This is a genomic window from Lysinibacillus sp. NPDC093190 (genome assembly GCF_050280425.1).
Taxonomy (GTDB): Bacteria; Bacillota; Bacilli; order Bacillales_A; family Planococcaceae; genus Lysinibacillus.
Genome location: NZ_JBNNVG010000020.1, coordinates 1 through 42,774, shown reverse-complemented (window position 1 = coordinate 42,774; position 42,774 = coordinate 1). Strand labels below are relative to the sequence as shown.

Below are 42,774 nucleotides of genomic sequence, written 5' to 3'. Positions count from 1 at the left end.
GAACCAGTAGAACCAGTAGAACCAGTAGAACCAGTAGAACCAGTAGAACCAGTAGAACCAGTAACGCCAGTAGCTCCAGGTTCACCAGTCGCCCCAGTAGAACCAGTAACGCCAGTCGTCCCAGTAACACCAGTAGAGCCGGTAACGCCAGTCGATCCGATGTCCCCAGTTGCCCCGGTTGTACCAGTCGCCCCAGTTACACCTGTAGAACCAGTAACGCCAGTAGCACCAGTAGGTCCAGTGTCCCCGGTAACACCAGTAACACCAGTAACACCAGTAGGTCCAGTGTCCCCGGTAACACCGGTAACACCAGTAACACCAGTAACACCAGTAACACCAGTAACACCAGTAGAGCCGGTAACGCCATTCGATCCAATGTCCCCAGTCGCCCCGGTTGTACCAGTAGCCCCAGTAGCACCAGTCGCCCCAGTAACGCCAGTCGGTCCGATGTCCCCAGTAGCCCCTGTAGCACCAGTAGAGCCAGTAGGCCCGGTAACACCAGTCGCCCCAGTAACACCAGAAGAGCCGGTAACGCCAGTAGCTCCAGGTTCCCCAGTCACCCCAGTAACACCGGTAGAACCAGTAGCACCAGTAGAACCAGTAACACCAGTAGAACCAGTAACACCAGTAGCCCCAGTAACACCAGAAGAGCCGGTAACGCCAGTAGCTCCAGGTTCCCCAGTCACCCCAGTAACACCGGTAGAACCAGTAGCACCAGTAGCCCCAGTAACGCCAGTCGCCCCAGTAGAGCCAGTAGAACCAGTAACACCAGTCGTCCCAGTAACGCCAGTAGCTCCAGGTTCCCCAGTCGAGCCGGTAACGCCAGTAGCTCCAGGTTCCCCAGTCGCCCCAGTAACACCGGTAGAACCAGTAGCACCAGTAGAACCAGAAACGCCAGTCGCCCCAGTAGAGCCGGTAGAACCAGTAACACCAGTAGCTCCAGGTTCCCCAGTCGCCCCAGTAACACCGGTAGAACCAGTAGCTCCAGTCGAACCAGAAACGCCAGTCGCCCCAGTAGAGCCGGTAGAACCAGTAACACCAGTAGCTCCAGGTTCCCCAGTCGCCCCAGTAACGCCAGTTGCCCCAGTAGCACCAGTCGCCCCAGTCGCCCCAGTCGAACCAGAAACGCCAGTCGCCCCAGTCGCCCCAGTCGCCCCAGTCGAACCAGAAACGCCAGTCGCCCCAGTCGCCCCAGTCGCCCCAGTCGTCCCAGTAACGCCAGTCGTCCCAGTAACACCAGTAGAGCCGGTAACGCCAGTAGCTCCAGGTTCCCCAGTCGCCCCAGTAACACCGGTAGAACCAGTAGCTCCAGTCGAACCAGAAATTCCAGTCGCCCCAGTAGAGCCAGTAGAACCAGTAGAACCAGTAGAACCAGTAACACCAGTAACACCAGTCGTCCCAGTAACGCCAGTAGCTCCAGGTTCCCCAGTCGCCCCAGTAACACCGGTAGAACCAGTCACCCCAGTAACGCCAGTTGCCCCAGTCGAACCAGTAACGCCAGTCGTCCCAGTAACGCCAGTAGAGCCGGTAACGCCAGTAGCTCCAGGTTCCCCAGTCGCCCCAGTAACACCGGTAGAACCAGTAGCTCCAGTCGAACCAGAAACGCCAGTAGCCCCAGTAGCCCCAGTAGAGCCGGTAGAACCAGTAACACCAGTCGTCCCAGAAACGCCAGTAGCCCCAGTAGCCCCGGTAGCTCCGGTTGTACCAGTCGCCCCAGTCGCCCCGGTTACACCAGTCGCCCCAGTACTTCCTGTAGGGCCAGTTCTTCCAGGTTTAACAGGCCAAATAGGACAGTTTGGAGCAGGGCAAGTATTACAACAACATGGGAATGTATTGCATTTGCTACAAACTCTATCTGTAAATTTTCCAAAATGCATTGTTTCACCTCCTCTCTTAAATATCGTATTCATAGAGGGAAAAGGTGAAATAGACAGTTAACTACTTGGTTATTCTAAAAATATCGAAAGCAATAAAAGTATTTTTATTCAATATATTGTTAAAACCTATTACTAGAATTTAAATATTACTTCAATGTACTAACTAACCCATTAATATAGAAGAAAATTAAGTTGCATTATCCTTATTTAAAATCCGATCAAAATATGTTTTATTGTGTAATATTTTTTCATCATTTGGTAAAAAGGATCTGGCTAATTCATTATGTGCGTTGGCAGTTTCATATTGTTGTAACCGATCAAAGAGGACACAAAGTTGTAAGTGGGGTAACCATGTCGTAAAGGTTTTATTTTGAAAAGGGGCGTTAGGATTTTGCTTGATGATAAGTGCTTGTTCATACCAAAATATTGCTTCATAGTTTTTTGCTTGTTCCATAAAATGAAAACCAAGTCTACAACACGCTTCTGGACGTGGAATATCATATTCAAAGCTTCTGAAAATGGAACTCAAATTATTTTCTGTATCATTTAAATGAGAATAACAATCTGCTAATTTGAAACAGGCTCGAACATTATCTTCTACCCAGCCTAATTTAGAAGTTAAAAACGTTTCATAGTAAAATATTGCATCCTCAAATTGTCCATGATCTAGTAATTCATTTGCGTAATAAAATGTATCCCGTGGAGAGAGAGTTTCTCCTGATTCAACTAATTGCTTATAAATGTTAATATTCCGCGTATGATCATGACTAAGTGGTAAATGGCTGACAGCGATATCACTATCCCATAGTTTTCCACTGACTTCTAAATATTCGTGTACGGCACCTATCCATTGGAATTGATTATCTCTTCTTACTAAGCGATATCTTCTTAATAAAGAACTTACATTTCCTTCATTATCAAAGCTTAAATTATAATTCATCGAAACGGCATCTATATCAAGGGTCAAGGATTCTTTTAGTGCTTTAAATTTTTCCTGATCCGCCTCTAATAATACGTCGTCTGCATCTAGCCATAAAATGTACTCCTTTGTTGCTTGATGAAATGAAAAATTCCTTGCAGCTGCAAAATGATGAATCCATTCAAAATCAAAAATGCGATCTGTATACTGTTTAACAATTTGCTTCGTATTGTCGGTAGAGCCTGTATCTATGATATTAATCTCATCGACTAAGCCTTTTACAGATGCTAGACATCTACCAATAACATCTTCTTCATTTTTCACAATCATACATAAGCTAATTGACACCATAAAGTCGATTCCTCCTTACCATAATCTTTGTAGTATATGTGCTACTATATTTTTTGGTTGGATAAATGCTCGTAGATGTAGTATTACATTATAATAATCGTGAAATTTGCTTGTTTTCTTTGTCATAAATTTACCTCTCAAGTTTCACGCGAATTTCACAATTGTGAAGTATAGTTAAGAAACAGAGGTGATGATGTTGAAAAAATGGGCATTTTTCATTTTTTCTTTAGTGCAGCTCGTATGGCTAGTAGGGTGTACGGAGAAATCGTTTGAGCCTATTGAACGCAATCAGAATTTTATTGCGTCCTTAAATATACAAGAGCCTTCCCTAGATTTTATAGATGAACAAGGTAATGTGATAGCAACATGGTTATTTGACAAAGCTTACTCAGGGGCGATACTGCTCGAAAATGATCGTGTGTTATTATATGGTCATCAATTAGATGAAATTGACGTCTATACATTATCAACCGGAAAGAAGCTCTATTCCAAAAAAGTAAAGCTTGGTACAACGAATGCGTTTTATGCTGAAAATAGAAAACAGTTTTTTATTACGAATAGCAAAACAAATACCGTGACAAGCTTTGATGAGAAGGGCAACGAACTGGCAACACAGAAGCTTGGTAATTATCCTATGTCAATGGCAGCCTATAAAGATAAGCTATATGTGATTAATTATAAAGATACGAAATTATCAGTGTTAAATATTGAGAATCTAAAGGTTGAGCAAGAGTGGCCGATTCAAAAATCATCACATGGAATAGCAATTCTTGAAGAGAAAAATGAACTATGGATTGGTGGTCATGGAGAAGGAAGTAAACCAAATAGCTCTGTAAAAAAATATGATCTTATGACAGGAGTCAAACATGGGGAGATAGAAATGCCTTTAATGCCTGTCGGATTAACCAAAACAAAGGATGCTGTCCTCGTCGTTAGTCATGGACGGAATGAATTATATGTTGCCGACTTTGATGGAAATGTGAAATGTCAGCAAGAGGTAGGAGCTAATCCATTTGTCGTAAATCAGTTTAAAGACTATATTGTTGTCGCTGGCTATGATGACCATACTTTGTATTTCATAAAAGAAGGTCAGGTGAAAAAAACAGTTGATGTGGGGAAAGGTGCATTTCAATTGTTAGTGAGGGAGGAAAAAATGTGACAACTGTATTAATTGTTGATGATGAGCAAGATATGCGTAATTTAATAGAAATGATGCTCCATAATGCAAAAGTTGAGACCTTAACAGCAGCGAGTGGTACAGAAGCCTACGATATTATTGTACGTGAAAAAATTGATTTAGTTCTACTTGATGTGATGATGCCGCATGAAGATGGCTTTGCAGTTTGTCAAAGTATACGTGCGATGTCGAATATACCAATTATTTTCTTGACAGCACGTGATGCAAATGAGGATAAAGTTAAAGGCCTAACTATTGGCGGAGATGATTATATTGTAAAACCCTTTACAAATGATGAACTAGTTGCGCGAATCCATGCTGTGCTAAGAAGAAGTGGTACTAATATTGAAGAATTGCAGCAAAAATATGTGATGTTGGGACCTATTAAAATAGATGAGATTGCACGAAAGGTATCTGTTGATGGAAAGAGTATTCCGCTTACTTTAAAGGAATTCGAACTATTACATTTATTTATGAAAAATCCTGGGAATGCTTATACAAGAGAGCAATTACTAGAACGCATTTGGGATATTGATTATGTAGGGGGAACAAGAACTGTTGACACTCATATCAAAACCTTACGTATAAAGCTTGGAAAGGAAGCAGCAGAGCATATTCAAACCGTCTGGGGAGTGGGCTATCGCTTTGATCCAGGCGAATGAAAAAGATTTCAACACGCATTTGGCTATTAATCTTTGCATTTTTAATCATTACCGTTGTCTTCATGTATGTCCTGACTGATTATTTATATGAACGACTTTATGTAGAAGACACGGAAGAGATGATGGTAGAAGTAGGGACAAAGCTACAAACGATGTATACCGGTAGCAAGGTAACGGATGAATTTATTGCTGATATTGAACATTATGCCAATTACTCTAATTTGAATATTTTTGCAGTAAGAAATCCTCGAGAACTAAGTGCCTGTGTGCCGTTTGATATTGATTTCGAAACATTAATTGGTTCAGAAGAGAGACAGCAATTACTTGCAGGTGAATATGTACAAAAAATTGGGTATGAGCCCCGATTTGATAGACAGCTAATTTCGGTAGTACTTCCACTAGTAGATCAAAATAGGCTTGAAGGAATTATTTATATTTACTTCCCTCTAGCTAAAATTAGTGAGTTAGCGAATAATGAAGTCATTTTCTTATTTGTCAGTGCCTTTATATTTTTAATTGTCATCAGCTATTTAATTTATAAAGGAATTCGTCATATTATGCGACCATTAAGTAATTTACAAAGAGCTGTTGAGCAAATGTCATATGGAAACTATGGAACACGCGTGCCAGTTCATTCAAAAGATGAAATTGGGAGATTATCGAGCACCTTTAATCAAATGGCAGAGGCGATACAACAAGAGGATGAGGCTCAAAAAACGTTTTTAGCCACAGTTTCACATGAGCTACGGACACCCATTAGTTATGTAAAAGGGTATAGTGAAGCAATGCAGAATGGCATTATTCCAGAAAAACAAAAAGAGGAAACGATCCAGCTGATTGTACGTGAGGCAAATCGAATGGAACGCTTAACAAATGAATTACTTCAACTTGCACGTATGGAAAATGAACAAGCAGAAATTACTTTATATCCAATTCCTCTTGCCGAAACATTACGTGAGGTGCAAAAAATATTAACTCATCAAGCAGAGAAAAAGAGCATTGCACTCCATTTAGATGCTGATGATGCATTAATCATTAAAGTTGATGAAGTAAAGTTGAAACAAATTTTTATTAATATTATTGAAAATGCCATTAATTACTCGTATGAGCAGTCAAAGGTTGAAATTACTGCTTTTGAGGATAATGGTAGTGCACAAATTATCATTAAGGATTATGGCATGGGTATCCCACAAGAGGATTTATCGCATGTAACGGAGCGCTTTTATCGTGTTAACAAAGCGCGGAGCCGAGCAGATGGAGGCAGTGGACTAGGCTTGTCGATTGTAGAACAGTTGTTGAAGCAGTTACATGGCAAGATAGAGATTGAAAGTGAAGTTGAAAAAGGCACAGTTGTAAAAATCACATTGCCGTTAATGGAGGAATAAAAAACATGAAAAAATGGTTATTAGCATTAGTAGCAGTACCTGCATTATTAGTAGGTTGCGGAGAAAAGAAAGAGCCAGCAGCTTTACCAGAGCCTGAGGTAGCTCAAATACCAGAAGTTGAAATTTTAACACCGAAAGAAGTAGCGATCAATGAAACAATTGAACTTGCTGCACATGTTGTACAAGGTGGAAAAAACGTGGATGATGCAGTTGTTGAATTCGAAGTATGGGAATCTGGTAAACGTGATCAAGGGCAAATGGTTAACGGTAAATTAGAGAAAGATGGCGTTTATAAAGCGACGACTAAATTTGACCACGATGGTGTATATTATATGTATGCTCATACTACTACAGGCAATGGTGTTCATAGTATGCCGAAGCAACAAATTACTGCTGGCAACCCTGATATGACGAAAGTTTTACCAGAGGACGAAAAAGCAAATAACAACAGCATGGATCATAACATGATGAATCACGGTAATGATACATCAGAGGATGCTGAGCATAGTGATCACGAAAAAAATACCCATTAAATGCTTGCATTATTTTTAAAATAGGAATATGATAATGACCAGATGACCGAAACGGTTTTCTGGTCATTATCATTTTCGTGTACAAAGGCATGTACATAACATAACAAGAAAGGATGTTACTAATGGATCGTAGGCAGGAAATTCTTGAAGCAGCTGCAAAATCCTTTACATTGTTTGGTTACAAGGCAACAACGATGGAGCAAGTGGCTAAAATCGCCAACGTCGGTAAAGGGACGATTTACACATTCTTTGCAAATAAAGAAATTTTATTTCAAGAGATAGCTATGTCACTTGTACGAGAGATGCAAGCAGAAGCAGATGCAGTGTTGGATGCATCAGCAAGCTTTATGGATAATGCACATAATGCTTTAATGAAAATGCTACAGTTCCGTGAAAAACATCTTTTATTTGCGAAGTTATTAGAGGAAGAAAAGGAGCTACGAACGCCAGCAGTTAAACAAGTTTTAGTTCGCATTGAAACTGAAATTTTATCCTACGTTACTGAATTAATACAAAGACGTATCGTTAAAGGAGAAATTAGAGACTGTGATGCAGAATTAGTAAGCTTTCTGTTGCTAAAGGCGTATCTAGCATTTGTCGTTGATTGGCATGAACTACATGGCGACATTATTCCAGAAGAAAAGATACTAAATCTTTTTAAGCAAACAATCTTCCGTGGGCTAGTTTTAACTTGATTCGACTTAGCTAAAAGGTGAATCAATGACAATCTAGTAAGGATTTAGGTTTTTTTTTGAATGAAAATGACCGACTGACGTTTTCGGTCAAATAGTATAGGAGTGAAGAAAACTTATGATTAAAGCTGAGTGGCTGAAAATCTTAAAAACAAGAAAAATGCTTGTTTCAATAATCGCTGTATTATTTATCCCAGTCATGTACGCCGGCATGTTTTTATGGGCGTTCTGGGATCCGTATAAAGGCCTTCCGAATTTGCCAGTAGCTGTTGTCAATGAAGATAAGGGCGCTGAAATGGAAGGAGTTAAATTAGATTTAGGGAAAGAATTAGTCGATAAGCTTGTCGATAGTAACGAATTTAAGTTTATTGACGTTTCTAAAGAAGAAGCTGAAAAAGGCTTACATGGCCGAGACTATTATATGATTCTAGAAATTCCAACAAATTTCTCTGAGCATGCGACTACGTTATTAGATGACAAACCTTCTAAACTAGTCATGAATTATATTCCGAATGAAGGATTGAACTTCCTTGGTGCACAGATTGGTGAAACAGCAATGGACCGTGTACGTGCGGAGGTGAATGCGCAAGTTTCTGCTACTTATGCAGAAAAATTATTTGATTCTATTACAACACTTGGAGATGGCTTTACAGAGGCTGCAGATGGCTCGAATAAGCTAGATGAAGGTGCTAAAACTTTAGCTAATGGTGCAAAAGATTTAAAAGGTTATCTTGAGCAACTAGCATCAAGTACAGTTGAATTGTCAAATGGTACAGATAAAATTACTAAAGGTGCTGGAGATGCTGCAAAAGGCGCTAATGACTTATCTACTGGCTTAGTAAAATTACAAGACGGTACTGTACAGTTACAAAACGGTGCACAGCAAGCAGCAACAGGAGCAACAACTCTTTCGCAAGGTGTATCACAATATACACAGGGGGTAGCGAAGGTTCAATCAGGTCTAGCTACAATTAGCGATAAACAACAACAAATTAGTGCAGGCGCAGCTTCAATTGCTGATAATGCAGGCGCATTAAATGGTGCAGCAGGCCAATTAACAGCGGGTTCTGCAAAAGTAGAAGCAGGCATCACTGCTTTATCTAATCAATTACAAGGCATGATGGCTTCATTGCCTGAAGAGCAAGCGGCAGTATTAAAACAATCATTAGCAGAGCTACAAGCAGGAAGTGCAAGCGTGCATAATGGCCTAAGTTCTTTAACTGCTGGTACAGAAAAATTACAAGCTGGTGCTAACCAAGTAAGTTCTGGTGCATCACAAATTGCAGCGGGTCAATCACAAGTGTTAGCAGGTGCTAATGAGTTAACTTCAAAAAGTGGTGCATTAATCGAAGGAGCAAAAGGTCTTCAAGCTGGTAATGCAACACTTGCTCAAAAATTAGGTGAATTAAATGCTGGTGTTAAAACAGCCGTAACAGGTTCTAAAACATTGGCTTCAGGTTTAAATGAGCTAGCAAGTGGTTCAACAACATTAAATCAAGGTACATCAACGCTTGCATCTAAATCAGGTGAATTAGCTGAAGGTTCTGCAACGCTTGCTGATGGTACAACTGAACTTGTAGATGGTACATCAACTTTATCTGGCAAATTAGGTGAAGCAAGTGAAAAAGCAAAAGAAGTTCATGCAAGTAAAGACACTTATGATATGGTAGGTAGCCCAGTTGAGGTGGATAAAGAATCTGTTAACCATGTACCTAACTATGGAACAGGTTTCTCACCATACTTTATTTCTCTTGGTTTATTCGTTGGTGCGTTATTAATCTCTATCGTTTTCCCACTTGTGGAACCAGCGATTCGTCCAAAAAATGGAGCAGCTTGGTTTACAAGTAAAGCTTCAGTTTTAGCAATAGTCGGCTTAATTCAAACTATATTAACAGTGGTTATTGTAAAATGGGGCTTAGGCCTTGAAGTAAACAATTTTGGATACTTCTTCCTAACAGCATTATTAACAAGTTATGTTTTCTTAGCTTTAATTCAAATGTTAGTATCTATTTTCGGTGATCCAGGACGCTTCATGGCGATTGTTGTATTAATTTTACAACTTACAACAAGTGCGGGTACATTCCCACTTGAGTTAATCCCATCACCATTACAAGTATTTAATAAACTATTACCAATGACATATACTGTTTCAGCATTTAAAGCAAGTATCTCAACTGGTGATACATCATTCTTAATGCAAAACTATGGAATTCTAGCAGGCTTCCTAGTAGCGTTCTTAGCTATTACTTTCGGTTATTTCATGTTACTACACACAAAACGTTACTCAAAAGTAGCCGAGGAAAACTAAAAAAAGGAATTTTTACACCCATCGATATTGATGGGTGTTTTTTTATGGTTGGATGATTGTCTGGCAATGCAAAAAAAAGCATACAAAAAACAGCAGCTGATATGAGCGTATCAGCTGCTGTTTTGTAAGTGTAAGAGATTTAATTAATGGTTCATCAAAATATGATGAGGGATGTCATTATTACTACGTGTGGGGCACGTATATGACAATTACAGAATAGGCAAATGCTTATAGGTGGTTACATTTTTCACAAGTGTTGCTGTAGCATTCACTTTGTTCTTCAATTTTTTCACCGCATTCTGTGCATTGCTTTGCAGGTAGGTTCTTGAAAAATTCAACTACATTTTCTAACATTGTGGACTCCTCCTTTAAGTTCATCTGTACTATTACTGTTTTGATATTTCCTAGTGTATTATAACAGAAGCGTTTCGTCAACACAAAATGCCTAATTTACGTTAAAATAAATATGGATATTTTGTGAAGGAGGAAACGGAATTTATGATATTCGTTGATAATAAAGGGATTCATGACCCACGCATTAACCTTGCCATTGAGGAGTATTTATTAAAAACGATGGATGTTGAGAAGGAGCCAGTGCTACTTTTTTACATTAATCAACCTTCAATCATTATTGGTAAAAATCAAAATACTATCGAAGAGATCAATACAGATTACGTGGAGGATAATGGCATTATCGTTGTACGTCGTCTTTCTGGTGGAGGCGCAGTGTATCATGATTTAGGGAATCTTAACTACAGTTTTATCACTAAAGACGATGGCGATAGCTTTATGAATTATAAAAAATTCACTCAGCCTGTTGTAGATGCACTTGCAAAAATGGGCGTTCATGCTGAGCTTTCAGGCCGCAATGACATTTTAGCGGAAGGACGTAAAGTTTCTGGGAACGCACAGTTTTCTACAAAGGGCCGTATGTTTAGCCATGGTACGTTAATGTTTGATACAGAAATTGATGCTGTTGTATCCGCATTAAAGGTGAAGAAAGATAAAATTGAATCAAAGGGCATTAAATCGATTCGTTCACGAGTAGCTAATATTTCTGAGTTTTTAAAGGATATGATGACAGTCGAAGAATTCCGCTTAGAAATTTTAAAATCGATTTTCGGTGGAGAAGAAAATATTCGCTATTATGAGTTAACGGAGGAAGACTGGGCAAATATTCACAAGCTATCTGCTGAGCGTTATCAAACATGGGAATGGAACTATGGCAAATCACCACGCTTTAATATTCAAAAAACACATCGTTTTCCAACAGGAGGCATTGATATTCGCTTAGAGGTGAAACACGGAATTATTGAGGAAGCGCATATTTTTGGTGATTTCTTCGGTGTGGGCGACATGGCAGATGTGGAACAACGATTAGTTGGGACAAACTATGATCGAACGGCAATTGCTGAGGCGTTAACGGATATTGATATTCCAACATACTTTGGTGGAATTGCGACAGAAGAGTTTTTACAACTAATTTATTAAGAAAAGCTTGTGTAGAAATTGGCAAATGTCCTTATTGAGAATTCACCACTAAAAAATAGGGGATGGCAGCATTTGTTAAAACGTGTACCATGAACATAAGTTGATTGGAGTGGAGGTTGGCGACTCCTTGGGGATCAGCGTCATAGATGAGACCCTGCAGCGAAGCGAAGCGGCTCATCGGACGCCCCCAGGAAGCTTTGCTCTGTGCGAAAGCGAAGCGACAGCAACAAAGCGCCAGCCGGAACGGAAATCAACCTCACGCTTTGATGATAAGCACTACAAATGATTTCTAATAAATAGAATCATGTTAACTTTTGCTACAAAAGGTTCGCTGACAGTTATGTCGACGGACCTTTTTTTGATACAATATAGGATAGAAAGGAGTGTTGGTATGGAGAAGCATCGAATATTTATTGTCGAAGATGATGTAAAGATTGCGTCATTGCTCGCAGAAACGCTTAGAAAATATCAATACGAAGTTGAAACGATCAAAGAATTTGATCATCTCATTGAAGAATTTACAGCATTTAATCCACATATGGTGTTGCTTGATATAAATTTACCTTCGTACGATGGCTACTATTGGTGTCGCCAACTACGTCAACATACAACTTGTCCAATTATTTTCATTTCCGCCCGTTCTGGGGAAATGGATCAAATTTTTGCGCTAGAAAATGGGGGCGATGATTTCATTACGAAGCCATTTAATTACGAGATTGTACTGGCTAAAATCCGTAGTCACTTGCGTCGTACATATGGCGAATATTCAGCAAGACAAGAGGAACGGACAATTAAACAAGGACAGCTTGTTCTTCATTTAGAAAGAATGGAGCTTCATAAAAATGATTTAGAGATTCCACTTCAGAAAAAAGAATGTATCATTTTAGAACTGTTAATGAGAAATGCTCCTAAAGTTGTGACACGTGAACAATTGTTAGAAGAGCTTTGGGACGATCAGGCATTTGTCGATGAGAATACATTGAACGTCAATATGACACGAGTGCGGAAAAAGCTAGCTGATTATCATATTACGTCTTCTATAGAAACGGTACGTGGAGCGGGCTATCGCTTTATTTTAAGTGCAGGTGAGTTATAGTGGGCTGGAAATTATTTTTGCGTGATTACGCATCGTTCATTGTATTCCAGTTCTTATTAGTCGGCTTCATCATGGTCTTATATTGGTTGGACGGCTTTCGAAATGTTGATACTGCTATTTATTCCTTCTGTATTAGTTTAGTGTTGTTAGCCTCGTTTTTACTTATCCGTTATTTAATGCGTCAACGTTATTTATTAAAAATATCACAGCTTCCTAAAACTATGGAGGATGTGTTGCGAAAAAATGCTAAAACACCTGAGGCGGTGCAGGCTGAGAAATATATGCATGAACTATATCGACTATATAAGCATGAGCTTCAATCGTTATATGCAGGCCAAAAACGACATGATCAGTTTATTAATCAATGGGTGCATCAGATGAAAACACCGATTTCTGTTATTGAACTATTATTACAGGATGAGCGTCCTCTCGATAAAAAGAATGTACAAGAGGAAATTGATCGCTTGCGGAGAGGCTTGGATATGGTGTTGGTGAATGCTCGATTAGAAAATTTTGAAGAGGATATGCAAGTAGAACAGGTTCCTTTAAAAACGATTGTGACTGCAACTGTTAATGAAAATAAACGTTTATTTATTACGAAACGTGTTTTCCCAGAAATCCATATTGAGGATGACATCATTGTAGCAAGTGATTCAAAGTGGCTTCGCTTTATTCTCGGGCAATTCGTAACGAATGCGGTTAAATATACTTTTGAAACAAATAAAAAAATATCGATTTCTGCCATTAAAAAGGATGACTGCGTACAATTAGCCATTTGTGATGAAGGTATAGGTATTCCAGCATCGGATCTTTCTCGTGTCACTAAAGCCTTTTTTACTGGTGAGAATGGGCGTAAAACTGGGGAATCCACAGGTATGGGCTTATATTTAGCGAAAGAAATCTGTGAAAAACTCGGTCACGAATTAAACATTACATCAGAGGTAGGAAAAGGAACTGTTGTTACAGTGACATTTACGAATTAGGGGGATCGGAAATGACAGAAGTACGTTTGGATGAATGGGTTTTACATGTAGAGACAGAAAAAACAGAGGCATTATACGAGTCGCATAACGGTGTTTGTGATTGTTTATCCTGCAAAAATTTTCGTAAGGCTAGTCTTTTACTTAATGAAGAAGTAATGCATTTTTCGAATAAGCTTGGGCTAGACTTACATAAACCAACTTTACTTAACGCTTTTCCTGTAGAAGGTGAACAGGTGATGTACAGTGGGCATTATACGATTTGTGGAGAAATAATTGAAGGTGAAATGGATGCCTGGGATGTAATTGTTGGTTCGCATTGCTTTAGTCTAGTAGAGGAGGATGGCAATAAGTCAGCTGAATCATTAACAGAGCCACATTTTCAAATTGGCTTTGAGGTAGTACTGCAATGGCTTTTACCAGAATCCATGGAATTAATCAAGAAATAAGGTGAACAAGGTATGCCTATTTTACAAATAAAAGACGTGACGAAGGTGTATGAAGGGAAAGTAACTCATCGTGCGTTAAATCAACTAAGTTTTGACGTAGAGGAAGGTGAGTTTTTAGCTGTCATGGGTCCATCAGGTAGTGGAAAAACAACATTATTGAATATTATTTCTACGATTGATGAACCAACGAGTGGAGAAATCATATTAGATGGCATGAATCCTCATACGCTGAAAGCAACTGAGCTAGCCTACTTTAGAAGAAGACAGCTTGGTTTTATTTTTCAGGATTTTAATCTTTTGCATATGCTGACAGTGGAAGAGAATATTGTGCTGCCCCTTACATTAGATCAACAGCCATTAGAAGTAATGGAGGAGCGTCTTGCAAGCATTGTGGAAAAACTCGATTTAACCTCATTCTTGCATAAACGCCCAAATGAAATATCAGGTGGACAAGCACAAAGAACAGCCATTGGACGGGCACTTATTCATAATCCAAGTCTCATTTTAGCAGATGAGCCAACAGGAAATTTAGATTCGAATTCTTCGCGTGATGTACTTGAACTTTTAACAAAAATCAATCAGGAAAAACGAACAACGATCGTAATGGTAACACATGATCCAATTGCAGCTAGCTACTGCGATCGCGTTTTATTTATTAAAGATGGTGAATTTTTCAATGAAATTTACAAAGATGACCGTCGTCAAATGTTTTTCCAGAGAATATTAAATGTTTTGAGCTTACTAGGAGGAGGACAAGTAGGTGACCTTTCGACAATTCGCTTACCGTAATGTCGTACGGAACAGCCGTATATACGGTGCCTTTTTCATGGCAAGCTTTTTTTCTGTGGCAGTGTTTTTTATCTATTCGATGCTCGTGTTTCATCCGGATATTGAACAAGGGATTTTAGGAGAAGCATCGTTAATTGGGATGGTTGGTGCTGAAATCGTACTCGTCCTTTTTACCTTATTCTTTTTATATTATTCGATGAGTGCTTTTTTAGAGGCTAGATCACATGAGTTTGCAATTTTATTACATTTAGGAATGGAAAAACGCCAGATGAATAGGCTTGTCTTTTTGGAGACAATGATTATTGGAGCGGGATCTATTTTTGTTGGGATTATATTTGGTTTCTCATTCTCGAAATTCTTTTTCATGATTGTTCGAGAAATTTTACATTTAGATGATTTACCTTTATATGTTTCATGGCAGCCATTCTTACTAACGATTGGTGTCTTTACAAGTGCTTTTGTAGTCATTTCCTTTATTAGTGTGTATTTTACACGTGAAAGAAAATTACGTGATCTTCTAAAGGGGAATGACTATTTAAATAGTACTGCAACGTATTCTAAAATTCGTGCTGTATTTGGTATTGCCCTTGTTTTATCAACATACTTACTAGCATTTATCGTATCGAAAACATCTTTGATTGGTTTAACATTATTAATCCCGTTTTTAGCGACATTCGGAACATATTATTTGTTCAGCGATTCCTTACCTTGCTTTTTAGATAAAGCGCGGGGTAAACGGAAATTTCATTGGCAACGCTATCGCCTTCTTTCGTTAGCTGAGCAAACGCATATTATGATGGACAATGTGAAAATGTTTTTTGTAGTAACGATGGTGTCAACAATGGCCTTTTTATCGGTCGGTGTTTTAGCCACAATGTCATCATATACAATACAATATGATCGTTTAAATCCACTAGGACTTGTCTATAAGGGAGATTTCGACAATCCATATGAGCGAAATCATATCGCCTCTTTACGGATTCAATTAGAGGAGAAGGGTCTGTCCTATCATTTATCGCGCTTTGTTGTCATCAAGCAAACATCTTCATATACTCACAATGAGGTTGAAGTTTTTCGGGAATCAGATATGAATGTATTGCTTTCTTCCTATAGTTACCCATTACTTGATTTGGCATCAGGAGAGGCAGTGTTTATACCATACTCGGAAGATTCTCTAAAAAAACTAAAAAATAAAGTTGTGCATACTGTATTAGAAGAAAACTCTATCCCGATAACAATTGATAGCGTATATCCTAAAATAGTATTCCCAGGATCTATTGTTAGTGTGAATTCTATAGTAATAAGCGATGAGGATTTTAGTAAGCTTAGAAAGCCGATTGCCGATAAAGACGTTATGCAGCCAACCTATCATTTATTTACCTTTTATATTCCTCAGTGGATAGAGACGAAAGATATCGGCAAGGATATAGAGGAGTTAAAAGCATCTCAATATTTTAATAAGAAGAATAGATTTAGCCCATTTTTCTTTGTAAATGCAGGGTTAGATTATTCTTATGTATTAGCTACTTACTCATTATTCACATTAGTAGGGGTCTTAGTAGCAACGGTATTTTTATTAGCAGCAGGTAGCTTCGTTTACTTTAAACTGCATGCTTCTCTTGAAAGAGAAAAGCGTAAATTCGATGTCTTAAAGCGAATGGGCTTAACAGATACAGAGCTCAAAAAGCTTGTGAATCGTCATTTATTCCCGCAATTTTTCTTGCCATGGGGTGTTGCAATGATGCATAGCGCCTTTGCTTTTCTTATGGTTCAAGGCATCTTGAAGGATATTGCTAATATTTCCATTGTCAAAGAAGTTGTCTTTGCTTTTGGTTTTTTTGTTTTAATACAAGTAGTCTATTTTTATTTGATTCGTTGGCGATACATCTCGCATATTCGTTCGTAATCAAGACGTACGAGAGAGAAAAAAATGAATTATTTGACGTGATTTACGACATGAAATAAAAAGTCTCGTTGTCTTTTAGATATATTTCTTATATAATATTACTGAATAATGATTCATTTTATACGATAAGGGGATGGTGTAATTGAATTTAGTTTCAAGTGTTCGTCAACAAGCATTAGAGCAACCGGATAAAATTGCGTATCATTTTATGGGGAAAGATACGACGTACGGTGAGTTTGAACACACAGTTGGTCGCTTTGCAAAGGGGTTACAAGATTTAGGGGTAGAAAAAGGGGACCATGTGGGGTTTTTACTCGGCAATACACCACATTATTTAATTGCGTTATATGCAACAATGCGTTTAGGAGCAACGGCAATTCCGATCAATCCAATCTATACACCGGATGAAATTTCGTATATTTTGCATAATGGTGATGTAAAAGCTGTTATTGCACTTGATGCACTTCTACCATTAGTAGAAATGGGTGTACATGCATTTCCAAAAGTAAAAACATTTGTTGTTTGTGAAACAACAGCAGATGTTGCTGAAAAAGTAACGACTTTATCCGAAGAGGCAAAGGCAAAAATACATTTATTTTCACAAGTAATTGCTAGTGCATCGGACTCTTTCCAACCAGTAGAAGTAGCTGATGATGATAATGCAATTATTTTATATACTTCAGGAACGACAGGTACTCCAAAGGGTGCAATGCTGACTCATAGAAATATCTATTCGAATGCACGAGATGTTGCGCATTATTTAGGCTATCAAGCAGATGATCGTGTTATTGCTACATTACCAGTTTTCCATGTATTTGCGTTAACTGTCGTTGTCAATGCACCTTTATTGAGTGGAGCAACGGTTTTACTTGAACCACGTTTTAGTCCAACTGAAATCTTTAAATTAACGAAGGAACAAAAAGCAACAGTCTTCGCTGGTGTGCCAACTATGTATAACTTCTTGTATCAATTACCTGAAAGCAACCCTGAAGATTTCTCAACAATACGTTTAGCGATTTCAGGTGGCGCGTCTTTACCGGTAGCACTATTACATAATTTCGAGAAGAAATTTAATGTGCGTGTTTCAGAGGGCTTTGGCTTATCGGAAGCTTCACCAGTAACGTGCTTTAACCCGTTGGATCGTGAGCGTAAGGCAGGTTCTATTGGGACGTCCATTTCCAATGTTGAAAATAGGGTGGTGGATGTTCATGGTCAAGAAGTGCCCGTTGGCGAAGTAGGGGAGCTAATTGTACGAGGGCCTAACGTTATGAAGGGCTATTATAAGTTACCTGAAGAAACTGCGATGGCTATACGTGATGGCTGGTTATACACAGGGGACTTAGCAAAAGTGGACGAAGAAGGGTACTTCTACATCGTTGACCGTAAAAAAGATATGATTATTGTAGGCGGATTTAACGTCTATCCAAGAGAGGTTGAAGAAGTACTCTTTGCTCATAATAATATCGTTGAAGCGGCAGTTATAGGTTACCCCGACCCTAACTTAGGTGAGGCAGTTCATGCATATGTTGTCTTAAAAGATGCAGAAGCAACTTCAACAGAAGACCTTCTCGCATACTGTGCAAAGCATATGGTGAAATACAAGGTTCCTAAAGTAATTGAGATTATCGATGAATTACCGAAAAATACGACAGGAAAAATTTTGCGTCGTACATTAAAAGAAAAAGTATAAGAAACAGCAGCTACTATTGAAAAATAGTAGCTTTTTTTATCCAGTATTAATGAACAGTCAGATTCACAGTTCAAGATTTAAGAGAAGCAATAAATATAGTGGGAGATCAACTGCCCGTAAAAGTTCTATTGATTAGGGGCAACATTTTATGTGCGAAAGCGTAGCAAACGTAGCGTTAGGAAGTTGGACACACAAACAGTTTCACGGGATGTGAGATTTTAGCTGGTGTTCCTCTAGTGAGGGATGAGGAACACCAACTGATTGAAGTTTTACTTTAGGCAAATATTACAGCAATGTAAAAAAGCATGGCCACTTATTTAAATAAGTTGAGTGTATATGTCTGGAAGTGATAAAATCAAACTTGTGAAATCTACATACTTTTTAAAGGCTTGTCATATAGTGAGGAAGAAGTAACACTATAGACAGTAAACAAGAATGGAACCCTTTGATGGTTAGCTACGTCAAAGCCTTTAGAAAATTTAATTGAAAGAGAGCATACGGAAAAATGATAGAACTCATCAAGGAGTTAATTAGTTTTATTATGCATATTGATGTGCATTTAGAAGAGATCATTCGTAAGTTTGGTAATTTGAGTTATTTCGTTCTATTTGCAATTGTTTTTGTTGAAACAGGTGTCGTAATTTTCCCATTCCTGCCAGGTGATTCATTGCTTTTTGCAAGTGGTACATTAGCAGCAGCAATGGGCGCATTTAATATGTGGATATTAATTCCCGTGTTTTTAGCGGCTGCAATTTTAGGGGATACGATGAACTATCATATTGGTCATAAAGTAGGGACATCCATTCCACCAAAGAGCTTCCTTGGAAGAGTCGTAAAAAAAGAACGTATGGAAGCAGCAGAAAAGTTCTTTAATAAACACGGTGGAAAAACGATTGTCATCGCGCGTTTTATGCCTTTCATCCGTACATTCATACCATTTGTTGCAGGGGCTAGTAAAATGAAGTATGGTTACTTCATCATGTATAATGTTGTAGGTGCAGTGTTATGGGTACTCAGCTGTACATTACTAGGTTATTTCTTTGGTAATATTCCTATTATTAAAAATAACTTCTCAACGGTTCTTATATTAATTATCTTGATTTCAGTTGTACCCGCTGTTATTGGTGCTATTAAATCAAAAACAAGTAGAAAATAAAAAAGGACAGTCTTAATGTGGTGAAAAATCACATAGGACTGTCTTTATTTTTTGCTCTCATTTATAGGTGATAAGCCGTTTTTTACTATTCTATATATTGTACAAGTCCTTGGGAATCTTCTAAATCTGTACTTCTTGGTATGTCGATAACTAAGACATTTGAATAGGAATAGTCCAAATTGAATCGTTCACGTTCTACCTCTCGATTAAAATCTAAGATACCTAATGTGGCTTTTATACGATAATAATTTACTTGTTGTTTAGAAAGAGATTCAATGAATAGCTGGTTCTGTGCCACGAATACATTAGGTAAAGGTACTTCATCTGAAAGATCGATACCATTTATTATGAAAGGAAATTGATAATACGTAACAAGAGCTTTCCCCACTTCAATATTGTCATTATAACGCTGTCGAATATTCAAGCTTAAATTATTGTTATCATTTATAACAACAGGCAATGTATCTCCATTAAAGTTAATTTCCCATGTTTTCTTTTTATAATCCTCAGTTAAATACGAAGAATCGTATTCTTGGTCATACTTTCGGATTTGATCCATTTTTTTCTCAATTTGTTTCATTTCTGAAGGAGAAAGCAGTGATATGTTTGATTCTGAAAAAAAGCTAATATATAGGAAGGCAGTTAGTCCAAGTGCGATATAACTAGTAATGCCAATCATAATACGCTTTGGTGTCCAAAATTTTTTAGTTTTTTTACCTAATTTACTTAGTAGAAAAAATGCCGCTACGAGCAGTAGTGGAATAAAAAACAAGGAAAATGTTGCTATCATTTACGAGACACCTCCGATTTATTAGCAATCCAAATAGTGAGGCTAAAGCACAGTGTAGCCACAAGCAAATAAAGAACACTAATCATAAGATTTGGTAACATCATTAGCGAACCAATGTTAATAGAATTGGGTGCCATAAAAATGTATATAAAGCTAAACAGTATAAAAGTCGATAGAAATACTTTTATAACTACGGGCCCCTTGAAGCTGGAGCCAAATAGTAAGCCGATTGCGCCAAATAAACAGATGCTACTGAAACATAATAGTAATATTGATGGTGAAATAAATAGATGGTCTAGTACAAAAGATTTCTTTTCTACTAACAAAATCTCTAATACTTGTAAATAGTAAGTCGAAATCATAAGGATAACTGCGATAAAACTGTATATAATCATGACCAATATATTTGCAATGGCGCTAGATGTCCGACTAGAAACAACGGATAAATCATCAATACGATATGCTTTTGTTGTAAAAAGAAGTGCAACAATAAATGCCCATATTGCTGAAATAATAAGAAATATATCGAGTGAATAAATAGAGAATTGGACATCTAAAATTCCAGACCCAGAACCATAAGATCCACTTCCAGAGCTAGATGTTAAAACACCAAAAATGATTAGTAAGATAATTAAGGAGCTAAGGGCAGAAATATTTAATTTTGCTTTCCATTTCACTTGTTTTATTACAATCGCTTTAAGGGAAATATTAGTCAAAGATTGCATCAATATCACTTCCTTTTTTACTTGTTAAATACTTGCACACTTCACTTGCGGTAAGGGACGATAGCATGATGCCTTTTGTTCGAAGTATTTCTTCTGAGACGAATAGTTTACTAGCATCTACTATAGCTGAGGTCATCCCTGCCACAATCTTTTGAGCGTAAACTTCCGTCTCAGAGAGTAGATCCGCAAGTGCATCACTTGGTCCGCTAAGTGATATGAGCTGTTCTTTAAATTCATCCATTGGCGCGTGGGCAATGACAGAGCCTTCATCTATCAATAAAATTTCTTCTAAAATAGATTCCATCTCTTGTAAATGGTGACTAGTAATTAAAAATGTTCGTGGAAAGGCGATATATTCCTTTAGGATCGCTCTGTAAAAATCCGTACGAATCGCTTCGTCCATACCATTCATTGGTTCATCTAAAATCGTTATGGCACAGCGACTTACTAATCCGTAAACAAGGTTAAAGGTTGCTAATTGACCCTTAGATAGTTGCTGATGCTTTGCTGTCAGATCTATCCCTGCATAATCGAGCATGCGATAAGCTAACTCATTTTGCCAATTAGGATAAAAATCAGCCCCCATCTTTAGAATATCTTTGAGCGATAAGTAATCTGAGAAGCTTAATCGATCATCGATAAAAATCATATTGGCAGCAGTTTGAATAATATTAAAGGGATTTTCATTAAACACTTTGCATGAACCAGTTGTAGGCTTTATATAGCCTGCAAAAATATTAAGTAATGTCGACTTACCAGCACCATTGCGACCAATAATACCGATAATTTTCTCTGCATCAATAGCGCAGGTTACGCGCTGTAGTGCATGACGGCGTCCAAAGCTTTTAGATAACTCCTCACATTGAATAATATTCATTCCAATCCCTCCTGTGTTTTTCGAATAAGCACTAGCAATTCTTCATCAGATACAAGTAAACGTTTTGCCTCTAATACGATTTCTTGTGCCATTTTCGTCAATATTTCGTTTCGACGTTTCATTAAAATCCGTTCCTTTGCATCCGTAGCGACAAACATACCTAACCCCCGTTTTTTATATAAAAGTTGCTCTTCAAGTAAAATTGTCAGCCCTTTACCAGCTGTAGCAGGATTTATATTGAATAATTCAGCTAGCTGGTATTGTGAATAGACCTTCTCGTCAGCCTGTAATCGATCGGCAATGATTTCGTGCTGTAGCCATTCAGCAATTTGAATATAAATCGGTGTTGTACCATCTAGATGAACGTGCATCGAAAAACCCCCTTTCATTCCAATGTAACATAGTGCATTAGTGTTGTAATGTACTATAAAAGCAAAATTGGTAAATGTCAATAGGATATGAATTTTTTTGCAGAAGTATTTAAAAGGGATTCAGTGGAAAAGAAATAAATGAAATATGAGTAATTTGGAGTTTTAGATAATTCATCACCGAAAGTTGGTATTAAAGAGCATAAGTTGGTTGGAGTGAAGTGGGATGACTCTTTGGGGATAGTGTCACAAAAGTGATGTTAATTAATGTTAGAAGAGGCATTTAGACAGTTACTTGAATGATAAGCAGAGAGTAATGAAAGATGCTATAATATTAATTACTAGATAATGGAGAAATGAGGGAGGCGACGAAATGGAAGTATTTATCGGCAGACAGCCTATTTTTAACCTTCATGAACAAGTCATTGCGTATGAATTATTATATCGTAGCAAAAACGTGAATGCTTTTCCGATGGTCGATTCAGATGCTGCAACAATCGATGTACTAGTAAACTCATTTCTTTCGATTGGCATTGAAGAGGTAACAAAAGGAAAACCTAGTTTTGTTAATTTTACAGAAAACTTACTGAAGAGTCCCTTAAATGAATATTTAAATCCATCGCAAGTTGTTATTGAGATTTTAGAAGATGTCCCTATTACACCTCGGTTAGTCGAGAGAGTCATTGAGCTGAAATCATATGGGTTTAAAATTGCATTAGATGATTTTATTTTGGATGATGAGGTACAAGTATATGATGAGTTATTTACGTATATCGATTTTATAAAAGTTGACTTTTTATTGTCACCATTACTTGAGCGAATGGAAATTGAAAATAAAGTGAAAGAAAATTTTCCTCACATAAAATTACTAGCTGAGAAGGTCGAGACACGAAATCAATTTGAAGTGGCAAAGCATTCTGGCTATGAATTATTTCAAGGCTATTTTTTTGAACAACCTCAAATCATTACAGCAACTGATATACCTGCTAATACTATTCAATATTTATATATTATTACGCTATTAAAAGAAGAGGAACCGAATATACAGTTATTAGCTGATAATATTGAGCGTGATATTTCACTAACATATAAATTATTGCAAATGATTAATAATTCAGAGATGCGTTCTAAATCCAAGGTTCGTTCGATAAAGCAAGCGATTATATTACTCGGTGTTTCAAATTTACGAAAGTGGATTTATTTATTGGCGATGCGAGAAATGGATATGAATGCTGATAATGATCTTTTTAAAGAAGTCATGCGTACATCATTATTTAGAGCAAAAGTATGTGAGAAATTAGCCAAACTTTCCTATAAGAAAAACTTCTCTGAATATTTTTTAGTTGGGATGTTTTCATTGATAGACACTTTGTTGCAAAGACCTCTGACTGTTATTTTACAGCAGCTACCTTTTTCAGAAGACATAACAGAAACAATTTTAGGTAATCAAACTGAAATGACACCTTATCTGGATTTCAGTATTGCGTTAGGCAAATTAGATTGGTCTACTTTAGAAAAATTAGCTCCTCAGCTCAATATGGATTTCACAAATATTGATCTTATATACAATGAAGCAATGGAGTGGGCAGAAAAGTCTTTATAATAACAAGAGCCAATCATAGCGTGGGGTTGATTTCCGTTCCGACTGGGCGCTTTGTTGCTGTCGCTTCGCTGCAGGGTCTCATCTGTGACGCTGATCGCCCAGTCTCCACTCCAATCAACTAAGCCACATTACATACGTTTTAATAAAATGGCATCTGCAACTTCCAGTGATGAACTAGAGAATAAGAAATAAGCTATCTAAAATTTGCTCTTTAAGGTAGCTTATTTTTTTGTGTTTTCAAATTAATTGTCATAAGTGTAATACATAATGCAAATTATAAAAATACATGTTCCCTTCATCAAGACGAAGTTCTCAATGCGAAAACTATTTGCTATAATCATCTCGTCTTTAAAAAATTCTGATAGTTGAAGTGGGCGTGGGGGAAATGAATCAAATTCATGATGTAAGGGAAAGCATTATGGAGTATTTGTACGTTATAGTAGGAGCGGCAATTATTGCTATTGGCTTCAATGTATTTTTACTACCAAATCAAGTAGCTTCTGGCGGAGTAAGCGGGATTAGTACAATTTTACACGGCTTATTTGGTTGGAATCCTGGTTTTGTACAATATGCATTCAATATTCCATTATTTATAGCAGGTGTATTATTTCTTGGGAAAAAATTTGGAATCAAATCGTTTATTGGAACAATAACATTACCGTTTATTGTATTACTAACGAACAGTTGGGGGCCTTGGACAGATAATCCTTTACTCGGTGCGCTTTTTGGGGGAATTGTTGTCGGTATAGGAATAGGACTTGTCTTTAAGGGGAATGCTTCTACTGGTGGCACTGATTTATTGGCGCAAATTATTACAAAATATACCGGAATATCGCTTGGTACAAGTGTACTTTTAATTGATGGGATTATCGCAATTAGTGCAGCAATTGTTTTTGACTTAGAGAAAGGTTTGTATGCCCTGATTGGACTTTATGTCACTACAAAAACGATTGATATTATTCAGCTCGGCTTTAGTCAGTCTAAAATGGTTTACATTATTACGATGAAACAAGATGAAGTACGTGATGCCATTTATGCCGAGATCGATCGAGGCGTGACAAAGTTGTCTGCTATAGGTGGATATACAGGGGAAGCACGACCAGTACTGATGGTTGTTGTTTACCAAACAGAGTTCACAAAGCTGAAACAACTCATTAAAAACGTTGACTCATCAGCGTTTGTGATCGTTTCTAATGCTTATGAGGTGTTAGGAGAAGGTTTCAAACGTGCATAATTTTGGTATAATGTCGGGGAAAGATAATTATTTACTTTGAGGAGGGGCCCTAATGAAAAAGGCAATATTAACATTAGCGATTGGTTCAGCAATCTTCTTAGCTGCTTGTGGCGGAGGTAAAACAACTTCAACTGAAGGTACAAAAACTGCTGCTTCAGATGGCGAAACAATTGCTATGAAATCTTGTATCTCTTGCCATGGTGGCGAGCTACAAGGCCAAAATAATGCACCACAAATTAATAATGCTGGTTCTCGTTTTTCTGAAGCAGAAATTTTAGATATTATTAAAAATGGTAAAGGTACAATGCCTCCTGGTATTGTCAAAGGTGCAGATGCAGAAGCAGTTGCCAAATGGTTAGCTACTCAAAAATAAAAAGATCATGAAACTAGCGGGCTGGAGAACCGCTAGTTTTTTATATTTTATAGAAATATTTTAGTCATGCAGACAGAGTGTAAATATATTTCTTTTATACTTAGACATGCTAAAATAAGGTGGAACTGCAATCAGTAAGCTGATTGTTAGTTATACCAATCGGGCGTTTACAGACAGTTAATTCAATGATAAGTGGAGAATTACTGATGTTAATGCGATAAAATATATTCAATTCCTTTGAATGGAGGCTACTAAACATTGGTCGTAGTATTAACAAGAGACGTTATGGAGAAATTTAAGTTAGAACTTTTAGCTGGTGAAGAAGGAATAGGAAGAACGATTGTTACTAGTGATATTTCAAGACCAGGGCTCGAGATGGCGGGGTATTTTACGCATTATCCTGCAAATCGAGTACAATTGCTAGGAAAAACAGAACTTTCTTTTTTTGAAATGCTACCTGCAAATGTGAAACTGGAGCGCATGCGTCTTCTATGTTCGCAAGATACACCAGCTATTATTACTTCTCGTGATTTAGAAGTACCTAAGGAACTTATACAAGCATCCAATGAAAAACATGTACCTGTATTTAAAACACATATGACAACAACGAAATTTTCGAGTAGGCTAACTAACTATTTAGAAGGTCGCTTAGCACCAATGACTGCTGCTCATGGAGTTTTAGTTGATGTATACGGCATCGGTGTGCTAATTATCGGAAAAAGTGGTGTAGGGAAAAGTGAAACAGCACTTGAGCTTGTCAAGAAGGGGCACCGTTTAGTGGCTGATGATTGTGTGGAGATCCGTCAGGAATCAGAGAATTTTTTAATTGGGAGTCCACCTCCTCTTTTAGAACATTTGCTCGAAATTCGAGGTATTGGTATTATCGATATTATGACACTCTTTGGAGCAAGTGCGGTACGACCGTACAAACGTATCACATTAGTTATCGAATTAGAAATATGGGATCCAGAAAAAGTATATGATCGTCTAGGTTTAGAGGAAGAAAAAATGAAAATCATTGATACGGAATTAACAAAGTTAACGATTCCTGTAAGACCTGGACGTAACGTGTCTGTTATTATTGAAGTAGCAGCAATGAATTATCGTTTGAAAAAGATGGGTGTTAATGCAGCTGAGGAGTTTTCTAGACGATTAGATGAGGTAATCTCATCTACAGATGAGTTGGATGATTATTCATTTTGATTAGGATTCAATTGCAAATGCAATGAATTGATTTTGAGAGGAGTATAAGATGGACTTAGTATTATTACAAATTAATCCGATCGCTTTCCATTTAGGACCTATCCCTGTTCGTTGGTATGGGTTACTAATCGTATCGGGTATTATTTTAGCTTATATTGTAGGGCAAAGAGAGGCTGTTAAGAGAGGCTTACCCGAGGATTTTCTTGCGGATTTATTACTATGGGCTGTTCCTATATCCATAATATGTGCACGTATTTACTATGTTACGATGCGTTGGGATTATTATAGTGAAAACCCTGGGAAGATTATTGAAATTTGGAATGGTGGTATCGCTATTCACGGTGCTCTTATTGGTGCATTTTTGACAGCTTACATATTCACTCGTAGAAGAAATATTAGCTTTTTACGAGTAGCGGATATTGCGGCACCGAGTATTTTAATTGGACAAATAATTGGCCGATGGGGCAATTTTATGAACCAGGAAGCTTATGGTGGTCCAGTATCACGTGGATTTTTAGAACATCTAAGGCTGCCGGATTGGATTATTAATCAAATGTATGTCGAAGAATTAGGGACATATGTACATCCTACTTTTTTATATGAATCCGTCTGGAACTTTATTGGGCTAATTATTTTATTAGTTTTACGCAAAGTAAATTTAAATCGTGGTGAAATATTCTTCGGCTATTTAATTTGGTATTCAATCGGTCGCTTCTATATAGAAGGTATGCGTACAGATAGCCTATATTTAGTAGGGAATTTACGCTCAGCTCAGGTTGTTTCGATAATAGGTATTGTTGTGGGTCTTGGTGCAATTATTTACCGACGTATAAAAGTAAAACCCGCAGTAAAGTATTTAGATAATAAATAAGGGGTGCAAAGCATGGTTGTAAAGGCATTACTATTTGATTTTGATGGTACATTACTCAATACAAATGATTTAATCATTCAAACGTTTATGCATGTTTTAAACGAGCGATTTCCCGGGCAATATTCGCCAAAAGATTGCCTGAAATTCCTCGGGCCGTCCTTAAAACAGACATTTAGTGACATCGCTCCTGGTGAAGAGGATGCAATGATTGTTAAATATCGTGAATATAATGAATTACATCACGATGAGCTTGTCACTCAATATCCTAATGTTGTATCAACTTTAGAGCAATTAAAGGCTATGCGTATCAAACTAGCGATTGTGTCTACAAAGCGTAATGGGATGATTGACCGTGGTCTATCTGTACTTGGTGCAAGTCATTTATTTGATATCCGTATTGGCACGGATGATGTGAAAAATGTAAAGCCTGATCCAGAGCCAGTTTTGCTTGCACTTGAACGCCTTGGTGTAAACAAGGAAGACGCGATTATGATTGGTGACAATTCCCACGATATTGAGGCAGGACACAACGCTGGAGTTAGAGCAGCCGGTGTCGCATGGGCTTTTAAAGGTGAGGAATACTTACAGCAATTCAAGCCGGAATATATGTTGCATCATATGACGGATTTATTTGAAATTGTGAAAGCGGGGTAAGTAAATGGCACGTAAAACAGAACGCTACCGTGTCGAAGGAGCAAACTCGCTTTGGAATATTTATGATACGGTGTCCTTTTGGAAGGTGATGAAGTGTTTCGTTGTCATTCAAATTGGACGCTTCACACCATTTTTACGTGTGAAAAACTGGTTGTATCGAACTTTATTAAAAATGGAAATTGGTGAGCAAACTTCCTTAGCTTTAATGGTCATGCCAGATACGATGTTTCCAGAACGTATCCATATCGGTGACAATACCGTTATAGGCTTCAATACGACTATTTTGGCGCATGAATATTTAATAGAGGAATATCGTCTGGGAGATGTTCATATTGGTAACGAAGTGATGGTTGGTGCCAATTCAACGATACTACCAGGTGTTACGATAGGTGACGGTGCGATTGTGTCAGCTGCAACCCTTGTCCATAAAGATGTGCCAGCTGGCTGTCTAGCAGGCGGTAATCCTATGCAAATTATTTATACAGCTGAACAAATGGCGGAGCGCAAACGCAATGAAGTAGTAGAATGGTGCACGCCTAAAAAATAATAATACCTACACTGTGCATGCTTTGCTATGCACAGTGTTTTTTTGCTGTTGAAAAACTATTGTAACAATGAAATTAAAGTATGACTCTCTAGCAAAACGAGGTGTTGATTTCCGTTCCTGAGCGACATACGTTTTAACAAAATGTCATCCAACTTTTGAGTTTTATCGGAACACTTTTACGTTTTATCGCCCAACTTTTGAATTTTATCGATTAACTTTCACGTTTTATCGCCCAACTTTTGAATTTTATCGACATCCACCTGCCAAAGAGCAAAAAAGGATTCATACACAAACTGTGTGTGAATCCTTTTACTTTATTATGTCGCCAAGTCTCCATGCCAATCAACCATTTCACATAGCATGTATCCTCTGACATGTCGTTTTATAGCAAAAGGATTTCATCTGATGCGAAAGCGAAGCGGTAACAACAAATGTACAATTACGTCACTGTTTTAATCTATTCAATTATGGTGCGTTGCCAGGGCGTTCACTTTTGAAATGCATAAATTTTATAAAAGTTCTCCACTATGCTTGATTGGAGTGGAAGGCTACTCGAGCGCTCCTGTCGCTTCGCCTTCGTCGCAGAGCAAAGCTTCCCGCAGTGAAAGCAAGGCAGGCGAGACCCTGTACGAAGCAGATGTTTTCTGTGCGAAAGCGTAGCGGCAACAACAAAGCGGAGGAAGCGGCTCGACGCTCGCCCACAGGAAAGCGAGTAGCCTGGAACGGAAATCACCCTCATTTAAAGTGCTACAACATTCACAAAGATTTCCTTGACCATTTTCTTTTTCAATACTATGACACTGTGCGCAGTTTTTTTAGATTTGAACGTAATCTAAGTGGGGAAAAGCTTGCTCTGTTGAATAAAGTTTCAATTTATTTATTTTCAAGTATAATTAACAGAATAATCAGTATTGAAATTATTCGATAATTTAAACGTAGTTGCATTGACTAGCAAGAAGAAATAAGTTAGAATTCTTTCATAATCTAATTCTCTAACACTCTAGTGAGTTAAAGTGAAACGCGAGGAAGTGTCAAAATGTCGTCGATTAAAATGTTTGAGAAACCACTTGGAATGCGCGATACATTTCCGCAAATATTTGAAAAGGTAGAGGCTGTAAGAAATACAGGGCGAGACTTTTTATACAGAAGAGGCTATGAATTTATTAAAACGCCTGCAGTAGAGTATTTTGATACAGTCGGTAAAGCATCAGCAATAGCCGATGCGCATTTATTTAAATTAGTAGATAGCCAAGGCAACACGTTAGTACTACGACCTGATATGACAACACCGATTGCACGTGTAGCAACATCAAAATTATTAAAAGAGATGATACCCATACGCCTCGCTTATTTTGCTAGTGTCTTTCGCGCACAAGAAGCGGAAGGTGGACGCCCAGCAGAATTTGATCAGATGGGGATTGAGTTAATTGGAGATAATTCTGTATTTGCTGATGCTGAGGTTATTGTTACGGCAATGGAGTTATTAAAGCAATTTGGATTAACGAAATTTAAAGTGACGATCGGTCATGCAGGTATATTAAATTGTATTTTACAAGATTATACAGAAAGTGTTGAACAACAAAGTATACTTCGGACACTACTTGTGCAACGCAATTATGTAGGGTTTGAGGAAGCAGTAGAATCATTTGATTTACCTAAAACAAAATCCGATGCATTATTGCAATTCATTGAAGAAGCTATGAATTTAAAAGAAATACAAGATATTGAAAAATATGTGCGGAAAAATGACGCATTAGAATATATGCAACAGCTCAATAAACTACTTGAAATGGCAGACTTAGCGGATTATGTAGCCTTTGATTTTACACTTTCTAGTCACATGAGCTATTACACAGGCATGTTATTTGAAGTGTTTGCAACCGGCAGTGGCTTTCCATTAGGTAATGGGGGACGCTATGACGGATTGCTGGAGGTATTTGGCTCAAAAGTAGGTGCTACAGGTTTTAGTATTCGCGTTGATCGCCTATTAGAAACAATTGATGGGCAATCTGATGAACGACAAGATGCTACAGTCGTGCTATTTGAGGAAGAACAATTTGAAACGGCTCTTGCAAAGGTACAGATGCTACGAGCAACTGGTAAACAGGCTACCTTACAGTTAAGGAGTAGCCTAGTCGATGAAGCAGCTTTTTTAGCACACTTTACAGAAGTAGTTGTTGTGGGACAGGAGGACGTTGACGGTGAATGAATTAACGATTGCTATGCCGAAGGGACGCATTTTTGACGAGGCATATCAGATGCTTTTAGAAGCTGGCTTTAATTTACCAGAAGAAGTCGAAATGTCCCGTAAATTAATGCTTGAAATTCCAGAAGAGAAAATTCGTTTTATATTAGCAAAGCCAATGGATGTTCCTGTTTATGTTGAGCATGGTGTAGCGGACATTGGTATTGCTGGTAAAGATGTTTTGTTAGAACAGCAACGAGAAGTGCATGAATTACTGGATTTAAAAATAAGTACTTGTTATATCGCATCAGCAGGCTTACCTAATACGACGATGAATGAAATTGCACCGAGAATAGCGACAAAATATCCTAATATTGCAATGAAATATTATAAGGGTATTGGAGAGCAGGTTGAAATTATTGAGCTAAATGGATCGATTGAATTGGCGCCCATGATTGGCTTAGCAGATCGAATTGTCGATATTGTTTCAACAGGCCGGACGCTGAAAGAAAATGGCTTAGTGGAGTATGAATTTATTACAGACGTATCATCACGATTAATTGCCAACCCAGTAAGTTATCGCATGAAGAGTGACCGTATTATCGATCTTGTGAAACGTTTAAAAAAATGCGTTAAATAAAAATGTCTACTGTCTGGAAGAGGCACATTCCTAGATTTAAAGGAGATTAATCCTATGAAAATAACAAAGCTAGCAAAAGGTATTTCCTTAAAGCGACCACTTGAAGGTGGAAATGAAGAACAGTTAAAGGTTGTGCGTCAAGTATTGGCAGATGTTCGTGCACAAGGTGACGCAGCCATTCGTGTTTATACAGAAAAATGGGATGGCTTTGCCCCTGATCATTTACGCGTAACGAAGGAAGAAATAGAAGAGGGCGCAAATTCAATTGATCAACAGCTTTATGATGATTTAACAGAGGCTGCCCAAAATATTCGCTTTTATCATGAACAGCAAAAACGTTCAGGTTATCGCTTAGAACTAAAAGATGGTTCATGGCTTGGGCAACGAATTACTGCGCTCGATGCAGTAGGTCTTTATGTTCCTGGCGGTACAGCAGCATACCCATCGTCAGTCTTGATGAACGTTATTCCTGCACAAGTTGCTGGTGTTAAACGCATTGTTATTACATCTCCAGCAGGTCGCGATGGAAAATTACCTCCAGGTGTACTTGCTGCAGCCCGGATTTTAGGAGTAGATGAAATATATAAAATCGGTGGAGCTCAGGCGATTGCAGCTCTTGCATATGGCACAGAGACAATTTCTCCAGTTGATAAAATTACAGGTCCGGGAAATATCTTTGTAGCATTAGCAAAACGTGAAGTATTTGGTGAGGTAGCGATTGATATGATTGCAGGTCCAAGTGAAATTGCAGTGTTAGCAGACGACACAGCATTTGCTGATGAAATCGCGGCTGATCTTTTATCACAGGCTGAGCATGATAAATTGGCTTGTGCCATTTTAGTGACGACTTCTGAGCAATTGGCTAAAAAAGTAGCTGACGAAGTGGAGAAACAATTAATGACTTTACCGCGTGAAGAAATAGCACGTGCATCTATAGAAAACTTTGGTGCCATTTATGTGGCTGAAACGATGGCAGATGCCATAGATGCAATTAATTCGCTAGCGCCTGAGCATTTAGAAATTGTCACAAAAAATGATGAGGCTGTAGCTGAACAAGTACGACATGCAGGTGGTATTTTCATCGGTCGTTATAGCTCTGAACCAGTTGGTGATTACTTTGCAGGGACAAATCATGTGCTGCCGACGAATAGCACTGCACGCTTTGCAAGTGGCTTAAACGTTGATGATTTTGTGAAAAAATCGAGCGTCGTCTTTTATAGTGAAAAAACTTGGGCAAAAAATGCACCGAAAATTGCACGTCTAGCACGTATGGAAGGCCTAGAGGGCCATGCACGTGCAGTTGAATCGCGTGGGTGGGAAAAGGAGTAGTACAATGACTGAAAAGAAACGGTATGCAAAAGTTGAACGTACAACAAATGAAACTCAAATTTCGGTAGCCATCGATTTAGATGGTGAAGGAAAGGCGGATATTAAAACGGGTGTTGGCTTTATGGATCACATGCTTGATCTATTTATCAAACATGGGCTTTTTGATGGGACGATACAAGCGAATGGTGATACATATATAGACGATCATCATACAACAGAAGACCTCGGAATTGTATTAGGCCAAGCCATTCGTGAAGCGCTCGGTGATAAAAAAGGAATAAAGCGTTACGGCACGGCATTTGTGCCAATGGATGATGCGCTTGCACAGGTCGTTGTTGATTGCTCGAATCGTCCGCACTTAGAATATCGTGTGCCACAGTTGAAGGAAAAGGTCGGTAGCTTCGATACTGAATTAGTACATGAATTTTTGTGGAAGTTTGCACTTGAAGCCCGGATGAATGTTCATGTCATCGTACCTTATGGCCATAATACACATCATATTATTGAAGCTATTTTTAAGGCGTTAGCACGTGCCATTGACGCAGCAGTGGAAATTGATCCACGTGTTAAAGGTGTACCATCGACTAAGGGGCTGTTAACGTGAAAATAGGTGTTATTGATTATGGAATGGGGAATTTATTTAGTGTTGAACAGGCATTAAAACGACTTGGCTGTGAGGTTGTTGTCACGGCTAACGAAAAAGTGCTAGATGCAACAGATGCACTGCTGCTTCCTGGTGTTGGGGCATTTCCAGATGCCATCAAACGTTTAGCTGAAACGAATTTAGATCGATATTTACTCAAGGTGAAAGCTGAAAATCGACCACTTCTCGGAATTTGCTTAGGAATGCAATTATTATTTGAGCAAAGTGAAGAAGTGGCCCCAACGAAAGGTCTAGGCTTTTTTAAAGGAAGTATTAAACGATTTAGTGGTGACAACACTGGGCAGAAGTATCGAGTGCCGCATATGGGATGGAATGAGCTCGTAGTGACAAAGCGTCCTTCATGGTTAAAGGGTGAGGTATCGGCAAAGCATGTTTATTTTGTGCACTCATTTTATGCAACTGATATCGAAGAAACGGAGCTTGTCGCTTATGCCGCTTATCATGGAATTAAGGTTCCTGGCATTGTTGCAAATGGCTCTGTAACGGGAATGCAGTTCCACCCCGAAAAGTCAGGTGAACTAGGTGTGTATTTATTAGAGCAGTGGTTGAAGGGGGTGGCATCATGTTAACAAAGCGCATTATTCCATGTCTTGATGTGAAAGAGGGGCGTGTTGTAAAAGGTGTACAGTTTGTATCGTTACGTGATGCGGGTGACCCAGTAGAGCTTGCCAAGTTTTATGATGAGCAAGGGGCAGATGAGCTTGTGTTTCTAGATATCTCGGCATCACATGAAGGACGTGAAACAATGGTTGATGTCGTACGGCAAACTGCAGCTACATTAGCAATTCCATTTACAGTAGGTGGTGGAATTCGTACATTAGATGATATGAAACGCATTTTACGAGCAGGTGCCGATAAAGTATCGGTGAATACTTCTGCTATAGAGCGACCGGAGCTCATTAAAGAAGGTTCTGACTTTTTTGGCTCGCAATGTATTGTTGTAGCTATTGATGCCCGCTATAGTGAGGCAGATGCCACATGGATGGTTTATACGCATGGAGGTCGAAACAAAACAACATGGCGAGCAACTGAATGGGCAAAGGAAGCGGTTCGCTTAGGTGCCGGTGAAATTTTATTAACGAGTATGAATCAGGACGGTGAGAAATCCGGTTTTGATTTAGCATTAACAAAAGCTGTGAGAGAGGCTGTGACAGTTCCTGTTATTGCAAGTGGCGGTGCAGGGAATGCCGAACACTTTTACGAGGTATTAGCTGAAGATGTCGATGCAGATGCAGCACTTGCCGCATCCATATTCCATTATAAAGAAACGAGCGTAGCACAAGTAAAAGAATACTTACGTGAAAAAGGAGTGACAGTAAGATGATTGACGGCATTAAATTTGATGATAAGGGTCTTGTCACTACGGTTGTACAAGATGCTAATACAAAAGAAGTACTAACGGTAGCGTATATGAATAAAGAATCACTAGAGAAAACACTTGAATCGGGAGAAACATGGTTCTTCTCACGTTCACGTCAAGAGCTCTGGCACAAAGGGGCAACAAGTGGTCATACACAAAAAGTCGTGACTATCAAGGCTGACTGTGACGGTGACGCATTAGTTGTGGAAGTAATTCCTACTGGCCCGGCTTGTCATAATGGAACAACTTCTTGCTTTACGGAAATCATTCAGCAAAATGCCGAGGTCGGGTCTGTTGAGATTATTTCGAAACTTGTAAATGTCATTGGAAAGCGTGAGCAAGAAATGCCAGAAGGGGCGTATACTACATATTTATTCGATAAAGGAATCGATAAAATTTGTAAAAAAGTTGGAGAAGAAGCAACTGAGGTTGTCATAGGTGCAAAAAATCGCGATGCAGAAGAAGTAAAATGGGAAGCTGCTGATTTAATTTATCATCTACTAGTGTTACTACAAGAACAAAAAGTAAGTGTTTATGACGTCTTACATGTGTTAGAAAAACGTCACGAGGAGAAATAACGGCAAATTGCTTATTGTATGGTATAATAGAAGTTACTGTGTAAAGGAACGTATGATACGTTCCTTATTTCTTGTTTCGGAGGAAATATATTGGAAAAGAAACGTCAAAAAGAGAATCAAACGAATATAGTGTCGTTCATTCCAACAGGCGACTATTATTATAAAAAATCAATTCAAGCAATGAATAGCGGACAAATGAATAAAGCCTATAAATATTTACAGCGAGCAGTTGATTTAAGCCCTGATGATCCAATGATTTTATTGCAATTAGCGATAATAGAGTTAGAGGGTCAACGTTTCGAGGAAGCGTATGATCTTCTTCGACGTGCCTATCAGATAGATAAAGACAATCCAGAAATTATTTTTTACATGGCAGAGGTATCAGGATGTATCGGCATCATACATGATGCTAAACGCTTTGCAGAGCAATATTTACAAATAGAGCCAGAGGGTGCCTATGCAGATGAAGCTGCTGAGATATTAGAGTTTGTTGACTTTGAGCAGGATGATTTTGAGGAGCTTGAAGGTTCTGCTGAAGATTTATATCGGCAGGAACAGGCGAGACGTTGTATGGAAAAGGGAGATTTCCCTGAAGCTATTAAGATTCTAGAAGACTTAATTGAAGATACACCAGATTTTTGGTCAGCTTATAACAACTTAGCCCTTGCCTATTTTTATGTTGGTGAAGCAGAACAGGCGAAGGCTCTGCTAAACACTGTATTGCGTGAAAATAAGGGGAATCTACATGCACTATGTAATTTAACGGTTATCGCATACTATGAAAAAAATGAAGAAGATTTAAAAGATCTTTTAGAAGTACTTGTGAAAATTCAGCCATACTTATGGGAACATCGCTACAAGCTGGGTGCAACATTAGCGCTAGTTGGACAATATGATGTAGCATTTAAATGGTTGCGTAGCATGCAAAAAAGAGGCTATGTAGGCGATGCTGGCTTTTACTTTTGGCTATCACATGCAGCTTATTTTTCAGGACATGAAGTAATTTCAAAGAGTACATGGGAGCAGCTACTTGAGCTAGATCCCGATAAAGAAGGCTTCGAACCTTGGCGTCAAGAAGAAAACACGTATTCCCTTGATGCATTAGAACATGACCGTGATTATATTGTAGATAAGCTAGAGAGCGATTATACAAGTGAACGGATATTTGGCTTATTTTTACTAAGCTGTACAGCACATAAACAGGAAATTATTGCGCACCCAAAATGGATAAACGTTGAACAATTCAATGCGTATGAAAAGCTATTCCTAGCTTATGTACTAGGACATCAATTTGATATGAAAAACAAAGTAGAGGCTAGCTTTATACGAGCAGTAAGTGTGCCAGAAATATTACTAGAACAGTATGGTAAGCTTACGACTTTAATTGCACCAATGTTCCAAATGTGGTTTGTGCTTTGTGAGCAAGCATTAATAAATAATTATCGTTTTACAAATCCAGCGGCTATTGCAGGAGCAAATGATTATTTATTCCGTTCTTCCCGAATGCTCAAGGTTACAAAAAAGGAGATAGCTCAGCAATACGGAGTATCAGTGTCTACTTTATCGAAGTATATTGATGAAATTTTAAAGTTTTTACCAGACACTCATAATTAGACCGTGAGCAACATAGTTGAATAACTTTTTACTTTCACATACGATGAACATACTAAAGTTATTATAAAAAAGTAAAAAATCTGTTTAGGGGGAAATATTTATGTCAGAAGAAAAAATTTATGATGTTGTAATAATTGGTGCAGGTCCGGCTGGTATGACTGCAGCAGTTTATACATCACGTGCCAACCTTTCAACTTTAATGATTGAACGTGGTATCCCTGGCGGACAAATGGCAAGTACAGAAGAAGTAGAAAACTATCCAGGATTTGATACAATTTTAGGGCCTGAGCTGTCTACAAAAATGTTCGATCATGCTAAGAAATTTGGTGCAGAATATGCGTATGGCGATGTAACTGAAATTATTGATGGTGAGGAATATAAAACAATAAAATCAGGTACTAAAGAATATAAAACACGAGCAATCATTATTTCTACAGGTGCAGAGTATAAAAAAATGGGCGTGCCTGGCGAAAAAGAACTTGGAGGCCGTGGTGTCAGCTATTGTGCAGTATGTGATGGTGCATTCTTCAAGCAAAAAAATCTTGTTGTCGTAGGTGGCGGGGATTCTGCTGTTGAAGAAGGCGTTTATTTAACTCGCTTTGCTGATAAAGTAACAATTGTGCACCGTCGTGATAAATTACGTGCACAAAAAATTCTCCAAGATCGTGCCTTTGCTAACGAAAAAATTGATTTCATTTGGAATGCAACAGTCAAAGAAATTAATGAGGCTAATGGTAAAGTTGGAAGTGTAACATTACAATCAACTATAGATGGTACAGAATCTGATTTTGATACTGACGGCGTATTTGTATACATTGGTATGCTTCCGTTAACAAAACCATTTGAGTCTCTAGGTATTTTAAATGATGCTGGTTATATTTTAACAAATGATACTATGGAAACAACAGTACCAGGAATCTTCGCAGCTGGGGATGTACGTGAAAAATCACTTCGTCAAATCGTTACAGCGACAGGCGACGGAAGTGTTGCAGCACAAGCAGTACAGCACTATGTGGAAGAATTATTAGAAAAAATTAATGCTTAAAGTGGATCATTGCTAAAGGCAGTTTCATCACCAGCGTTGTGGATGACATTTTTTTGAAATGTATGTCATTTATATAAGTTGATTGGAGTGGAGACTGGGCGACTCCTCGGGGAATAGCGTCACAGATGAGACCCTGCAGCGAAGCGAAGCGGCTCCTCGGACGCCCTCCGAAAGCTTTGCTCTGTGCGAAAGCGAAGCGTCAGCAATTGTTTTATCTGTGCGAAAGCGTAGCGACAGCAACAACAAAGCGCCCGGTCGGAACGGAAATCAACCACACGTTACGGTGATTAGCCCAAGATCGTTATTTTAAGGAAAAAAATACAATTTTAATACGGTCTTAATATAGTTGTAACTTGAATGACATATAAAAGGTGTAATATATAAATTGTAATTAGCAATCCCCCTTTTATTTTGTTGAGTAGGTTGTTTCCGCCAAATAAGGTGGAGCAACCTATTTTTGTTGTAAACGAAAGTTTTGATTTTTTATGGCGGAGTTTCATATGTTTGAGTAGAGGTAAAAAAACATGTTTCCTACATGTATCGATGAAGTTAAAATCGTAATGCACCTAAAGTTTAGAATTGAGGACAAACCTTGTTTGGTCTTGCTATAATAAAAGGTAGAATGCAAAAGAGATTAGAGGTGTGCCTATGCAAAGAATTGCAAATTTAATAGCCGTAAAAGACGGTCAAATGTTATTACTTCAGAAGCCGAGACGTGGCTGGTACGTAGCTCCTGGCGGTAAAATGGAGAGCGGTGAGTCGATTTATGAGGCTGCTGTCCGTGAGTTTCAAGAAGAAACAAATGTCACCCCTATAAATGCTCATTTAAAGGGTGTTTATACGATGGTTATTAAAGAAAATAATGAGGTAGTGGACGAATGGATGCTTTATACATTTGTAGCAAAGGATATAGAAGGAGTACCGTTTAAAGAAACTAGAGAAGGCAAACTTGCATGGCACCCAGTAGAGGATTTAAAACATTTGCCAATGGCTGAAGGTGATCGAACAAACTTACAATTTGCTATCTCACAATCAGGCATTCAGTACGGTACATTCGAATACACAACTGATTTTGAATTACTTCATGAGAAAATACAAATATCAATCGAACAATAAAGGAGCTGAATGACAGTGGTGGTTGAAGGCCCAAAAGGTACACATGAATTGGTTATTATTACAGGAATGTCTGGAGCTGGGAAAACAGTAGCTATTCAGAGCTTTGAGGATTTAGGGTATTACTGTATTGATAATTTACCACCAGCGTTACTCACAACATTTTTAACCCTACTAAGGGATTCGGGTAAAAATATTACACGTATAGCAGCTGTCATGGATATGCGTGGTGGCGACTTTTTTGATTCTCTTATTGGCGCCCTCGACCATATACTTAAAGAAGGCGATATAGTTGCACGAATTTTATTTTTAGATGCAGATGATGCAACTTTAGTTAGACGTTATAAAGAAACAAGACGTGCACATCCATTAGCTGTAAATGGTTTGCCATTAGATGGCATTAAACAAGAACGTAAGCTTTTATCAGAAGTAAAGGGTCGCGCTAAATTTGTCTATAATACATCTAATATGAAGCCTAAAGAGCTACGTGAAAAAATAGCTAAAGAATTTGCCAGTGATGCTGATAATATTTTCTCAGTGAATATTATGTCTTTTGGATTTAAGCATGGTATGCCGATTGATGCCGACTTAGTATTTGATGTCCGTTTTTTAAAAAACCCATATTATGTAGAAGAGTTACGCCATAAAACGGGTTTACAAACTGAGGTATCTTCTTATGTTCTGGCACTTGAAGATACGCAAACACTCATTCAAAAACTTACGGATTTATTTGAATTTATGATTCCCCTCTATAGACAAGAGGGCAAATCACAACTTGTCATTGCTTTTGGATGTACTGGCGGACAGCATCGTTCGGTAACATTAGCAGAGTATTTTGGGGCATATTTAGCTGGAAAGGAAAACACGGTTATTACGCATCGTGACATCAATCGTAGAAAGGATTGAGTGAATGGGAAAGAAGCGAACAAAGCTTGTTGTAATTGGTGGTGGTACAGGGCTTTCTACATTATTACGAGGGCTTAAGCATCACCCATTTGATATTACTGCAATTGTGACAGTAGCAGATGATGGTGGTTCTTCAGGACGCTTACGAGATGACTATGATATTCCACCACCAGGTGATGTCCGCAATGTGATCGCGGCGTTATCGGATGTTGAACCGCTTGTAGAGCAAATGTTTCAATATCGATTTTCAGCATCGGAAGATTTACGTGGTCATTCATTGGGTAATTTAATGCTGACTGCTTTAACAGATATTACCGGGGACTTTAACCATGCTATTAGTGAAATGGGCAAGGTATTAAAGGTTCATGGCCGTGTCATACCAGCAGCTAATAAAAAGATAAATTTACATGCAGAGCTTGAGGACGGTTCAATCATTGAAGGTGAATCTAAAATTCCCATGGCTAAAGAACGAATTAGTCGAGTTTTTTTAGTGCCTGAAAATGTGAAACCGTTACCAGAAGCTATTCGAGCAATCAATCGTGCTGATTATATATTAATTGGCCCAGGAAGTTTATATACAAGCATTATTCCAAACCTTCTTGTAAAAGAAATTGGGAAAGCTGTTGTTAAGGCTACAGGGAGAAAAATTTACGTTTGTAATTTAATGACTCAAAAAGGTGAAACCAATTCCTATACAGCAGGTGATCATGTTAAAGCTTTATACAAGCATGTTGGAGACTCCTTCATTGATTCTATTTTAGTGAATAATGAAAAACTCCCTCATCCTGTAAAAGAGCTTTATAAGGAAGAGTTTGCTGAGCCAGTAACATTTGACGTTGCAAAGCTCGAAAGTATGGGATTAGAGGTTATTAAACGGGATATTGCCACGATTCGCCCAGATGGGACGGTTCGTCATAATGCGGCAAACGTTGCAAAATGGCTTGTAGATTACGCGAATATCTATGAACAAGAAGTTAGTGAATTATAAAGCACTTATTGTATATGATAAGATGGACATATACATAGAACAAAAGGTTGAAAGGAGGGCGTGATATGTCTTTTGCTTCTGAAACGAAAAAGGAATTAACTCAAATAGAAGCGGACAATCATTGTATGAAAGCAGAAGTATCTGCCCTAATTCGTATGAATGGTTCATTATCCTTTGCTAATAAACAGTTAAGCTTAGACGTACAAACTGAAAACGCTGCAATCGCAAGAAGACTTTATACGATTATGAAAAAGCTGTATCCGTATAATGTAGAGTTACTTGTTAGAAAAAAGATGCGTTTGAAAAAAAATAACGTATATATTTGCCGTGTAAGAGAAGGTGCGCGTGAGCTACTAATCGATTTAGAAATCATCTCAGACGACTTTCAATTTAATCATACTATTTCTCGGGAGCTCATTAAAAAGAGTGGTCAAAAAAGAGCGTATTTACGAGGCGCATTTTTAGCGGGTGGCTCTGTCAACAACCCAGAAACATCAGCCTACCATTTAGAAATTTATTCATTATATAAAGAGCATGGCGAGGCTTTAATGGATTTGATGAATGAATTCGAGCTAAATGCAAAAACAATTGAACGAAAAAAAGGCTTTGTTACTTATTTAAAAGAAGCGGAAAAAATTTCTGATTTCCTTAATATTGTTGGAGCTCATCAAGCAATGATGAAGTTCGAAGACGTTCGCATATTGCGAGACATGAGAAATAGTGTTAATCGCATTGTTAACTGTGAAACAGCGAACTTAAATAAAACAATAGGTGCAGCATTACGTCAGGTAGAGAATATCCGATTTATTGAAAATTCAATAGGACTAGATCAATTACCAGAAAAACTTCGTGAAATTGCACGACTACGAGTAGAATATCAAGATGTAACGCTAAAAGAACTTGGCGAAATGGTATCAAGTGGGACGGTTAGTAAATCAGGTGTCAATCATCGATTACGGAAAATCGATGAGATTGCCGATGCATTAAGAAGCGGTGAAAAAATTGGTGGTTGAATTTTCATACTTTTCAGGTATGAATGTGATGCGTAATCGCGTATTGTTCTTTTGCTAGTAAGTAAGGTAAGATAAAAATAATAAGATGAACGGTAGTAAAGGAGAGTTTTAAGAATGACCGAGAGAAGAGTCCATGTAAAATTAAAATTAGGACTACAAGCTAGACAAGCAGCATTATTTGTCCAAGAAGCAAATCGTTTTAGCGCAGATATCTTTCTTGAGAAAGAAGAGAAAAAAGTAAATGCTAAGTCCATTATGGGTGTTATGAGCTTAGCCATTGCAAAAGGAACAGAGGTCGTACTTAGTGGCGATGGCAACGATGCTGAGCAAGCGGTTACAGCATTAGCAGCACTAATCGAAAAAGAAGATTAAAAAACTTATGATGCAAAGACTGTCCAAACAGGTAAAATTTACATGTTGGGCAGTTTTTTTGCGCTTTAGCACAGAAAATAGGTCCTGTCATTTAATTTAAAATAATGGTTCTATAATATTTGTTGGGGTATTCACATAATTCCACGCATAAAAAAAGCACAGATTTACCGATTTATATATACTTGAATTGTCGAAAAACAAGTAATAGAAAGGTGAACTGTGCAAATGAATTTTAACATGAATATCCCAGGATTAAAAGAT

General features: G+C 38.1%; 42 protein-coding genes. 35 read left to right on the top strand and 7 right to left on the bottom strand.

Annotated features, from left to right (window positions below; all coding sequences use genetic code 11):
• Both ACQKOF_RS15950 and ACQKOF_RS15945 read right to left on the bottom strand, forming a co-directional pair.
• Positions 1–1,877 (bottom strand): beta strand repeat-containing protein (locus ACQKOF_RS15950; protein WP_427558961.1); only part of this gene is annotated, 1,877 nt, incomplete at its 3' end.
• A gap of 187 nt (positions 1,878–2,064) precedes the next feature.
• The gene (locus tag ACQKOF_RS15945; RefSeq protein ID WP_427558958.1) at positions 2,065–3,147 is read right to left on the bottom strand and encodes a glycosyltransferase; all 1,083 of its coding nucleotides are present in this window, start codon (positions 3,145–3,147) and stop codon (positions 2,065–2,067) included.
• A 193-nt stretch (positions 3,148–3,340) separates the two neighbouring features.
• Here ACQKOF_RS15945 and ACQKOF_RS15940 point away from each other — a divergent pair, with 193 nt between their 5' ends.
• From ACQKOF_RS15940 to ACQKOF_RS15915, 6 genes are all read left to right on the top strand, one after another.
• The gene (locus tag ACQKOF_RS15940) at positions 3,341–4,306 is read left to right on the top strand and encodes a YncE family protein (protein WP_427558955.1); all 966 of its coding nucleotides are present in this window, start codon (positions 3,341–3,343) and stop codon (positions 4,304–4,306) included.
• Positions 4,303–4,986 carry a response regulator transcription factor gene (locus ACQKOF_RS15935; RefSeq protein WP_427558952.1) on the top strand — a complete coding sequence of 228 codons (684 nt, stop codon included), beginning with the start codon at positions 4,303–4,305 and terminating at the stop codon, positions 4,984–4,986. The genes ACQKOF_RS15940 and ACQKOF_RS15935 overlap by 4 nt, the downstream gene beginning before the upstream one ends.
• Positions 4,983–6,371: a sensor histidine kinase gene (locus ACQKOF_RS15930; RefSeq protein WP_427558949.1), complete on the top strand. Its 1,389-nt coding sequence runs from the start codon at positions 4,983–4,985 to the stop codon at positions 6,369–6,371. The genes ACQKOF_RS15935 and ACQKOF_RS15930 overlap by 4 nt, the downstream gene beginning before the upstream one ends.
• A 5-nt stretch (positions 6,372–6,376) precedes the next feature.
• Positions 6,377–6,904 carry a FixH family protein gene (locus tag ACQKOF_RS15925; RefSeq protein ID WP_427558946.1) on the top strand — a complete coding sequence of 176 codons (528 nt, stop codon included), beginning with the start codon at positions 6,377–6,379 and terminating at the stop codon, positions 6,902–6,904.
• A gap of 122 nt (positions 6,905–7,026) precedes the next feature.
• Positions 7,027–7,599, top strand: coding sequence for a TetR/AcrR family transcriptional regulator (locus tag ACQKOF_RS15920; protein ID WP_427558943.1), 573 nt, complete (start codon positions 7,027–7,029; stop codon positions 7,597–7,599).
• A 115-nt stretch (positions 7,600–7,714) separates the two neighbouring features.
• Positions 7,715–9,904 carry a YhgE/Pip family protein gene (locus ACQKOF_RS15915; RefSeq protein WP_427558941.1) on the top strand — a complete coding sequence of 730 codons (2,190 nt, stop codon included), beginning with the start codon at positions 7,715–7,717 and terminating at the stop codon, positions 9,902–9,904.
• A gap of 228 nt (positions 9,905–10,132) precedes the next feature.
• Here the strand turns inward: ACQKOF_RS15915 and yhfH are convergent, their stop codons facing one another.
• On the bottom strand, positions 10,133–10,258 hold the full coding sequence (gene yhfH, locus ACQKOF_RS15910) for a protein YhfH (protein ID WP_012292204.1): 126 nt from the start codon (positions 10,256–10,258) through the stop codon (positions 10,133–10,135).
• A 144-nt stretch (positions 10,259–10,402) separates the two neighbouring features.
• On the opposite strand from yhfH, the gene ACQKOF_RS15905 reads away from it, so the two are divergent.
• From ACQKOF_RS15905 to ACQKOF_RS15870, 8 genes are all read left to right on the top strand, one after another.
• On the top strand, positions 10,403–11,395 hold the full coding sequence (locus ACQKOF_RS15905) for a lipoate--protein ligase (RefSeq protein WP_427558938.1): 993 nt from the start codon (positions 10,403–10,405) through the stop codon (positions 11,393–11,395).
• Between the two features lie 391 nt (positions 11,396–11,786).
• Complete coding sequence (locus ACQKOF_RS15900; RefSeq protein ID WP_427558935.1) at positions 11,787–12,491, top strand: response regulator transcription factor; 705 nt, start codon at positions 11,787–11,789, stop codon at positions 12,489–12,491.
• Positions 12,491–13,474: a sensor histidine kinase gene (locus ACQKOF_RS15895; RefSeq protein WP_427558932.1), complete on the top strand. Its 984-nt coding sequence runs from the start codon at positions 12,491–12,493 to the stop codon at positions 13,472–13,474. Before ACQKOF_RS15900 ends, ACQKOF_RS15895 begins: the two co-directional genes overlap by 1 nt.
• Positions 13,475–13,485: 11 nt before the next feature.
• Positions 13,486–13,920 (top strand): hypothetical protein, encoded by a 435-nt coding sequence (locus ACQKOF_RS15890; protein ID WP_427558929.1) that lies wholly within the window; start codon positions 13,486–13,488, stop codon positions 13,918–13,920.
• A gap of 12 nt (positions 13,921–13,932) precedes the next feature.
• Positions 13,933–14,709 (top strand): ABC transporter ATP-binding protein, encoded by a 777-nt coding sequence (locus ACQKOF_RS15885; protein ID WP_370048355.1) that lies wholly within the window; start codon positions 13,933–13,935, stop codon positions 14,707–14,709.
• On the top strand, positions 14,681–16,615 hold the full coding sequence (locus ACQKOF_RS15880) for an FtsX-like permease family protein (protein ID WP_427558926.1): 1,935 nt from the start codon (positions 14,681–14,683) through the stop codon (positions 16,613–16,615). The genes ACQKOF_RS15885 and ACQKOF_RS15880 overlap by 29 nt, the downstream gene beginning before the upstream one ends.
• Positions 16,616–16,757: 142 nt before the next feature.
• On the top strand, positions 16,758–18,305 hold the full coding sequence (locus tag ACQKOF_RS15875) for a fatty acid--CoA ligase family protein (RefSeq protein WP_427558923.1): 1,548 nt from the start codon (positions 16,758–16,760) through the stop codon (positions 18,303–18,305).
• Between the two features lie 508 nt (positions 18,306–18,813).
• The gene (locus tag ACQKOF_RS15870) at positions 18,814–19,461 is read left to right on the top strand and encodes a VTT domain-containing protein (RefSeq protein WP_427559102.1); all 648 of its coding nucleotides are present in this window, start codon (positions 18,814–18,816) and stop codon (positions 19,459–19,461) included.
• A gap of 85 nt (positions 19,462–19,546) precedes the next feature.
• Here the strand turns inward: ACQKOF_RS15870 and ACQKOF_RS15865 are convergent, their stop codons facing one another.
• From ACQKOF_RS15865 to ACQKOF_RS15850, 4 genes are read right to left on the bottom strand one after another with little or no spacing between them, the layout of a single operon-like run.
• Positions 19,547–20,251 (bottom strand): hypothetical protein, encoded by a 705-nt coding sequence (locus tag ACQKOF_RS15865; protein ID WP_427558920.1) that lies wholly within the window; start codon positions 20,249–20,251, stop codon positions 19,547–19,549.
• Entirely contained in the window at positions 20,248–20,976 is a 729-nt protein-coding gene (locus ACQKOF_RS15860; RefSeq protein WP_427558917.1) for a hypothetical protein, read from the bottom strand. The genes ACQKOF_RS15865 and ACQKOF_RS15860 overlap by 4 nt, the downstream gene beginning before the upstream one ends.
• Positions 20,960–21,853, bottom strand: coding sequence for an ATP-binding cassette domain-containing protein (locus ACQKOF_RS15855; protein WP_427558914.1), 894 nt, complete (start codon positions 21,851–21,853; stop codon positions 20,960–20,962). Before ACQKOF_RS15855 ends, ACQKOF_RS15860 begins: the two co-directional genes overlap by 17 nt.
• On the bottom strand, positions 21,850–22,224 hold the full coding sequence (locus ACQKOF_RS15850) for a GntR family transcriptional regulator (RefSeq protein WP_370048365.1): 375 nt from the start codon (positions 22,222–22,224) through the stop codon (positions 21,850–21,852). Before ACQKOF_RS15850 ends, ACQKOF_RS15855 begins: the two co-directional genes overlap by 4 nt.
• Positions 22,225–22,594: 370 nt before the next feature.
• Here ACQKOF_RS15850 and ACQKOF_RS15845 point away from each other — a divergent pair, with 370 nt between their 5' ends.
• The 21 genes from ACQKOF_RS15845 (at position 22,595) to ACQKOF_RS15745 (ending at position 42,513) form a co-directional block, all read left to right on the top strand.
• Positions 22,595–23,824 (top strand): EAL and HDOD domain-containing protein, encoded by a 1,230-nt coding sequence (locus tag ACQKOF_RS15845; protein WP_427558910.1) that lies wholly within the window; start codon positions 22,595–22,597, stop codon positions 23,822–23,824.
• A gap of 385 nt (positions 23,825–24,209) precedes the next feature.
• Positions 24,210–25,058, top strand: coding sequence for a YitT family protein (locus tag ACQKOF_RS15840; RefSeq protein ID WP_427558907.1), 849 nt, complete (start codon positions 24,210–24,212; stop codon positions 25,056–25,058).
• Positions 25,059–25,110: 52 nt separating this feature from the next.
• Positions 25,111–25,431: a cytochrome c551 gene (gene cccB, locus ACQKOF_RS15835; protein ID WP_427558904.1), complete on the top strand. Its 321-nt coding sequence runs from the start codon at positions 25,111–25,113 to the stop codon at positions 25,429–25,431.
• Positions 25,432–25,689: 258 nt separating this feature from the next.
• Positions 25,690–26,634: an HPr(Ser) kinase/phosphatase gene (gene hprK, locus ACQKOF_RS15830; protein WP_427558901.1), complete on the top strand. Its 945-nt coding sequence runs from the start codon at positions 25,690–25,692 to the stop codon at positions 26,632–26,634.
• A 49-nt stretch (positions 26,635–26,683) separates the two neighbouring features.
• Positions 26,684–27,505: a prolipoprotein diacylglyceryl transferase gene (lgt, locus tag ACQKOF_RS15825; RefSeq protein ID WP_427558898.1), complete on the top strand. Its 822-nt coding sequence runs from the start codon at positions 26,684–26,686 to the stop codon at positions 27,503–27,505.
• Between the two features lie 12 nt (positions 27,506–27,517).
• Positions 27,518–28,159, top strand: a complete 642-nt coding sequence (ppaX, locus tag ACQKOF_RS15820) for a pyrophosphatase PpaX (protein WP_427558895.1) — start codon at positions 27,518–27,520, stop codon at positions 28,157–28,159.
• Between the two features lie 4 nt (positions 28,160–28,163).
• Positions 28,164–28,706 (top strand): acyltransferase, encoded by a 543-nt coding sequence (locus ACQKOF_RS15815; protein ID WP_427558892.1) that lies wholly within the window; start codon positions 28,164–28,166, stop codon positions 28,704–28,706.
• Positions 28,707–29,742: 1,036 nt separating this feature from the next.
• Positions 29,743–30,915: an ATP phosphoribosyltransferase regulatory subunit gene (locus ACQKOF_RS15810; protein ID WP_427558889.1), complete on the top strand. Its 1,173-nt coding sequence runs from the start codon at positions 29,743–29,745 to the stop codon at positions 30,913–30,915.
• Complete coding sequence (gene hisG, locus ACQKOF_RS15805) at positions 30,908–31,531, top strand: ATP phosphoribosyltransferase (RefSeq protein ID WP_370048380.1); 624 nt, start codon at positions 30,908–30,910, stop codon at positions 31,529–31,531. The genes ACQKOF_RS15810 and hisG overlap by 8 nt, the downstream gene beginning before the upstream one ends.
• Positions 31,532–31,585: 54 nt before the next feature.
• The gene (hisD, locus tag ACQKOF_RS15800) at positions 31,586–32,860 is read left to right on the top strand and encodes a histidinol dehydrogenase (RefSeq protein ID WP_427558885.1); all 1,275 of its coding nucleotides are present in this window, start codon (positions 31,586–31,588) and stop codon (positions 32,858–32,860) included.
• A gap of 4 nt (positions 32,861–32,864) precedes the next feature.
• Entirely contained in the window at positions 32,865–33,464 is a 600-nt protein-coding gene (hisB, locus tag ACQKOF_RS15795; protein ID WP_053485806.1) for an imidazoleglycerol-phosphate dehydratase HisB, read from the top strand.
• The gene (gene hisH, locus ACQKOF_RS15790; protein WP_427558881.1) at positions 33,461–34,093 is read left to right on the top strand and encodes an imidazole glycerol phosphate synthase subunit HisH; all 633 of its coding nucleotides are present in this window, start codon (positions 33,461–33,463) and stop codon (positions 34,091–34,093) included. The genes hisB and hisH overlap by 4 nt, the downstream gene beginning before the upstream one ends.
• A complete protein-coding gene (gene hisF / locus ACQKOF_RS15785) occupies positions 34,087–34,848 on the top strand; it encodes an imidazole glycerol phosphate synthase subunit HisF (RefSeq protein ID WP_370048385.1) in 762 nt (253 codons plus the stop codon). Before hisH ends, hisF begins: the two co-directional genes overlap by 7 nt.
• Entirely contained in the window at positions 34,845–35,462 is a 618-nt protein-coding gene (gene hisIE / locus ACQKOF_RS15780) for a bifunctional phosphoribosyl-AMP cyclohydrolase/phosphoribosyl-ATP diphosphatase HisIE (RefSeq protein WP_427558877.1), read from the top strand. Before hisF ends, hisIE begins: the two co-directional genes overlap by 4 nt.
• Before the next feature lie 90 nt (positions 35,463–35,552).
• Complete coding sequence (locus ACQKOF_RS15775; RefSeq protein WP_427558874.1) at positions 35,553–37,076, top strand: tetratricopeptide repeat protein; 1,524 nt, start codon at positions 35,553–35,555, stop codon at positions 37,074–37,076.
• Between the two features lie 100 nt (positions 37,077–37,176).
• Positions 37,177–38,121 (top strand): thioredoxin-disulfide reductase, encoded by a 945-nt coding sequence (gene trxB, locus ACQKOF_RS15770; RefSeq protein ID WP_427558871.1) that lies wholly within the window; start codon positions 37,177–37,179, stop codon positions 38,119–38,121.
• A gap of 648 nt (positions 38,122–38,769) precedes the next feature.
• Entirely contained in the window at positions 38,770–39,237 is a 468-nt protein-coding gene (locus tag ACQKOF_RS15765) for an NUDIX domain-containing protein (RefSeq protein WP_427558868.1), read from the top strand.
• 9 nt (positions 39,238–39,246) lie between these two features.
• Complete coding sequence (gene rapZ / locus ACQKOF_RS15760) at positions 39,247–40,140, top strand: RNase adapter RapZ (RefSeq protein ID WP_370048394.1); 894 nt, start codon at positions 39,247–39,249, stop codon at positions 40,138–40,140.
• Positions 40,141–40,144: 4 nt separating this feature from the next.
• Positions 40,145–41,128 (top strand): gluconeogenesis factor YvcK family protein, encoded by a 984-nt coding sequence (locus ACQKOF_RS15755; protein ID WP_427558865.1) that lies wholly within the window; start codon positions 40,145–40,147, stop codon positions 41,126–41,128.
• 65 nt (positions 41,129–41,193) lie between these two features.
• Positions 41,194–42,141 (top strand): DNA-binding protein WhiA, encoded by a 948-nt coding sequence (gene whiA, locus ACQKOF_RS15750; RefSeq protein WP_053485815.1) that lies wholly within the window; start codon positions 41,194–41,196, stop codon positions 42,139–42,141.
• Between the two features lie 114 nt (positions 42,142–42,255).
• The gene (locus ACQKOF_RS15745; RefSeq protein WP_400726827.1) at positions 42,256–42,513 is read left to right on the top strand and encodes an HPr family phosphocarrier protein; all 258 of its coding nucleotides are present in this window, start codon (positions 42,256–42,258) and stop codon (positions 42,511–42,513) included.
• Positions 42,514–42,774 lie beyond the last annotated feature (261 nt).

Coding starts and splice junctions, on each gene's coding strand:
- ACQKOF_RS15930 (WP_427558949.1), top strand. CDS start 4,983: ATGAAAAAGATTTCAACACGCATTTGGCTATTAATCTTTGCATTTTTA.
- trxB (WP_427558871.1), top strand. CDS start 37,177: ATGTCAGAAGAAAAAATTTATGATGTTGTAATAATTGGTGCAGGTCCG.
- ACQKOF_RS15865 (WP_427558920.1), bottom strand. CDS start 20,251: ATGATAGCAACATTTTCCTTGTTTTTTATTCCACTACTGCTCGTAGCG.
- ACQKOF_RS15860 (WP_427558917.1), bottom strand. CDS start 20,976: ATGCAATCTTTGACTAATATTTCCCTTAAAGCGATTGTAATAAAACAA.
- lgt (WP_427558898.1), top strand. CDS start 26,684: ATGGACTTAGTATTATTACAAATTAATCCGATCGCTTTCCATTTAGGA.
- ACQKOF_RS15810 (WP_427558889.1), top strand. CDS start 29,743: ATGTCGTCGATTAAAATGTTTGAGAAACCACTTGGAATGCGCGATACA.
- yhfH (WP_012292204.1), bottom strand. CDS start 10,258: ATGTTAGAAAATGTAGTTGAATTTTTCAAGAACCTACCTGCAAAGCAA.
- ACQKOF_RS15845 (WP_427558910.1), top strand. CDS start 22,595: ATGGAAGTATTTATCGGCAGACAGCCTATTTTTAACCTTCATGAACAA.
- ACQKOF_RS15940 (WP_427558955.1), top strand. CDS start 3,341: ATGTTGAAAAAATGGGCATTTTTCATTTTTTCTTTAGTGCAGCTCGTA.
- cccB (WP_427558904.1), top strand. CDS start 25,111: ATGAAAAAGGCAATATTAACATTAGCGATTGGTTCAGCAATCTTCTTA.
- hisIE (WP_427558877.1), top strand. CDS start 34,845: ATGATTGACGGCATTAAATTTGATGATAAGGGTCTTGTCACTACGGTT.
- ppaX (WP_427558895.1), top strand. CDS start 27,518: ATGGTTGTAAAGGCATTACTATTTGATTTTGATGGTACATTACTCAAT.
- ACQKOF_RS15765 (WP_427558868.1), top strand. CDS start 38,770: ATGCAAAGAATTGCAAATTTAATAGCCGTAAAAGACGGTCAAATGTTA.
- hisB (WP_053485806.1), top strand. CDS start 32,865: ATGACTGAAAAGAAACGGTATGCAAAAGTTGAACGTACAACAAATGAA.
- ACQKOF_RS15900 (WP_427558935.1), top strand. CDS start 11,787: ATGGAGAAGCATCGAATATTTATTGTCGAAGATGATGTAAAGATTGCG.
- ACQKOF_RS15745 (WP_400726827.1), top strand. CDS start 42,256: ATGACCGAGAGAAGAGTCCATGTAAAATTAAAATTAGGACTACAAGCT.
- ACQKOF_RS15850 (WP_370048365.1), bottom strand. CDS start 22,224: ATGCACGTTCATCTAGATGGTACAACACCGATTTATATTCAAATTGCT.
- rapZ (WP_370048394.1), top strand. CDS start 39,247: ATGACAGTGGTGGTTGAAGGCCCAAAAGGTACACATGAATTGGTTATT.
- hisD (WP_427558885.1), top strand. CDS start 31,586: ATGAAAATAACAAAGCTAGCAAAAGGTATTTCCTTAAAGCGACCACTT.
- ACQKOF_RS15755 (WP_427558865.1), top strand. CDS start 40,145: ATGGGAAAGAAGCGAACAAAGCTTGTTGTAATTGGTGGTGGTACAGGG.
- ACQKOF_RS15915 (WP_427558941.1), top strand. CDS start 7,715: ATGATTAAAGCTGAGTGGCTGAAAATCTTAAAAACAAGAAAAATGCTT.
- ACQKOF_RS15855 (WP_427558914.1), bottom strand. CDS start 21,853: ATGAATATTATTCAATGTGAGGAGTTATCTAAAAGCTTTGGACGCCGT.
- ACQKOF_RS15920 (WP_427558943.1), top strand. CDS start 7,027: ATGGATCGTAGGCAGGAAATTCTTGAAGCAGCTGCAAAATCCTTTACA.
- ACQKOF_RS15840 (WP_427558907.1), top strand. CDS start 24,210: ATGAATCAAATTCATGATGTAAGGGAAAGCATTATGGAGTATTTGTAC.
- ACQKOF_RS15925 (WP_427558946.1), top strand. CDS start 6,377: ATGAAAAAATGGTTATTAGCATTAGTAGCAGTACCTGCATTATTAGTA.
- ACQKOF_RS15885 (WP_370048355.1), top strand. CDS start 13,933: ATGCCTATTTTACAAATAAAAGACGTGACGAAGGTGTATGAAGGGAAA.
- hisF (WP_370048385.1), top strand. CDS start 34,087: ATGTTAACAAAGCGCATTATTCCATGTCTTGATGTGAAAGAGGGGCGT.
- ACQKOF_RS15945 (WP_427558958.1), bottom strand. CDS start 3,147: ATGGTGTCAATTAGCTTATGTATGATTGTGAAAAATGAAGAAGATGTT.
- whiA (WP_053485815.1), top strand. CDS start 41,194: ATGTCTTTTGCTTCTGAAACGAAAAAGGAATTAACTCAAATAGAAGCG.
- ACQKOF_RS15890 (WP_427558929.1), top strand. CDS start 13,486: ATGACAGAAGTACGTTTGGATGAATGGGTTTTACATGTAGAGACAGAA.
- ACQKOF_RS15815 (WP_427558892.1), top strand. CDS start 28,164: ATGGCACGTAAAACAGAACGCTACCGTGTCGAAGGAGCAAACTCGCTT.
- ACQKOF_RS15905 (WP_427558938.1), top strand. CDS start 10,403: ATGATATTCGTTGATAATAAAGGGATTCATGACCCACGCATTAACCTT.